This window comes from Rhizobium sp. LjRoot258 (assembly GCF_964254185.1).
Taxonomy (GTDB): Bacteria; Pseudomonadota; Alphaproteobacteria; order Rhizobiales; family Rhizobiaceae; genus Rhizobium.
In genome coordinates this window covers 794,295-849,736 of the sequence record NZ_CAXUST020000003.1, presented here as the reverse complement: position 1 = coordinate 849,736, position 55,442 = coordinate 794,295, and the positions used below count along the sequence as shown (strand labels likewise).

General features: G+C 58.9%; 56 protein-coding genes and 3 pseudogenes (2 of these 59 cut by a window edge). 24 read left to right on the top strand and 35 right to left on the bottom strand.

Features of this window, described 5'->3' with window-relative positions; all coding sequences use genetic code 11:
- Positions 1-88, bottom strand: partial view of a hypothetical protein gene (locus ACSQ9D_RS32515; protein WP_436283259.1) — the 5' portion only. It extends 83 nt beyond the left edge of the window; the window shows 88 of its 171 coding nt (coding positions 1-88); it begins with the start codon at positions 86-88; the stop codon falls past the left edge of the window.
- A 130-nt stretch (positions 89-218) separates the two neighbouring features.
- Here ACSQ9D_RS32515 and ACSQ9D_RS32510 point away from each other — a divergent pair, with 130 nt between their 5' ends.
- The gene (locus ACSQ9D_RS32510; protein WP_436283258.1) at positions 219-1,250 is read left to right on the top strand and encodes an IS110 family transposase; all 1,032 of its coding nucleotides are present in this window, start codon (positions 219-221) and stop codon (positions 1,248-1,250) included.
- A gap of 374 nt (positions 1,251-1,624) precedes the next feature.
- Here the strand turns inward: ACSQ9D_RS32510 and ACSQ9D_RS32505 are convergent, their stop codons facing one another.
- From ACSQ9D_RS32505 to ACSQ9D_RS32495, 3 genes and pseudogenes are all read right to left on the bottom strand, one after another.
- Entirely contained in the window at positions 1,625-2,656 is a 1,032-nt protein-coding gene (locus ACSQ9D_RS32505) for an IS110 family transposase (protein ID WP_436284376.1), read from the bottom strand.
- Positions 2,657-2,777: 121 nt separating this feature from the next.
- A pseudogene (locus ACSQ9D_RS32500) lies at positions 2,778-2,936 on the bottom strand (IS3 family transposase); the annotation flags it as partial.
- Between the two features lie 608 nt (positions 2,937-3,544).
- Positions 3,545-3,754, bottom strand: coding sequence for a dodecin (locus ACSQ9D_RS32495; RefSeq protein WP_024315603.1), 210 nt, complete (start codon positions 3,752-3,754; stop codon positions 3,545-3,547).
- A 429-nt stretch (positions 3,755-4,183) separates the two neighbouring features.
- Here ACSQ9D_RS32495 and ACSQ9D_RS32490 point away from each other — a divergent pair, with 429 nt between their 5' ends.
- Entirely contained in the window at positions 4,184-4,528 is a 345-nt protein-coding gene (locus ACSQ9D_RS32490; RefSeq protein WP_436285863.1) for a hypothetical protein, read from the top strand.
- A 714-nt stretch (positions 4,529-5,242) separates the two neighbouring features.
- Here the strand turns inward: ACSQ9D_RS32490 and ACSQ9D_RS32485 are convergent.
- Positions 5,243-5,431 carry a hypothetical protein gene (locus tag ACSQ9D_RS32485; protein WP_436285862.1) on the bottom strand — a complete coding sequence of 63 codons (189 nt, stop codon included), beginning with the start codon at positions 5,429-5,431 and terminating at the stop codon, positions 5,243-5,245.
- A gap of 454 nt (positions 5,432-5,885) precedes the next feature.
- Here ACSQ9D_RS32485 and ACSQ9D_RS32480 point away from each other — a divergent pair, with 454 nt between their 5' ends.
- Entirely contained in the window at positions 5,886-6,677 is a 792-nt protein-coding gene (locus ACSQ9D_RS32480) for a metallophosphoesterase (RefSeq protein WP_436285861.1), read from the top strand.
- Positions 6,678-6,801: 124 nt separating this feature from the next.
- Here the strand turns inward: ACSQ9D_RS32480 and ACSQ9D_RS32475 are convergent, their stop codons facing one another.
- On the bottom strand, positions 6,802-7,098 hold the full coding sequence (locus ACSQ9D_RS32475; protein WP_436285860.1) for a DUF1028 domain-containing protein: 297 nt from the start codon (positions 7,096-7,098) through the stop codon (positions 6,802-6,804).
- Between ACSQ9D_RS32475 and ACSQ9D_RS32470 the strand changes: the two genes are divergently transcribed.
- Positions 7,089-7,532, top strand: coding sequence for a transposase (locus tag ACSQ9D_RS32470; protein WP_436285859.1), 444 nt, complete (start codon positions 7,089-7,091; stop codon positions 7,530-7,532). The genes ACSQ9D_RS32475 and ACSQ9D_RS32470 overlap by 10 nt on opposite strands.
- A gap of 216 nt (positions 7,533-7,748) precedes the next feature.
- Here ACSQ9D_RS32470 and ACSQ9D_RS32465 read toward each other — a convergent pair whose 3' ends face one another.
- From ACSQ9D_RS32465 to ACSQ9D_RS32450, 4 genes are read right to left on the bottom strand one after another with little or no spacing between them, the layout of a single operon-like run.
- Positions 7,749-8,615, bottom strand: coding sequence for an urea carboxylase-associated family protein (locus tag ACSQ9D_RS32465; protein WP_436285858.1), 867 nt, complete (start codon positions 8,613-8,615; stop codon positions 7,749-7,751).
- A gap of 53 nt (positions 8,616-8,668) precedes the next feature.
- Positions 8,669-10,378, bottom strand: a complete 1,710-nt coding sequence (locus ACSQ9D_RS32460; protein WP_436285857.1) for an acetyl/propionyl/methylcrotonyl-CoA carboxylase subunit alpha — start codon at positions 10,376-10,378, stop codon at positions 8,669-8,671.
- Entirely contained in the window at positions 10,375-11,970 is a 1,596-nt protein-coding gene (locus tag ACSQ9D_RS32455; protein ID WP_436285856.1) for a carboxyltransferase domain-containing protein, read from the bottom strand. Before ACSQ9D_RS32455 ends, ACSQ9D_RS32460 begins: the two co-directional genes overlap by 4 nt.
- Positions 11,963-12,727, bottom strand: coding sequence for a LamB/YcsF family protein (locus tag ACSQ9D_RS32450; RefSeq protein WP_436285855.1), 765 nt, complete (start codon positions 12,725-12,727; stop codon positions 11,963-11,965). Before ACSQ9D_RS32450 ends, ACSQ9D_RS32455 begins: the two co-directional genes overlap by 8 nt.
- A 105-nt stretch (positions 12,728-12,832) precedes the next feature.
- Here ACSQ9D_RS32450 and ACSQ9D_RS32445 point away from each other — a divergent pair, with 105 nt between their 5' ends.
- The gene (locus tag ACSQ9D_RS32445; RefSeq protein ID WP_436285854.1) at positions 12,833-13,501 is read left to right on the top strand and encodes a GntR family transcriptional regulator; all 669 of its coding nucleotides are present in this window, start codon (positions 12,833-12,835) and stop codon (positions 13,499-13,501) included.
- A 426-nt stretch (positions 13,502-13,927) separates the two neighbouring features.
- Here the strand turns inward: ACSQ9D_RS32445 and ACSQ9D_RS32440 are convergent, their stop codons facing one another.
- The 9 genes from ACSQ9D_RS32440 to ACSQ9D_RS32400 are packed head-to-tail and all read right to left on the bottom strand — an operon-like array spanning position 13,928 to position 22,483.
- Positions 13,928-14,275 carry a cupin domain-containing protein gene (locus ACSQ9D_RS32440; RefSeq protein ID WP_436285853.1) on the bottom strand — a complete coding sequence of 116 codons (348 nt, stop codon included), beginning with the start codon at positions 14,273-14,275 and terminating at the stop codon, positions 13,928-13,930.
- Complete coding sequence (locus tag ACSQ9D_RS32435) at positions 14,268-14,936, bottom strand: cysteine hydrolase family protein (protein WP_436285975.1); 669 nt, start codon at positions 14,934-14,936, stop codon at positions 14,268-14,270. Before ACSQ9D_RS32435 ends, ACSQ9D_RS32440 begins: the two co-directional genes overlap by 8 nt.
- Before the next feature lie 2 nt (positions 14,937-14,938).
- A complete protein-coding gene (locus ACSQ9D_RS32430) occupies positions 14,939-16,489 on the bottom strand; it encodes an ABC transporter ATP-binding protein (protein ID WP_436285852.1) in 1,551 nt (516 codons plus the stop codon).
- 1 nt (position 16,490) lies between these two features.
- Complete coding sequence (locus tag ACSQ9D_RS32425; protein ID WP_436285851.1) at positions 16,491-17,546, bottom strand: ring-opening amidohydrolase; 1,056 nt, start codon at positions 17,544-17,546, stop codon at positions 16,491-16,493.
- Positions 17,546-18,247, bottom strand: coding sequence for a biuret amidohydrolase (gene biuH / locus ACSQ9D_RS32420; protein WP_436285850.1), 702 nt, complete (start codon positions 18,245-18,247; stop codon positions 17,546-17,548). Before biuH ends, ACSQ9D_RS32425 begins: the two co-directional genes overlap by 1 nt.
- Before the next feature lie 9 nt (positions 18,248-18,256).
- Complete coding sequence (locus ACSQ9D_RS32415) at positions 18,257-19,273, bottom strand: formamidase (RefSeq protein WP_436285849.1); 1,017 nt, start codon at positions 19,271-19,273, stop codon at positions 18,257-18,259.
- A 10-nt stretch (positions 19,274-19,283) separates the two neighbouring features.
- Positions 19,284-20,210, bottom strand: a complete 927-nt coding sequence (locus ACSQ9D_RS32410) for an ABC transporter permease (protein ID WP_436285974.1) — start codon at positions 20,208-20,210, stop codon at positions 19,284-19,286.
- Positions 20,210-21,340 (bottom strand): ABC transporter permease, encoded by a 1,131-nt coding sequence (locus tag ACSQ9D_RS32405; RefSeq protein ID WP_436285848.1) that lies wholly within the window; start codon positions 21,338-21,340, stop codon positions 20,210-20,212. Before ACSQ9D_RS32405 ends, ACSQ9D_RS32410 begins: the two co-directional genes overlap by 1 nt.
- 18 nt (positions 21,341-21,358) lie before the next feature.
- Positions 21,359-22,483, bottom strand: coding sequence for a BMP family ABC transporter substrate-binding protein (locus ACSQ9D_RS32400; protein ID WP_436285847.1), 1,125 nt, complete (start codon positions 22,481-22,483; stop codon positions 21,359-21,361).
- A 314-nt stretch (positions 22,484-22,797) separates the two neighbouring features.
- On the opposite strand from ACSQ9D_RS32400, the gene ACSQ9D_RS32395 reads away from it, so the two are divergent.
- Together ACSQ9D_RS32395 and ACSQ9D_RS32390 are read left to right on the top strand one after the other, a co-directional pair.
- A complete protein-coding gene (locus ACSQ9D_RS32395) occupies positions 22,798-23,475 on the top strand; it encodes a GntR family transcriptional regulator (RefSeq protein WP_436285846.1) in 678 nt (225 codons plus the stop codon).
- 48 nt (positions 23,476-23,523) lie between these two features.
- Positions 23,524-23,913, top strand: a complete 390-nt coding sequence (locus ACSQ9D_RS32390) for a RidA family protein (protein ID WP_436285845.1) — start codon at positions 23,524-23,526, stop codon at positions 23,911-23,913.
- A 28-nt stretch (positions 23,914-23,941) separates the two neighbouring features.
- Here ACSQ9D_RS32390 and ACSQ9D_RS32385 read toward each other — a convergent pair whose 3' ends face one another.
- The 6 genes from ACSQ9D_RS32385 to ACSQ9D_RS32360 form a co-directional block, all read right to left on the bottom strand.
- Positions 23,942-24,523 (bottom strand): NAD(P)H-dependent oxidoreductase, encoded by a 582-nt coding sequence (locus ACSQ9D_RS32385; RefSeq protein ID WP_436285844.1) that lies wholly within the window; start codon positions 24,521-24,523, stop codon positions 23,942-23,944.
- Entirely contained in the window at positions 24,520-25,929 is a 1,410-nt protein-coding gene (locus ACSQ9D_RS32380; protein WP_436285843.1) for an FAD-binding oxidoreductase, read from the bottom strand. The genes ACSQ9D_RS32385 and ACSQ9D_RS32380 overlap by 4 nt, the downstream gene beginning before the upstream one ends.
- Position 25,930: 1 nt before the next feature.
- Positions 25,931-27,244, bottom strand: a complete 1,314-nt coding sequence (locus ACSQ9D_RS32375; RefSeq protein ID WP_436285842.1) for a cytosine deaminase — start codon at positions 27,242-27,244, stop codon at positions 25,931-25,933.
- Positions 27,244-28,089, bottom strand: a complete 846-nt coding sequence (locus ACSQ9D_RS32370) for an ABC transporter permease (RefSeq protein ID WP_436285841.1) — start codon at positions 28,087-28,089, stop codon at positions 27,244-27,246. The genes ACSQ9D_RS32375 and ACSQ9D_RS32370 overlap by 1 nt, the downstream gene beginning before the upstream one ends.
- Positions 28,086-28,913, bottom strand: a complete 828-nt coding sequence (locus ACSQ9D_RS32365; RefSeq protein WP_436285840.1) for an ABC transporter ATP-binding protein — start codon at positions 28,911-28,913, stop codon at positions 28,086-28,088. Before ACSQ9D_RS32365 ends, ACSQ9D_RS32370 begins: the two co-directional genes overlap by 4 nt.
- 63 nt (positions 28,914-28,976) lie before the next feature.
- Positions 28,977-29,993: an ABC transporter substrate-binding protein gene (locus tag ACSQ9D_RS32360; protein WP_436285839.1), complete on the bottom strand. Its 1,017-nt coding sequence runs from the start codon at positions 29,991-29,993 to the stop codon at positions 28,977-28,979.
- Positions 29,994-30,178: 185 nt separating this feature from the next.
- Between ACSQ9D_RS32360 and ACSQ9D_RS32355 the strand changes: the two genes are divergently transcribed.
- The gene (locus ACSQ9D_RS32355) at positions 30,179-31,129 is read left to right on the top strand and encodes a LysR family transcriptional regulator (RefSeq protein WP_037121474.1); all 951 of its coding nucleotides are present in this window, start codon (positions 30,179-30,181) and stop codon (positions 31,127-31,129) included.
- 3 nt (positions 31,130-31,132) lie between these two features.
- Here the strand turns inward: ACSQ9D_RS32355 and ACSQ9D_RS32350 are convergent, their stop codons facing one another.
- Complete coding sequence (locus ACSQ9D_RS32350) at positions 31,133-31,930, bottom strand: creatininase family protein (protein WP_436285838.1); 798 nt, start codon at positions 31,928-31,930, stop codon at positions 31,133-31,135.
- 551 nt (positions 31,931-32,481) lie between these two features.
- Here ACSQ9D_RS32350 and ACSQ9D_RS32345 point away from each other — a divergent pair.
- Positions 32,482-32,628, top strand: coding sequence for a DUF1127 domain-containing protein (locus tag ACSQ9D_RS32345; protein WP_003552150.1), 147 nt, complete (start codon positions 32,482-32,484; stop codon positions 32,626-32,628).
- Between the two features lie 368 nt (positions 32,629-32,996).
- Here the strand turns inward: ACSQ9D_RS32345 and ACSQ9D_RS32340 are convergent, their stop codons facing one another.
- Positions 32,997-34,241 carry a glycosyl hydrolase family 8 gene (locus tag ACSQ9D_RS32340; protein WP_436285837.1) on the bottom strand — a complete coding sequence of 415 codons (1,245 nt, stop codon included), beginning with the start codon at positions 34,239-34,241 and terminating at the stop codon, positions 32,997-32,999.
- A gap of 393 nt (positions 34,242-34,634) precedes the next feature.
- Complete coding sequence (locus ACSQ9D_RS32335; protein ID WP_436285836.1) at positions 34,635-35,450, bottom strand: helix-turn-helix transcriptional regulator; 816 nt, start codon at positions 35,448-35,450, stop codon at positions 34,635-34,637.
- Positions 35,451-35,643: 193 nt separating this feature from the next.
- Between ACSQ9D_RS32335 and ACSQ9D_RS32330 the strand changes: the two genes are divergently transcribed.
- The 8 genes from ACSQ9D_RS32330 (at position 35,644) to ACSQ9D_RS32295 (ending at position 45,012) form a co-directional block, all read left to right on the top strand.
- Positions 35,644-36,744, top strand: coding sequence for an ABC transporter ATP-binding protein (locus ACSQ9D_RS32330; RefSeq protein WP_436285835.1), 1,101 nt, complete (start codon positions 35,644-35,646; stop codon positions 36,742-36,744).
- A gap of 23 nt (positions 36,745-36,767) precedes the next feature.
- Positions 36,768-37,931 (top strand): ABC transporter substrate-binding protein, encoded by a 1,164-nt coding sequence (locus ACSQ9D_RS32325; RefSeq protein WP_436285834.1) that lies wholly within the window; start codon positions 36,768-36,770, stop codon positions 37,929-37,931.
- Positions 37,932-38,011: 80 nt separating this feature from the next.
- The gene (locus tag ACSQ9D_RS32320; protein WP_436285833.1) at positions 38,012-38,878 is read left to right on the top strand and encodes an ABC transporter permease; all 867 of its coding nucleotides are present in this window, start codon (positions 38,012-38,014) and stop codon (positions 38,876-38,878) included.
- Positions 38,878-39,687, top strand: coding sequence for an ABC transporter permease (locus ACSQ9D_RS32315; RefSeq protein WP_436285832.1), 810 nt, complete (start codon positions 38,878-38,880; stop codon positions 39,685-39,687). Before ACSQ9D_RS32320 ends, ACSQ9D_RS32315 begins: the two co-directional genes overlap by 1 nt.
- A gap of 12 nt (positions 39,688-39,699) precedes the next feature.
- Entirely contained in the window at positions 39,700-40,461 is a 762-nt protein-coding gene (locus tag ACSQ9D_RS32310; RefSeq protein ID WP_436285831.1) for an SDR family NAD(P)-dependent oxidoreductase, read from the top strand.
- Between the two features lie 426 nt (positions 40,462-40,887).
- The gene (locus ACSQ9D_RS32305) at positions 40,888-41,547 is read left to right on the top strand and encodes an ABC transporter ATP-binding protein (RefSeq protein WP_037124016.1); all 660 of its coding nucleotides are present in this window, start codon (positions 40,888-40,890) and stop codon (positions 41,545-41,547) included.
- A complete protein-coding gene (locus ACSQ9D_RS32300) occupies positions 41,544-43,952 on the top strand; it encodes an ABC transporter permease (RefSeq protein WP_436285830.1) in 2,409 nt (802 codons plus the stop codon). The genes ACSQ9D_RS32305 and ACSQ9D_RS32300 overlap by 4 nt, the downstream gene beginning before the upstream one ends.
- Positions 43,942-45,012, top strand: a complete 1,071-nt coding sequence (locus tag ACSQ9D_RS32295; RefSeq protein ID WP_436285829.1) for a lipocalin-like domain-containing protein — start codon at positions 43,942-43,944, stop codon at positions 45,010-45,012. Before ACSQ9D_RS32300 ends, ACSQ9D_RS32295 begins: the two co-directional genes overlap by 11 nt.
- Positions 45,013-45,070: 58 nt before the next feature.
- On the opposite strand, the gene ACSQ9D_RS32290 is transcribed toward ACSQ9D_RS32295, so the two are convergent.
- The 3 genes from ACSQ9D_RS32290 to ACSQ9D_RS32280 all read right to left on the bottom strand — a co-directional run bounded on the left by ACSQ9D_RS32290 (position 45,071) and on the right by ACSQ9D_RS32280 (position 46,091).
- Positions 45,071-45,295, bottom strand: coding sequence for a hypothetical protein (locus ACSQ9D_RS32290; RefSeq protein WP_436285828.1), 225 nt, complete (start codon positions 45,293-45,295; stop codon positions 45,071-45,073).
- Positions 45,296-45,546: 251 nt separating this feature from the next.
- Entirely contained in the window at positions 45,547-45,831 is a 285-nt protein-coding gene (locus tag ACSQ9D_RS32285) for a type II toxin-antitoxin system RelE/ParE family toxin (RefSeq protein WP_436285827.1), read from the bottom strand.
- Positions 45,831-46,091 carry a CopG family ribbon-helix-helix protein gene (locus tag ACSQ9D_RS32280; protein WP_436285826.1) on the bottom strand — a complete coding sequence of 87 codons (261 nt, stop codon included), beginning with the start codon at positions 46,089-46,091 and terminating at the stop codon, positions 45,831-45,833. The genes ACSQ9D_RS32285 and ACSQ9D_RS32280 overlap by 1 nt, the downstream gene beginning before the upstream one ends.
- 299 nt (positions 46,092-46,390) lie before the next feature.
- On the opposite strand from ACSQ9D_RS32280, the pseudogene ACSQ9D_RS32275 reads away from it, so the two are divergent.
- Positions 46,391-46,672: pseudogene (locus ACSQ9D_RS32275) on the top strand (transposase); the annotation flags it as partial.
- Between the two features lie 103 nt (positions 46,673-46,775).
- On the opposite strand, the pseudogene ACSQ9D_RS32270 reads toward ACSQ9D_RS32275, so the two are convergent.
- From ACSQ9D_RS32270 to ACSQ9D_RS32260, 3 genes and pseudogenes are all read right to left on the bottom strand, one after another.
- Positions 46,776-47,321: pseudogene (locus ACSQ9D_RS32270) on the bottom strand (nucleotidyl transferase AbiEii/AbiGii toxin family protein); the annotation flags it as partial.
- Positions 47,322-47,406: 85 nt separating this feature from the next.
- Positions 47,407-48,135: a DUF6088 family protein gene (locus ACSQ9D_RS32265; protein WP_368514886.1), complete on the bottom strand. Its 729-nt coding sequence runs from the start codon at positions 48,133-48,135 to the stop codon at positions 47,407-47,409.
- A 154-nt stretch (positions 48,136-48,289) separates the two neighbouring features.
- On the bottom strand, positions 48,290-49,222 hold the full coding sequence (locus tag ACSQ9D_RS32260) for a LysR family transcriptional regulator (RefSeq protein ID WP_436285825.1): 933 nt from the start codon (positions 49,220-49,222) through the stop codon (positions 48,290-48,292).
- Between the two features lie 94 nt (positions 49,223-49,316).
- On the opposite strand from ACSQ9D_RS32260, the gene ACSQ9D_RS32255 reads away from it, so the two are divergent.
- The 6 genes from ACSQ9D_RS32255 to ACSQ9D_RS32230 all read left to right on the top strand — a co-directional run bounded on the left by ACSQ9D_RS32255 (position 49,317) and on the right by ACSQ9D_RS32230 (position 54,415).
- On the top strand, positions 49,317-50,066 hold the full coding sequence (locus tag ACSQ9D_RS32255; RefSeq protein ID WP_436285824.1) for an SDR family NAD(P)-dependent oxidoreductase: 750 nt from the start codon (positions 49,317-49,319) through the stop codon (positions 50,064-50,066).
- A 472-nt stretch (positions 50,067-50,538) separates the two neighbouring features.
- Positions 50,539-51,441 (top strand): adenylate/guanylate cyclase domain-containing protein, encoded by a 903-nt coding sequence (locus ACSQ9D_RS32250; protein ID WP_436285823.1) that lies wholly within the window; start codon positions 50,539-50,541, stop codon positions 51,439-51,441.
- 18 nt (positions 51,442-51,459) lie between these two features.
- Positions 51,460-52,215: a winged helix-turn-helix domain-containing protein gene (locus ACSQ9D_RS32245; protein ID WP_436285822.1), complete on the top strand. Its 756-nt coding sequence runs from the start codon at positions 51,460-51,462 to the stop codon at positions 52,213-52,215.
- Between the two features lie 330 nt (positions 52,216-52,545).
- Positions 52,546-53,310, top strand: a complete 765-nt coding sequence (locus ACSQ9D_RS32240; protein ID WP_436285821.1) for an SDR family oxidoreductase — start codon at positions 52,546-52,548, stop codon at positions 53,308-53,310.
- 64 nt (positions 53,311-53,374) lie between these two features.
- Positions 53,375-53,638 carry a hypothetical protein gene (locus ACSQ9D_RS32235; RefSeq protein ID WP_436285820.1) on the top strand — a complete coding sequence of 88 codons (264 nt, stop codon included), beginning with the start codon at positions 53,375-53,377 and terminating at the stop codon, positions 53,636-53,638.
- Between the two features lie 411 nt (positions 53,639-54,049).
- On the top strand, positions 54,050-54,415 hold the full coding sequence (locus ACSQ9D_RS32230; protein WP_037081656.1) for a response regulator transcription factor: 366 nt from the start codon (positions 54,050-54,052) through the stop codon (positions 54,413-54,415).
- Positions 54,416-54,465: 50 nt separating this feature from the next.
- Here the strand turns inward: ACSQ9D_RS32230 and ACSQ9D_RS32225 are convergent, their stop codons facing one another.
- Positions 54,466-55,442: the end of a PAS domain-containing sensor histidine kinase gene (locus ACSQ9D_RS32225; protein WP_436285819.1), read on the bottom strand. Its footprint extends 1,336 nt past the window's final position; 977 of the gene's 2,313 nt are visible here — the last part of the coding sequence; the start codon falls outside the window, past its right edge; the stop codon is at positions 54,466-54,468.

Here is a 55,442-nt window from a genome sequence, read left to right as displayed (position 1 = left end):
GTTTTTGGCGCAGCTCGATGAGGTGCAGCCGCCGGAACGGAATGATCCAACCCACGTCCGCAGCCGGGACGCTCAGTGCCTCAAACATGGGGTAATCGCGGCGCGATCGTCCCAGGCCACTTTTCTCAGATGATGGCTGGCGGGGGTGGTTGCCCCCGATAAGATGGAAAAACGGGCTCACGATTGGAACCGGGCCCAAACATCAAGTGGAGGCAACCATGGACCAATATATAGGGCTCGACGTTTCGTTGAAAGATACTGCGATCTCGATCAGACAGGACGGGCAGCGGATATGGCGGGGGAAGTGCCCTTCTGACCCAAAACTTCTGGCGCAGATGATCCGCAAGCACGCCCCGCACGCCAGGCGCGTCGTATTCGAGACGGGGCCGTTGTCGACGTGGTTCTATCACGCCCTGACGGCCGAGGGGATGCCGGCGATCTGCATTGAAGCGCGGCACGCACAAAAGGTATTGAACGAGACGCTCAACAAGACCGATGCCAATGATGCGGATGGCTTGGCGCAACTTGCCGAAGCCGGCTTCTACAAGGTGGTCCGGGTAAAGGCGTTCGATAGCATGCTGACGCGCACGCTGGTGGGCGCCCGCAATCAGCTCCTGAGCATTTCGATCCAGATCAGCAACCAGATCCGCGGGTTGATGAAGACGTTCGGTCTTATCGTACCCAAAGGAAGAGGACGGGTGTTTGATGGCAATGTGAGGGAACTCGTAGATGGGAATGACAGCTTGGCAAGGATTATATTGCCGCTGCTTGAGGCGTGGCGCGACATCCGCAAGCGCACGGCCGATCTTGATCGCCAATTGCTTGCGGCTGCACGGGAGAGCCAGGCGACAAAGCTGTTGATGACGATTCCGGGTATAGGCGCCATCACAGCCGTCTCCTATGTCGCGGCGATTGAAGATCCAGAAAACTTCAGAACGTCGCGCTCGGTTGGCGCCTGGTGCGGGCTGACAACGCGGCGCTACCAGTCAGGCGAGGTCGATTATGATGGCCATATCTCGCGAAGAGGCGACAACCATTTGCGCGGACTGCTTTATGAAGCGGCGACGGTGATCCTCACGAGGACCAGTGCCAGGAACGAGAGCAGTCTCAAAAGATGGGGGCTCAAGCTGCGTGAGCGGTTGGGCTTCAAGCGCGCTGCGGTGGCGGTTGCCCGAAAGCTTGCCGTCATCATGCACAGCATGCTCAAAACAGGAGAGATGTTCAACGCATTGGCTGGCGCCACCGCATAAGCGAAGTGTCAGCCTTCCTCCCTCAGCGCGTCAAACCCGATTTGAGGCACTGAGCGTCCCTGCTGCGGACGTGGGTCGGATCATTCCGCTTAACCTGGCTGCAGCTCATCGAGACTGCGCCTCAAACATTAGGAAGGTCCTACCTGCGAAGACCCATTGTGCGGCGTCACTATGTCGACCGCGGAGACAACCCTGCTCCCAGCACTGGACAGCTCAAAAAATATCACCGCTGAGGACCGACTCAACCAATGGATTTACGTCGCTCTGCATCTACCGCAGAACGGCGACGATGCCGAACGCTCAAACACCTTGACGAAGGGAGTGCGATTATACAACCAGGTTTGACGCGCCGAGGGAGATGGCTGGCGTGTCGCTTACGCTGTGGCGCCAGCCGATGCATGGAATACTTCTCCTGTCTTGAGCATGCTGTGCATAATGACCGCGAGCTTTCGGGCGACGGCCACCGCGGCGCGCTTGAAGCCCAAGCGCTCACGCAGCTTAAGTCCCCAGCTCTTGAGGCGGCTTTCGTTATTGGCTCTGGTTCTCGTGAGGATCACCGTTGCTGCTTCATAAAGCAGGCCCCGCAGATGGTTGTCGCCTCGTCGCGAGATATGGCCGTCATAGTCGACCTCGCCAGACTGGTAACGCCGCGTTGTCAGCCCAAGCCAGGCGCCAACCGAGCGCGACGTTTTGAAGTTATCTGGATCTTCAATCGCTGCAACGTAGGATACCGCCGTGACGGCGCCGATACCCGGAATCGTCATTAGAAGCTTCGTCGCCTGGCTCCGTCGCGCCGCTGCGAGCAATTGGCGATCGAGATCAGCCGCCCGCTTGCGTATGTCGCGCAACGCATCGAGCAGAGGCAATATGATCCTTGCCAGGCCGTCATTCCCATCCAAGAGTTCCCTTACATTGCCATCAAATACCCGACCTGTTCCTTTGGGAATGATGAGACCGAACGTCTTCGTCAGGCCGCGAATCTGGTTGCTGAGCTGGGTCGAGATGCTCAGAAACTGATTGCGAGCCGCCACCAGCGTGCGCGTCAGCATGCTGTCGAACGCCTTTACCCGGACCGCCTTGTAGAACCCGGCTTCGGCCAACTGGGCCAATCCATCCGCATCATTGGCGTCGGTCTTGTTGAGCGTCTCGTTCAGGACCTTTTGCGCGTGCCGCGCTTCGATGCAGATCGCGGGAACCCCTTCTGCCATCAGTGCATGATAGAACCACGTTGACAATGGCCCCGTCTCAAACACAACGCGCTTGGCGTGCGGGGCGTGCTTGCGGATCACCTGCGCCAAGAGCTTTGGGTCAGAAGGGCACTTCCCGCGCCATATCCGCTTCCCGTCTTGTCGGATCGAAATCGTGGTATCTTTTAATGAAATGTCCAGCCCTATATATTGGTCCAAAGTTGCCTCCATTTGATGTTTGGGCCCGGTTCCAATCGTGAGCCCGTATTTCCATCTTATCGGGGGCAACCACCCTCGCCAGCCATCATTTTAAAAATGGCCTGGGACGATCGCGCCGCGATTACCCCATGTTTTTGGTTGCTGTATTTGGGGCGGCGGCAGCGGATTGCGGTGCCGGGCCTTTTTGGCTGCGCAGCACCCGATCACGTCGCGGATTGACGGTCTGAGCGAACTCGGCCGGCGTCAGCCGGCCGAGACCGGAATGCGGGCGGCGCTCGTGTGCCTACCGCTCCTTCGGCCGCCGCGCTTGCGCACCATTAGCTTCTGGGGCGCAGGCCGCGCTGATCGTGGGCCCGGACGACCCGCATTTCAACGTGACGGCCAGCGTGGATTCGGACCTGGTGGTCTTTCTCGTCGACCGAAACGGGAAGTTCTCGCGTGAAGGAACCATCAGCGGATAAGACCCCGATACCCAAGCAAGCGCCTAGAGGCTGACCGCCAGATCGCTTCCAATCGATCCCTACTTTTTCCGTATCGGTTGGGCCGAGTGGTTGAGTGCTGGAGGCGTCGGCGATCCCCAATGTTACACGCATCGTTGCACGTTAGTGACTCAATGGTCGCCCTAAAAGCTGCGGAGAGTGGGGAAGGAATTGCGCTAGGCGCCAGCGGCCCGTGGTCAACAGGGCTCTTCAAGAGAAGCACCTAATGTGTGCTTTTCAGGGTCCGGCCAGAACGGGACGACACTTCTATGCGATAACGACCAACCCTCCTAATCGCAGGAAAGTCGCGATGATATCTAGAGATTGCTCGAAAGCACGTGGTTTCCCTACAGTTGCTCTGAGAACAACGCGGGCCGTCATGACATCGCTCGACGCGAGCGTAGGTACATCAGTCGTCAATTCGAAATCCGACCTTCATCACGACTTGGTAGTGTTCTACCGCGCCATCCTTGATGTGACCTCGAATTTGATCAACTTCGAACCAATCGAGATTTCGCATCGTCTTCGAGGCCCGCGCGATTGCCGTCTCAATAGCCTCTGTGACCGATACTTTCGAACTGCCGATAAGTTCCACCTTTTTATATACATGATCGCTCATTCGATCCTCCGGTTTCGGCGCTGGGCGGCTCTATCCTGATGGCCGCTTGCGACCAGTATTTGAGCGTGCGTTTCTGTCTGCTTGGGCATGAGCAAACCGAGGATCAGATAATACTCTCTTGATGTCAAATGCGCCGAGTTCAGACTTCGAGAAGAGCCAATCGGTTTTGATTGGCGACCAAACGTTCAGATCAAACTTCCAAATGTGAGATCATCGTTGAGAAAATTTGTCGAAGAGGACTACCATGCGACAGAAGAAGCAGGGGGCTGACCATAACAGACGCCGGTCCTACCGTTGAGGAGCCGCCAAGCCGGAACGCTCGCGTGTCGAGATTAGAACCTACGAAGTCGACTCGAAAGTGCCCGGAATGCGGCCATCAAAGCAGATATCCATAATGCCACTTATTGCTAGCAGACGAGGGACTCTGAGATGATGAAATTGCATTTGATAAGGATCTTCATTCTAGCCTTGCCGGCGCTGCCTGTATCAGCAGCAGCTCGGGCGGACACGCTTCAGCTCTCGAAGATTGATCGCAAAATTGAGAGCCACATTCGACGCGGCAACACGAAGAAGAACGTTCAATGTCTCGCTTTCATACTGAAGGACTTTCAGGAGCGAAAAATCCACAAGTCAGACATCTACGTCACATTCGATGATCCGAACATTGATGGTATTGGCATCGGAATAGCCGAAACGGACGAGAACTACACGTGCGAAGCCGGTGAGCTTCGAGCCTGGGAAGCGAATGAGTATCAGGTTGCGAAGACATTTTAGCAAGAGATTCAATGATGTGCGCACAAATTGACGCGGCACGGCAGCCCGTTTGCCAAGCAGCGGCAGGTATCGTCAGAACGGCTCCATCCCTATCGCAGCTCGGGCGGGAGCGTCCATGCCTTCGGCTCTACGAACAATCCAAAAGCTCTCGACGAAGCCCGAAGGCCGCGCGCGTAAGGTCATAATGCGCGTCGAAGCGCTGGATAATTGCCAATTCGAGGTCGTCGTCCTATTCGCGAGCCTGAAAACCAAGTTCGACACGAATGCTAAACTCTTTCAGCCCCGAACGAACGCAATTCTGCGAAGCAGTAGCTACGCTCTGATAGGCGGCAGTGAACCTTGACGCGGTCGACGAACAACGCCTTCAGTCACGACGCTCGGGCGGAGCGATGCTGTCGGCAACTTCTTCAACCGAAGGATCGCTGAAGATCTGCCTGGCCAGGTGAGACCGGCCTGGACGGCAAGCAGCGGCAAGAGGTGCGAGAGCGGCTGCTACCGCATCATTTGAGTCTACCGCTCGGCAAGCCTCGCGGATGGCCGAGGACTATTACGATAGGATGATGGCGAATGACGGGTCGATCTGCATATGCGTAAATCCTAAATTAACTAAGAGCCCCTAATTCTCGTCGCATTGATTTTGGAGCCGACCCCAGCCCCTCCAGGATCAATGGGCGTGCGGTGAGGCTCAAGGCGAATTGGCTTCAACCGTACGCCTCAATGCTCTCGTTCGGATATGTCATCGAAATCGACCATAATCCCGTGGCGCGACGCCTCATCCTTGGCCACTTGCAGGGCTTGCTGGATGAGAAGTAGAACGAGGTCGTAGTCTGGACTTTCCCGCGACGCTATTTCTCGCGCAACGCTCAACGTAAAAATCAGCTGTCGCACAATGGTTTCGGTCACGACACAGCCCCCGGAAGCCCGGGAATTCTAGAGGGCTGGAAAGGGCGCAACTACCGCAACAATCTCTCGGGTGAGTGTGAGAAATCACCATCGCCTTAGTTGGAATGTAACATGGTTCATCAACGATAGCCCTTGTTCGGTCCGACTTGACTGTCGCGGTGCGAAAGAGTGAGACTTTTCTCGGCACCCCAGAGCGCCTGGTGCACGGCGCCCTCTCGACGAGGTAGATCCTGACCCGGAACCACGATCAGCTGATTTCGCGAAGGGATGGGGGCGGGAGCGGCGGGTTGCGGTGCGGGAAGCGCTGAAGCACACTGCGCAGTTATGCGCCGACTCTGCCTTATGCTTGAGTCACGAGGGCATCTTGCGGATCTACCAGAAGGTAACGTAAAGCCTAGATCGGTAAAAGCATGGCGCCGGACCTAATGTTTGCTTGTGAGAGAGAATAGCAGCGATGACTGAGGATTTGGTGTCCGAGATTTATGCAATTGCCGACATCCATGGACGCGCCGACCTTCTTGAGGTCTTGCTTCGTCATATCGCTGTCGCCTCAGAGCAACGCCGATCAAAGCCGATCGTGGTTTTTCTAGGCGATCTAATCGACAGGGGCCCCCGCAGTCCGCAGGTGCTTGATCTCGTGGCCTCGACGCTTGAACTTTATCGCGGTTCGCGATTAATCTTAGGCAATCACGATTTTTACCTGCGCGCTTTGCTTCGTGGGGAACTATCAAGTGAAGATGCGGTCAACTGGATGGATTGGGGCGGCACAGCCACGGTAAGCGCTTACTCCGATCGCCCAGTGCCTGACTTCAAGGGTATTGCCGCAGACATACGTGACGCCTTTCCGCATCATATCGACCTGTTGGAGAACGCGTTGACGTACAAGGAGATCGGCCGCTTCTGTTTCGTTCATGCTGGCATTCGTCCCGGAGTTCTACTCACTGCGCAGACTGAATACGACTTGCGATGGATACGGACGGGCTTTCTCGATCATGTCGACGCTTTCGATCATACTGTCGTGCACGGCCACACCATCACAAACTCGTTGCTTCCCGAAGTTTATGACAACCGGATCGCCGTCGATACCGCGGCGTATCGAACCGGTCGCCTTAGCGCCGCCGTGATCCGACAAGACGAGCTGTCCCATTTCATCTATACGCAGCTTAGCCCGGCCAGCGGTATCGCGGTGCAAGAGTGGTTGCCTGGACCTATAGGGTCCGGAGCTTGCGACAACATGAATTTTTAGTGGCTTGGAGACGCAGTGCCGAGATCGAGGGTCAACAGTTCATCCGTTCAAGGCGAGGGACGTTCGTCACGCAGCCACCCGATAGAGCAAAACCCTAGAGGTCAGCATCAATTGCAGCAGGTAGTCAAAATCGCTCACATTCGCGGTGAGAACCGTCAAGCCGAGCTTTTGTGCCTGGAGGAAAAGGACGCAATCGTGAAGCGCTCTTAAGCGTGCGTCCTGCTGATAACCCTGAATTCGGCACAAGATACCCGAGAGCATTGCGCCGCGGCTGGACATCCACGGCGAGAAGTTGGCGGTAATCTGGAAAAGCGTCGTGTTGTCGCGCTGCCGAAACTGCCTGGGCGGCACTCTCGCCGCCTGCCAGTTTTTCTAGCATGAACGGTCCCAAAGCGGGGTTGGTGACGTTCTGTGTTGTCACCGCACCAATGCCGGCGCGCGCCCAGGCGCAACGTGCTGCGACCGGTGGAAGACCGCTTCACATGCCCGGCGGGGCGGGTACTCCAACGCAAGAAGGCCATGAACAGGGATCGTCTCGTGTTCTATGCCGCTAGGCCAGACGATTGCGCGGCCTGCTCCCTCAAATCCAGATGCACCAGCGCCTCAAGGCGTTACGTCAGTAGGCACATCGACGAGGACGCGCTTGCCAAAATGAACGAGCGGGCTACGCCGGACATGATGCGCATTCGGCGATCGACAGTCGAACATCCCTTCGGGACCATTAAGAGGATGATGTCAAACGGACGGTTCCTAACCAGGAACCTGAAAGGCACAAAGACTGAAATGGCGCTCTCGGTCCTCGCATACAACATCATGCGCGCCATCAGCATCAAGGCAAACCACGCGGAGCTCTGAAAACCAAAGAGGCCCCGGTCAAACCAGGGCCCCGAAAGCGTTTTCACACACCTGATAAAGCCGCCTTTCCCCTGAGCAATGACTTCTAGCCGGACGAAAGGCGCAATGTTCCGCCACGGGGCACGTTCAGGTTCTGACGTTGTAGCGATAGCCGCGAGACCCGTCCTCATCGCTCAATCGTCTGAACCGAAGAACCGATGCTCCGCCACCGCCCGTTCACCTCTGCTTCAAGCCGTGGCTCCGGTCGTAGCCGTTTACAGCGGGTGGCTTCCATCCCTTAGCCAAGTTGGCCTTGTAGATCTCGACGATCATCGGATGGCACGATGCGGCATCGGAAGAGTGCTCTGCCGAGCAGTCCCCGCCCGGGCAGGCTGACATGCAGCCGAGAAGGTCGATTTCGGCAAAGAATTCCAAATAGTCTCCGGGCCGCACAGGGCTTGCCTTCATGAAATACTGCCCCGTATCGCGCGTGAAGCCGGTGCACATGAAAACGTTCAGCACGTCGTGGACATGCGTTTCAGCCTCGCCTAGCGGCATGCCGGTCTTCTTGGCGAGGGCCCGCGTGAGGTTCGAATGACAGCAATGATGATACTGGCCGCCATTGGTCAGGAGGTTGTGGGTATAGGGATCGCAGCGCGTGCCGATCACGTCGTGCACAGAACCCCCGAACTCGTCGAAGCCGTACCAGTCGAGCGTATCGTGGGTGATCGTGGCGATGGGGCGCAGATAGGGGAGGTTAGAGAAGAGCTGATCGCCAAGACCCACATGCGTTCCGTTCAGCGCGCGGGTTTTGCCACTATAGAAACGTTCGCTTAAATTGCTGAGGTTGAACAGATTGAGGTCACCGACCTGGGCACCCTCGCTGCAAACAATTCGACAGAAGTGCCCCGCCGGCACCTCCCAGGTTGCTGCGTCCCGCGGAGGCACGACGACGGTCTCGATCAACTCCAAACCATCGCGCAGCGCACGGTAGGCGGAAAGATCGGGGCGCGGCAGAGTGTCGGTCGGGTAACAGATCACCGGCTTGATTGCCTTGCGCGCAGCGGCGTCCGTCGGCGCTGAGGTGATCGGATCGGGCTTCATGTGGATTCTCCGTTTAGTCAAGGAGTGCTGGGCTTGCGGTATTGCTCAGATTGTCAATCGATCGTTGCTAGCTCAGCACCGAGCAAGACCATCGCCCCGGCTTCTGCCTTGATGCTGATGCGACCCGATTTCGGCGCGAGTACACGCGTCTCCATCTTCATGGCCTCGATGAGGACGACAGCATCGCCTTCTGCAACCTCCACTCCGTCCTCCACCAGCCACTTCTGAAGAGTGCCTGGAACTGGCGCGGTCACCGCACTCAGCGTTGCGGCTGCGATTGGAGCGACCGTCGCCTTCGGTGCTGCAAGTCCGGAAAAGAGTATGGTCGGCAAGCCGAGCGTGTGGCGCTTGCCATCGATCTCGATGAAGCTGCGAATGACGCCTCCCTCGACCGGGTCAACGCGCGGCGCAGGCTCGATGCCCCGGAACGCAGTCTCGATCCAGTTTGTATGCACTTGGAAGCCCTCTTCACCGGTGAAGTCGCGCTCGTTGAGCATCGCCCGATGGAACGGTAACACTGAGGCAACGCCTTCAATCTGAAACTCGGCAAGGGCCCGCCGGGCTCGGATCAGCGCGTCCTCGCGCGTCTTGCCGGTGACGATCAGTTTGGCCATCATGGAATCATAGAAGCCAGGAATCTCTGAGCCGGTTTCGACGCCGGAGTCGAGCCGTATGCCGGGGCCGGACGGCGCGCGGAAGCGCGTGATCAGGCCGGGGGTTGGCAGGAAGCCGCGGCCGGGATCTTCGGCATTGATGCGAAACTCGAAGGCGTGCCCACGCGGCGCCGGCGTCTCCTTTACCGAAAGCGGCAGGCCGTCGGCAATGCGCAACTGCTCGATGACGATGTCAATGCCGGTAGTCTCCTCCGTTACCGGGTGTTCGACCTGAAGGCGTGTGTTGACCTCGAGGAAGGAAATGACATCGTTCTCTGACAGCAGGAACTCTACGGTGCCGGCGCCGGTGTAGCCGGCTTCGATACAGATCGCTTTTGCCGCGTCATGGATGCACCTGCGCTGATCCTCGGTTATGAACGGAGCAGGGGCTTCCTCGACGAGCTTTTGATTACGCCGCTGCAGCGAGCAATCCCGCGTTCCCAGAACGACGGTGTTTCCGTGGTTGTCGGCAATGACCTGCGCCTCGATATGACGCGGCTTGTCAAGGAACTGCTCCGCATAGCATTCTCCTCGACCGAAGGCTTCGGTCGCCTCACGCACGGCGGATTCGAAAAGCTCGCCGACTTCTTCCATGGTTCTCGCGACTTTCATTCCGCGGCCGCCACCACCAAAGGCAGCCTTGATTGCGAGCGGCAAGCCGACCTGCTTTGCGAAGGCGATGGCCTCTGCCGCCGAGGCAAGCGGCCCATCCGAACCCTTCACCAGCGGCGCGCCAACCTTGGCCGCGATCCGCCGCGCTTCGACCTTGTCGCCAAGCGCGGCAATGATATGCGGTGCGGGACCAACCCAGGTGAGGCCGGCATCGATGACTGCCTGCGCAAACTCGGCACGCTCCGATAGGAAACCATAGCCAGGGTGAATGGCATCTGCGCCTGCCTTGCGGGCGGTATCCAGGATCTTTGCAATATTCAGATAGGTATCAGCCGGGCGACCTGCGCCCAGACCATAGGCTTCGTCGGCAAATTCGACATGGAGCGAACCAGCATCGGCATCGGAATAAACTGCAACTGAGGCGATGCCATAGTCACGGGCCGCGCGCGCGATACGAATGGCGACTTCGCCGCGATTGGCGATCAGAAGGTTCTTCATCGGGTCTCCCTGATAAGCGGGTCGAAAGCGGCGACTGCGTCGAAGCGGATGTTCGCGCCGATGGGGATTTGGCCCGCGAGGTCGAGATGATGGCGTGCGACGACGCCGATCACCGGATAGCCGCCAGTCAGCGGATGGTCGGCAAGGAAGAGCACCGGCTGGCCGTTGTGGGGGACCTGGATGGAGCCGATCGGTGTGCCTTCAGACGGGAGTTCAGTGGCGTCCAACTTTTCCAATGGCCGGGCTCCTGCAAGTCGGGCGCCCACGCGGCTTGATTGCGCGGTTACCTGCCATTCCTGAGAGAGCAGCAATGCAAGCGCGTCTTGCTTGAACCAGTCCGTGCGGGGCCCGAGCACCACATCGAGCCTCACGGTATCACCAGCTCTCGGTAGCTTTCTCGGCGAGGGTCGATATGGATCGACGGCGGAGACCGGCTCGTTTGCGGGCACGAGAATATCACCTGCAATGATCGGCGCAGGCCCTACCTTCGCCAAAGTGTCTGTTGCCGCCGAGGCGACAAGCGTCTCGACGGCGAACCCTCCACGCAGCGCCAGATAGCTGCGTGTGCCTTCGGGTGGATATTCAAGCGTCAACTCGTCGCCGGCGTCTAGGGCTACAGCTTGGTAGAACGGTGCCTTGAGCCTGCGCCCGTCGACGGTAACGATCGCCACCGGCGCTGGCGCACCTGTGAGCGCGAGCGTCACCGGCCGGTCCGCCTTGAGGGCAAATCCGCCATAAGCGATCTCGATGGCCGCGGCACTGCGTGGATTGCCGACACAGAGATTGGCTTCGATGAGGCTTGCGCGATCAAGCGCACCGGATTCAGCCACCCCTTGGCCTGCCTGGCCGCGACGACCAAGATCCTGATAGAGAGCAGGGCGGTCGGCTCGGATCACCAAGAGACCCGCCCGACTGCCGGTTGTCTGCGTCGCTTCGTCCGGCATTGCGGAAACTGGAACAGTCGCTCCTTTGGCTATGTCGCGGAAGGATACCCGGTCGCCGGGGGCAAGCAGCGCCGCGCGGGGCCGGCGCGTATCCCACATCTTCAATGGCGTGCGTCCGAGAAGCTGCCACCCGCCGGGGCTGTCAGAGGGATAAATACCGCCAAACTTGCCGCCGAGCGCGACGGAGCCTGCCGGGATGCGCACACGCGGGGTCTTGCGACGCGGTATGTCGAAGGCAGGATCGTCGCAGGTCATGTAGGCGAAGCCTGGCGCGAAGCCCGTGAAGGCAACGGTATAGGTCGCTTCCGTGTGGCGGCGGATCAACTCCTCCACCGACCAGCCGAGAAAAGCTGCAACATCGTCCAAGTCCTCACCGTCGTAGGTAACCGGTATCTCGAGGGTTTCGCCTTGTCTGGTGCTGCGAACGGAAAGGTCGAGACTGGAGATCGCTTCAACCAACGTGGCGCGAGCGGTGGCGTGCGGGTCGAAACGCACCAGGATCGTGCGGGCGGCTGGCACAAGTTCGATCACGCCCTCGGGCCGCGCGACCCCTAGGACGTCGAGCAGCGTCAACGTCGTCTCCAGGTCATCGAGTTCGACAAGGAAGGCGTCGCTGCCAGCGGGCAGGAAGCGCAGTCGTTCAGCCATCGGTGAAACTCTTCAACTCGATACCGCCACCGACCAGCGTGTCCCGCACCGTTCGAGCGATCGAAACGGCCGCCGGCGTGTCGCCATGGACGCAGATCGATTGCGCCTCCAGCTCAATCTCCGTACCGTCGATTGCGGTTATGCGGCCCTCGGTGACGAGACGCAACATCCGCGATGCCACAACCTCAGGATCATGGATGACGGCGCCCGGCAGTCGCCGGTTTACAAGGCTGCCGTCGGCATTGTAGGCGCGATCGGCAAAGGCCTCGCAAATAACCGTCAGTCCCGAGGAGCGGGCCTGCGCGACAATGGGAGCGCCGGAAAGCGCCATTAGAATAAGTGACGAATCGACGGCTTGGATGGCCGCGATCACATCGGCTGCCTGCCGAGCGTCATTGGCGATCGTATTATAAAGCGCGCCGTGCGGCTTTACGTAGCGCACCCTCGTATGGGCCACTTTGGCAAGCCCTTGCAGTGCGCCGATCTGATAGATGGTGTCACCAATGAGCTCTTCGCTGGACGGATCCATGTTGCGCCGGCCAAAGCCGACCAGGTCGCGATAACCGACATGTGCCCCAACCGAAACACTTCGTCGTGCCGCCTCCTTCAAGACCCCAAGAATGGCGGCCGGATCGCCGGCATGGAAGCCACACGCTATGTTGGCACTGGTGACGATCGACAGCATCGATACATCGTCGCCCATAGACCAAGGCCCGAAACTTTCACCGAGATCGCTATTGAGGTCGATATACGCCATGTCGTATTTTGTCCGTCTGAATGGTTGAGATTGTAGAATAACATAATTAATATTGTTCAACAATATGGATCTTCCATATGGCGGCTTGCGATTCGTAGGTGATTGATGGCGGACGAAAAAAACTTGGACACTGATGATCTATCGCTCACTGAGTCTGTGGCCGATCGCATCCGCCAACTGCTGATTGCCGGTGAGTTTGCGCCGGGACAGAAGCTCTCGGAGCACCAGGTCTCAGCGCACTTTGGAATCTCTCGCAACACGCTCCGAGAAGTCTTTCGACTGCTCACAAGTCAACGACTGCTAACCTACATTCCCAACCGTGGCGTTTTCGTCGCAGCACCCGATGAAGCAGCGGTGATTGATATCTACAGAGTGCGCTTTGTTCTTCAGCGGGGCGCCGTGCAGGCCGTCGCTAAAGCGCACCCTACGCTTATTCGCATGCGGAGATTGGCCGAGCAGGGGAGGGAGCTTGGTCGAACCGGCGATTGGCGGCAGGTAGGAACCATCAACATGGAGTTCCATCGCACAATGGTCGAACTCTGCGACAGCCCACGCCTCAGCGCCTGCTTCGACCTGGTGCTTGCTGAACTTCGACTTGTCTTTGGGCAGTTGGAAGACTCAGCGCATCTCCACGAGCCATACATCGAATTGAATGCATCACTTGTCGCCGCCCTCGAACTAGGCGACACCGCCGCCGCGATTTCGCAGCTTGAGGCATACCTCATTAAGTCGGAGAGGGCAGTGTTGGCTGCACTCCAGCGCGCAAGGCGTTGAGTGACGGCAGTCGGTAAGAGTATGACCTATGTCCACCGGCGATGCGCTTCAATCGCCCCCGTCGAGATCGCGCACGCGCTGTGGCTTGTGCTTCCGATTTCCGCTCAACCTCGCCGCGTCGGGCAGCGAATTTGCCCGCCATATTCGCTCTCGATCCGAGGGTAACTCGCCGACAAATCGCATTTCGACGATCGCGGGTATCCACCAAGGGGGAGACGTAATGCTTTGGCGGGGCCGACTGACCTTCCAGCAAGAGATCCTGCGCTTCGGCAAGCAGTGCCTGCCGGTCTGAAAGATGCAGGAAAATACCCGTATCGTTTACCGCGACGGCGTGCGAAGACGCGGTCGATAACCTCGTGAATGGTTCCGCCGCCAGCGTAGAATTCGTGCAGCGATGCGATATCGAAGGCCGGTGCGCCGGTCATGCTATTTCTCTTCCAGGATTTTTACGGGCCGATCCCACTGGATCAGCACGACGCAGCCGGTGTCGCTCCAGACGGAGTGTTCCGTGCCTGCTGCATTGACGATGTAGCTGCCGCGGCCGTAATCGCCGGCTTCGTCGGATTGCATGCCTTCCAGAACCAGGATGGTTTCGAGACCTTCATGGCGATGCCGCGGCACCGAGGCGCCGGCCTCGTATTTCAAGAGGGCGACACCCGGCTGGTCGCCTTCGAAGGGACGGATCCAGTGGATTGTGACATCCTGCCGAAATGGACCGAATGTCAGGTCTTTCCAGGCGCCCGGACTCAACAATTCACGCGTTGTCTCAGGCATGACCGATCACCTCCAATATGTCGTCCACATGCGCCGTCCAACCGACGATCGCGCCCTGGGCACGGATCATGGCGATGGCGGCCTCCTTAAATTCGGGAAAATAGCTCTCGGTTGCCTCTTCGGCGAGAAGGCACTCATATCCGCGATCATTGGCTTCTCGCATTGTCGTCTGTACGCAGACCTCGGTGGTGACACCCGCAAAGACGAGTTGGCTGATGCCCTTCGCGTTCAGGACGTCGCCGAGTTCGGTCGCATAAAACGCACCTTTTCCCGGTTTCTCGATCACGATCTCGCCGTCGATCGGGGCAAGCTCGGGCAGGATCGCCGTGCCGGCCTCGCCGGCGATCAGGATCCGGCCCATCGGTCCGTCGTCGCCGATCCTGAGGCTTGGCTTGCCGCGATCGCGCTTGGCAGGCGGGAGATCGGAAAGATCAGGCTTGTGGCACTCCATCGTGTGAATGACCGGCAGCCCGGCATCGCGAAACCCTTGAAGCAGTCGCTTGACGTCCGGGACGATCTTCGCGACCCGGCTGACATCGTTGCCGAGGCTCGCGCCGAAGCCGCCGGGCTCGGCGAAATCGCGCTGCATATCGATCACGATGAGGGCCAACTGGTCGGGTCTTGTTGGAAAGGCGAACGGTTGCGCCTTGATGTCAACCATCATCAGTGATGCCCTGCCATATGCGCGCCGATGACGGAAATGTCGGCCGCTCGCGCCGCGGTTTCATAGACGAGCTTGCCTTCCGAGATGACCATGATGCGGTCCGACATCTCCAGCAACTCGTCAAGATCTTCAGACAACAGCAGCACCGCTGTGCCGGAGTTGCGCGCTCTCATGATGCGAGCGCGAATTTCCGCCACGGCCGAGAAGTCGAGGCCGAAGCACGGGTTGGAAACGATCAGAAGATCGACCTCTCCGGTCAGCTCGCGCGCCAGAACCGCCCGCTGCACATTGCCGCCGGAGAGTGCGGCGATCGGCGATGCAGAGGAGGCGGTCTTGACCTTGAAGTCGGCGATCAGGTCCGTCGCACGCTTCTTCATCTTGCCCTTGCTGAGCCAGATCGCGTCCTTGCCATCCGGCCTCAGATCGAACGTACGGAAGGCCAGGTTCTCGCTCACGGTCATGCGCGGTGCGCAGGCATTCTGCAGCGGTTCCTCCGGTATGAAGCGCACATTGTTCCTGCGCGTTTCCAGCCGCGTTGCGCCGTAGGCACCGCCGTTTACCAGCACGCTGCCTGTCTCAGTCGGCCGCTGACCGGCAAGGATCTCCGTCAGCTCCTTCTGGCCGTTCCCCGATATGCCGGCGATGCCAACGATCTCGCCGGAGCGAACCATCAGGCTCCCGATCTCGATCGTCTTCAGCCCGGAGCGGTCAGGCGCCTTGACCTTCTCCACCTTGAGAACGGGTTTCGCCATTTCGGATACCGGCACACGCGTGTCGAGTTCGGCGAGCTTGACGTCGCCGATCATCATGGAAGCCATCTTCGCCGTCGACAATTCGCCAACCTTGCCGCCGCCGACCAGCTTGCCGCGCCGCAGGATCGAGACGGCGTCAGCGAATTTTGTAACCTCATGGAACTTGTGCGAGATCATCAGCACGGTCAGCTCGCCGCGCTCCGTCATGCCACGCACGAGCCCGAGCATTTCGTCCGCCTCGGCCGGCGTCAACACAGATGTCGGCTCGTCGAGCACGAGGAAGCTACGGCCGAGGTAGAGTTGCTTGACGATTTCCAGCTTCTGCTTTTCGCCGGCCGCGAGTTCGCTGACGGGGCGATCGAGCGGAATCTTGAACGGCATCCGCTCCATGAAGGCGGCGAGATCCTTGCGCTCCTTGGCCCAGTTTATCACCGTCGGCACTGCTGCGCGGCTTATGACAAGATTCTCGGCACCCGTCAGCGATGGCACCAGCGTGAAATGCTGGTAGACCATGCCAAGACCATAGGTCGCGGCGTCCCTGGGCGAGGCGACCGCCACCTCACGGCCATCAACTGAAAGCGAACCGGAGGTCTGGTGGTAGAAGCCCATGATGCATTTGACCAGCGTCGATTTGCCCGCACCATTCTCGCCAAGAAGCGCGTGAAAGGTGCCGGCTGGGATGTTGATCGATACATGATCGAGCGCCGTGAAGCTCCCGAACCGCATGGTCATGTCGAGCGTTTGGATGCCGACGGCTTTGCCGGTCTCGGGAAGAGGCGTGTCGCGTACGATGCTCACTTCAAATCTCCTTTTCGACGATGATTGCGACCGGCCCGCCGCCCGGCGGCCCCTGATGTTCAGCTCCGCCCGAGACGTACAAGTCGGTCATGCCGAAGATGCCGGCGAGCACGCCGCCGACGAAGGCGCGGGCGTGACGCGTGCCGGCGATATCGGAATCATTCAGCATGGTGTGTCGTCTGCCGCCGACCTGACCCGACGGATCGGGCTCTGCCTTGGCGAGCACGGCCGCCAGCTTGCCGTCAGCCGGCAGGCGGTCCCAGGCAGCGCGAACGGATCGCGTGTCGATCGCGTCGTGCATGACGGCATGGTCGATGGAAAGTGGCCCCGACCATTTCGCGCTCATGCCCAGCACGATGATTTCATGATCGAGAAGTTCGACGCCGGCGGAAGCGGAGGCACACCGGGAATAGAGGTCGAAGCGGCTGCATACGTCACTGTCGGCAATCGCGTCAATCTCGAGCTCGCCGAGTGCCACGGCGACGCCGAGGGCGGAGGCGCCGCGTGACAACGCCATCGATTTCAAGGTGTCGCGCGTCGCGGTCGTCTTGCCCGCTGCTTCCGCGTTCGTAATCCGTTGCGAGGTAAGCAGCGGGCATTTGATCTGCACGAAATGAACGTCTGCGACATCCTCGATGCCGGCATCCCGGATCGCGGCGGTCACCGCAGCCGCGACCATGCGGACCTGTTCGCGCCGGCCGAGATGTTCAGGCGGCAGGGCAGGGGTCCGCGCCACGCCGATCGCGAGCGCTCCTTCTCCGGGCTCATTAACCTGCTCGCGCGCAAACACGGTCCAGTGCGGGGAAAGGGCACCCTCCGTGCCGCCCGACATGACGATCGAAACACCTTCGACATTGTGTTCGCCGAAAAGCCGCTCGAAGCTCTGTGTCGCGTAGCCGCGGGTGAAATCGTTGACGCAGCCGTTCCCCTCGGTCTTGCCGAGCACGGCGACCACATTGCCGGCGTCAATGCGGTCAGCAAGCAATGCCTCGACGCGGGATACATCGTCCGGGCCATCTGCCGGGACGCGAAAGACATGGGCACGCAAGGAAGGCATCAGGGAAGCGCCTCGATCAGAGTGGCCGAATTGGACACCGATCCGAAGACGCCGCCCTGCATCTTCACCATCTTGATGGCGGCGAGGTGATTGCCGTAGTCGGTGGCGCCACAGCAGTCCTCGAGCAGCAGGCACTCGAAGCCGCGGTCGTTCGCCTCGCGCATCGTCGTGTGGACGCAGACATCGGTGGTGATGCCCGTCAGGACGATGTTCTCGATACGCTTCTGGTTGAGGATGAGTTCCAGGTCCGTCGCGCAGAAGGAGCCTTTTCCGGGCTTGTCAATGATCGTCTCACCCTCGATCGGCTTCAGTTCGTCGATAATATCCCAGCCGGGTTCGCCACGGACGAGGATACGGCCGCAGGGGCCGGCGTCGCCGATACCGGCGTTGATGCGCTGCGAGCGCCAGCGTTTGTTCGCGGGCAAATCGGCGAGATCCGGCCGGTGGCCTTCCCGGGTGTGGATGATGTGGTATCCCTTGGCGCGCATGGCCGAGACCACTCTTTTGATTGGCTCGATCGGCGCGCGCACCAGCGACAGGTCGTAGCCCATGTGATCGACATAGCCGCCGGGACCGCAGAAGTCGGTCTGCATGTCGATGATGATGAGCGCCGTGTTATCGGGCCTCAGTGCACCGTTGTAGGGCCAGGCATAGGGATCGGCATTGATATAGTGTCCCTTGGTTTCGACCAACGCGTCCATCGTCTTCTCCTATTCCCCTGCAAGTTTGAATGTTTCCCCATAGCGCCTTGCTGGCTTGTCGAAGCCGCAAGACGTGCCATCGGTGACCATGACCTCATCCTCCCAGGGCAGCCGGTATCGGCCGGCGATGAGGTCGTGCATGTAGGTGTAAGGGGCATCACGCGCGCCGCCGGCAACAGCGACGTAGCCGCGGTGGCCGAACTGGTAGATGTTGTTCTCCACGCCCCAGTTGCGCCGTGCCTCTCGCACCAGGTCTGGCCGCACTTCGGCGGTGATGATCTCGTTCGGGCGGCCGGACGTGCCGTGGGCAATGATCGCGCCGTCGAAATTGCAGATCATGCCTTCGCCCATGGAATCAAAGGTACCGTCTGTGCCACACATGCAGACGTTGGCGGTGACCATGAGATTGCAGAAGGCGTTGGATTGGTTGGTGAACTTCCAGCTCTCGCGGATCGGAGCGGTGTAGCCCGCCGTCCGGATCATGATCTCGGCGCCCTTGTAGGCGCATTCTCGCGCCATTTCCGGGAACATGCCGTCATGGCAGATGATGAGCGCCAATTTCGCACCCCGAGGGCCGTCGATGACGGGAATGCCGATATTGCCGGGCTCCCAGGGCTCGACCGGAACCCAGGGATGCATCTTGCGATAGTAAAGCTTCAACTCGCCGGCATCGTCGATGACGATGCCGGAATTGTACGGCATCCCGTCAGGATTGCACTCCATGATGGAGAAGCAGCCCCTGATGCGGTTGTCGCGGCAGGCCCTCTTGAAGGCAGCCACCTCTGGCCCATCGAGCGTGCACATGATCTCCGAATTGATAGCCATCGACAGGCCATGCAGCGCATATTCTGGGAAAACGACGAGATCCATGCTCGCCTGGTTGCGCCGCGCCTTGGCGACCAGATCGACGATCACCTGCGTCTGTCGCGCAAGGTCGTCCTTTGTCACCGTGACCGGAAGCTGAAGTTGGACGAGGCCGATGCCGACGCCATGTTCGGACTTGTTGAGGCCGCCGAGACCATTCATGGCAGATCCTTCATTTCGTGAGTGACAATGCGCCGGGCGCTCCGGCAAGCGAGCGGGTGGGCGACGAAGTCGCGATCAGAATGACCAGTGTCAGCACATACGGAGCCGCATAGAAGAGGTAGTAGCCCTGCGTGACGCCGACCGACTGCAGGGCAGGGCCAAGCGCACCGGCGCCGCCGAACAGAAGCGCCGCCAGAAAGCAACCGATCGGGTTCCACCGCGCGAAGATCACCAGCGCCACCGCCATCAGGCCCTGCCCGGAGGAAATGCCTTCGTTCCATGAGCCTGGGTAATAGAGCGAGAGGTAGGCTCCGCCGACGGCGGCAAGCGATCCGCCGACGGCTGTGGCGAGCAGGCGAACACGGTCCGGGTTGATCCCCATCGCACGTGCCGCATCGGTGCTGTCGCCGACGACGCGCAACACAAGGCCGATCCGTGTGTTTCTGAACGCCCACCACAAAAGGAGCGCAAGTAGGCCGCCCAGGATGAAAAGCACGTTGATGTTCAGGGCCGCCTGAAGTTGCGGAAGATTGGACCAGGCGCCGAACGGGATCGACGGGAGATGTGGCGCCGGCGGCTGGATGAAGGGTTTGCCAAGGAAGAAGGCGAGCCCCAGTCCGAACTGCATCATGGCGATGCCGATCGCGATGTCGTTGACCTTCGGCCACTTGCAGATCCAGCCGTGCACCAGCCCGAAGATGGCGCCGGTCGCCATGGCCGCCAGCACGCCGAGCCAGGGCGAACCGCTGAGGACAGCGATCGCATAGGCGGTCATCGCGCCGAAGACCAGCGTCCCTTCCAGCCCAAGATTAATACGGCCGGATCGCTCGGTGATTGTCTCGCCAAGGCTGACAAAGATGAAGGGTGTCGACACGCGAATCGCGCCCGCGAAGATGGCGAGGGGTACGCCCCAGATGCCGATGCCGGTCGCTTCCATCATGCGCTCCTTTTCCAGAGGTCGGGATTGAAGATCTTGAAGCGACCGTAAAACGTCTCGCAGAAGAGGATGACGACGAAGAGCGTGCCCTGCAGCACCAATACGGTCGCATCAGGCAATGCCATGCGGCGCTGGATCAGGCCGCCCGACGCATCGATGCCGCCAAGCAGGATGGCGACCGGAATAATCGCCAGCGGATTGTGCCGCGCTAAGAAGGCGACGAGGATGCCCGTATAGCCATAGCCCGCTGCAAGCGAGGCATTGGCACTGCCTTGGACGGCGGCAACCTCGATCATTCCGGCAAGGCCGGCAAAGCTGCCCGCGATCGCCGTGAAACCGACGATCAGGCGGCCGACAGGCAACCCCTGGATCTGTGCGGCGCGAACGTTGCCGCCTGCGATACGCGCCGCGAAGCCGTAGCTCGTCACCTCGATCAACACCCAGGACGCGATGCAGGCGATGACGCCGATCGCGAGCCCCCAATGCACGTCCATTCCGGGCATTTTGCCGAGCATGTATTCGGCGGGCAGGGGAGACGTGGAGGGTTTGTTCAGGCTCGCCGGATCGCGCAGCGGTCCTTCGACGAACTGGTTCATCAGAGCGATGGCGATATAGGCGAGCAGCAGCGAGGAGATCGTTTCGTTGACGCCGCGATAGTGTCGCAGGAAGCCCGCAAGGCCGATCCAAATGCCACCGACGATCATGGCTGCCGCAGCCATCAGAAGCAGGACGAGGAGGGCCGGCAACGTTCCGACGAACGGCAACGCAGCGGCCGCAGCAGCAACGCCCCCCAACACCACGGCACCCTCGCCGCCAATGATGACGAGCCCCAAACGAGCCGGCAAGGCGACACACAGGGCTGTCAGAAGAAGCGGGGCCGCCCGGCTAAGGCTGTTCTGGATCGAGAACCAGCTGCCGAAGCCGCCCGTGTACATCAGCTGGAACAAGGTGGCCGGCGATTTGCCGATCACCAGGATGAAGATGGAGAAGAGCGCCAGCCCGATCAGGACCGCGCCGAAACTGATGACAATCGGTTCCGCCCGCCGTGCCAGCCATTCGAGGATAGGTCTGAGCACGGACGATCGTTCGGACGCGATGGATATTGCGGAAGTGTTCGCCTCGACTGTCATGACGCTTCTCCCTCAGGCTTAAGCCGTGGATCCGACGACGCCTTCCACGAGGTAGCCCATGCTCTCGAGCTCGATGGCATCTTCGGCATAGCTCTTGTCGGCCGCGACGACGACGTTGCCCTTGTTGTCCTTGATCGGCCCCTTGAAGACGGAGAACTTGCCGGTCATCATCTCGGCTAACGTGGCGTCGAACTTCGTACGTCCTTCCGCCGGCACGGCAGGCCCGAGTGGGCTCATCTTGACGAAGCCGTCTTTGAGGCCGCCGCGCACGAAGTTGCCGAGCTTTTCGCCAGCCTGCGCCTTCTTGACGAAATCGGTGTAGACGTTTCCCCACGCCCATTCGGCGCCGGTCAAATACTTTTCAGGTGCCAACGGGCTCTGGTTTGCATGGTAGCCACAGACGAAAGCGCCGCGACCGGCAGCCGTTTCGACGACCACCTTCGGGCTGTCGACATGGCAGGTAATCACATCCGCGCCCTGGTCGATCAGCGCGTTGGTGGCCTCAGCCTCCTTGACGGCCAGCGACCATTCGCCGGTGAAGATGACCTGGCAGGTGATCGACGGATCGACCGAGCGCGCGCCAAGTAGGAAGGCATTGATGTTCTGCAGCACCTGCGGAATGGGCTTGGCGGCGACGAAACCGATTTTCTTGCTCTTCGAGGTGTAGCCGGCCGCGGCACCGTTCAGATACTGGCCCTGGAAAATGTAGCCGAAGTACGAACCCGTGTTCGTCGGGTTCTTGCCTTCCTGCCAGAGGCCGCCGCAGTGGCGGAACTGGATGTCCGGGTACTTTGCGGCCATCGCCAGCATATGCGGGTCGAAATAACCGAACGACGTCGGGAAGATCAACGTCGCCCCGTCGAGGTTGATCATCGACTCCATGGTCTTCTGGACATCGACCGTCTCCGGCACATTTTCTTCCTCGACGATCGTCACGCCCGGCAACGCTTTCAAGGTGGCCGCACCTTCGGCATGCGCCTGATTGTAGCCGTAGTCGTCCTTGGGTCCGACATAGATGAAGCCGACCGTCAGCGCGTTCTGGGCAAGAGCACGGCCCGGCAGCAGGCCGGGCGCCAGGGTGAGTGCGCCGGCAGCGGATGCTTGCAAGAAATGGCGACGGTTCATGGAAAGGAGTTTGGTCATCGGAATGCTCCTTGCGGCGAGTGCCGGTTCGAAAAAACGTTGCAAGAAACTGTATGCAATGGCCGTGCCAAACGATAAGCAACTGATTACAAATCGAAAAATTTACTAGCATGTCTCGACATGTGCAAACTGTATGCAGTTTTTGGAAGACGATGAACAAAAAATAACCTGTGATTAATTATGGTGCCGAATCCGTAAGCTGGCTGCCTTTCGACTTTTCCGTGCCACCGTTCAATATCTTATAAATGCAACGTAATTGACTTCTTTTCACGGTAGGTGCATCTGTATACAGTCGACAAATGCAGAACTCCCCGGTGTCACAGACTAAGCGCAGGCAAGTAATAAGGGCGGGCACCACGGTCGAGCAGATGGTGCGCGCCATAGCGGACATGATCGTAACCGGGGTTCTCGCTCCCGGTGAAAAAATGGATGAGCTCTCGCTGGCCAGCCGCTTCGACGTTTCCCGGACACCGGTCCGGGAAGCGCTGCGCGAACTCGGCGCCATGGGGCTGGTTGATCGCGAGCCGAACCGAAGCGCCGTCGTTGCAAATGTAACGGAAGGCTATCTCCACTCGATGTTCGAGGCGATGTCAGAACTGGAAGCCATCTGCGCGCGCCTGTCGGCCGAACGCATGACAGTCGAGGAGCGGCGTTGCCTAGAGCTCGAGCACCGGGCATCGGCGAAACTCGTGCATGCGGGTGCCGATGAAGACTATGCCGCTTACAATACCGAATTTCATACGCGCCTCTATCGCGGGGCTCACAACGATCACATATTCGAGCTGGTGACGCAGACCCGTGCACGATTGGCGCCGTTCCGTCGCGCGCAGTTCAGGTTGCCGGGGCGCCTTGCCCGATCCTATGATGAACACGACGTCATCGTGACGGCGATCATGCGGGGGGAGGCGGCGGCAGCCGGCCAGGCCGCTTATTCCCATGTTGCGATCGTTAGCGATGCCAGCATCGTCTTTGCGTCGACCAAAAGAAATTGATTCCTAGCTATTCTAGGACTGCAACCCCTTGTTTCGCATGGATGTTTTATGAAACGCGTTTTCAATCCGCCCTCTGTCCGCAAGCCCTTCGGGAATTACAATCATGGGCTGCTGGTGCCCCCAGGTGCATCGCTTCTCGTCACATCGGGTCAGCTCGGGATCGGCGTTGATGATGTGATCCCGAATGATGTGGCTGCTCAGGCAGAACTTTGCTTCAAGGCGATCGATGCGATCCTCGAAGAGGCTGGCATGACCTTTGCGGACGTCATACGCATCTCTGGCTTTGTCACAAAGAGAGAAGATTTTGCGGCCTATATGGCGGTACGCGATCGCTATACGCTTGACCCCAAACCTGTCTCGACGCTCATTGTCGTCGGCGGGTTTACACGGCCGGAGTTTCTGGTCGAAGTCGAGGTAACCGCAGCCAAGGCGGTTTGATCGGGAAACGCAGTGCAGGTTTGTGGTATCAGAACCGCTCCATTGTCGCCTTCACCTTGCCGAGAAAGGCGGCCCGCTTCTCTTCGGTGCAGTTGTTCATGTCGTAATGCGCCAGAAAGGTCACCGGTCGCACCGGATTGATCTGCGCACGCAGCACCCGCTTGACGATCTTTTTCGGCGGATTACCGGCAACGAAGGCCCGCAAAGGTGTTGCGCCGTAGGTCAGCACTGCACCGAGCTTGCGGATATGGCGCAGTCGAGACTCCACCTTGCCGTTGACGAGCTCGAAGGAAACGCCGGGTAGCCAGACGCGGTCGAAATAGCCTTTCAAGATTGCGGGGAAGCCGAAGTTCCAGACCGGCGTGACGATCACCAGGCCCTCCGCTCGCTTCAGCCGATCGACATACTCCTTCACCAGCTCCGTATTCTGGGGATAGTCGTGGTAGATCATTCGGTCGTGGCGGGAGAGCACAGGATCGAAGTTCTCCGCGTAGAGATTGCAGTCATCAACCTCGTGTCCCGCCGTCTTCAAGCTTTCCAACGTTTGCCGGTAAAGCGCGTTGCCATAGCTCGACTCCACCGGATGCGAGTGAAGGGCGAGCACTCTCATGTCGCCTCCATCACCGCAGCAAGTCCGGGGAACAGGTAGTTCTTACCCGACGAGAAGTCGAAGTTCGGATTCTCCCAGGCAATCATTTTGCCGGGATTGAGCAGTCCCCGCGGATCGGTCTCATGCTTGAAGGCAAGCTGAACCTTGTCCGTCTGCTTCATGCCGCCTTCTTCCAGCGTGTAGCGATGCGGGTTGAAGATGGGGCAGCCATGGTCCTGATGGATCTTGATGATCTCCCCCAGCCGCTCCTCGGTCGTGTAGCGCACCAGCGGGAGACCCGAGCATTGGATCTGGCCGTCGAACTTGATGAATTCGAGATGGCCGGGCACTTCGTCGCCGAAGATTTCGACCATCTTGGCGACCTTCGCCACATGGTCCGGTCCGGGATATTGGACCTGCAAGTATGTAAAGGTTGGGTCGACTTTCAGCGCGCGCAGCGTCGTATGGTTCCAGGCAAGCTCATAGGCGTGGGGAATGCCCTTCATGCTCTCGACCTTGTCGGAGCGGAAAATGATCTCGCCCTTCTGAGCCGCGCTGAAGGCGGCGAACGCATCCATCGAATGCGGTGCGATCATCAGCACCACAACCGACTGGCCCTGGCGAATATAGGGTTTGTGGCGGGTAAAGTATTCGTGCGGAATGGGCGCGGCGATCGGCGCGATCTCCTTGACGAGTATGCCGTTGCATTTTGCCAGTGCGTCTGAATAGCGCACGGCCGCCATGAAATCATCGTAGCCCACCAGCACATCCACCCAGTCATAGGCCGGTGCAAGCGGCATTTCGATTTCGGTGATGATGCCGTTGGTGCCATAAGCGTGGCTGACCTTCTGCAGATCCCAGCCGGTGAGATCGAGCACCCGCGGCTCTGCCTCCATGGTGACGACACGCAGCCGGATGATGTTGCCGATATCGCGCAGTCCTCCCCAGGTGATCGACCCGACGCCGCCTGAACCGCCTGCGATGAAACCGCCGATCGTTGCCGTTTGTGCCGTCGACGGATGGAAGCGAAGCTCCTGGCCTGAATGGGCTTTGGTCTGCTTGTCGAGTTGAGCGATCACGATGCCGGGTTCGCAGGTCACTCGACCAGGATGGATTTCCTTGATCTTATCCATGGCGGCAAGGTTGAGCACGATCCCGCCGGAGAGCGGCATGGCCTGACCGTAATTGCCGGTGCCGGCGCCCCGCGGCGTCACCGGAACGCCATGCGCGAAGGCGATCTTGAGGGTTTGGATCACCTCGGCTTCGTTCTTGGGCGTCACAACGAGATCGGCGGTAACGCCTTCGAGCTGCGCCTTGAGGATCGGAGAGTACCAATAGAAGTCGCGGCTCTTCTGACGCACGAGCGCCGGATTGTCCTCGACCGCAATGCCTTCGAGTTCTTTCTTGATCTTCTGGTAGTCCGGCATGTCAGGCTCCAACGACGCTATCGAGTTCACGGTAGTCCGGCAGGCTGCGGTCGATCACCTTGCCGCGGCGAAGCACCACGCGGTCAGACTGCGGACGGGAAAGAAATTCGCTCCAGCGACGCGCACTGAAGAGGACGAGATCGGCCGGCCTGCCGGCGCCGATGCGGCTGAGGTCGTGGCGCCCGGCAATGTCGGCGGGCGAGGTGGTTACGACACGCGCGGCCTTATCGAGCGGATGGTCGAGGTGAAGAATGCGTACGGCTTCGCGGAACACCTCGACCGCATCGAGGTCGCCATAGGCGTAGAATGGATCGCGTGTATTGTCGGATGCGACTGCTGTTGCGACACCCGCAGCCGCGAGCTCCTTGAACAGCGTCACACCCCGCCAGCGCGGTGTGCGGTTGGGATAGCGATCCTGCAGATAGGCATTGCACATCGGCAGCGAGATGATCGAGATGCCGGCTTTAGCGACCAGTTCCACGGTGCGCTCGGCTACTCCATCGTCCTGTCTTGCAAGCGAGCAGCAGTGGCCGGCCGTCACCATGCCGGCAAAGCGGTTCCGCAGAACGGCCTCGGCGATCGCCTTCAAAGTCTCCGCGCCGGGGTCATCCGTCTCGTCGACATGAAGATCGACGTCGAGACCGTTCTCCGCCGCCGCATGAAAGAGCGTATCGAGCTGCCATGCGAGGTTCGGCCCCATCTTGGTGACGCCACCGATCAGACCGCCCGCATTGCGGACGACGGCGACGAGATCGGCGAAATATGCCTCATCCACCATGTCGTCCATTGGGAAGAGGGCGACGGCTTGCAGCGCGATCTTGTCCCTCCAGGATTGCCTCACCTCGGAAAACACGTCGAAGGAAATGCGATGTTGGGGGGAGGCCGCGTCCAGATGCGTACGGATCAGGCTCGTGCCGTGCGCATAGGCCGACCGCAGGGAGAACTCCATGCGCTTGCGCACGTCATCGGCCGACCAATGCGCTTCGCGATCGGCGCCGACCGCCTGCAGGGCACCCATGAAAGTTCCGTCCGGATTGCTGCTGCGTCCCCAGATATGTCCCTTGTCGAGGTGCGTGTGGACATCGGCAAAGCATGGCCAGACCATCCCTTCGCGCAGGTCGGATTTCGCCAAATCCTGCGGGGCACTGCCAGCGGGCAGGACCGCGGAAAAAAGACCGTCTTCGATGACGATATCAGCACGCACAAGGCCTTCCTTTGCCGGCGCATTGAAACCTTCGACGGCAACGACGGGCAGCGTCGCATTGCTCAGCACGAAGCGACCGGCGTTCGGAGGCGACATGAAGGAGTACGTCATCAGTTTTCCCGCTTGAGGCTGCTCTCATGCCAGCGATGCAGGCTGAGCCAGGAGATGAAAGAGGTGATCGCGAAGATCGCTACACCGAGCAGCGAGAGCATCAGCAGGGCGGCGAAGAGGCGAGGGATGTTCATGCGGTACTGCGCTTCCAGAAGTCGGAAGGCGAGGCCGGAGCCCGCGCCAGCCGAACCCGCAGCAAACTCGGCAACGACGGCGGCAATCAGCGCCAGGCCCCCGCCGATGCGCAGGCCGGTCATGAAATAGGGCTGTGCCGCCGGCAGCTTGAGATACAGCAGTGTCTGCCAGCGCGAGGCCCCATAGAGTTCGAAGAGGTTGATCAGATTGTGATCAACGCTCTTCAAGCCCTGTACCATATTGGAGAGAATCGGGAAGAACGCGACGAGAAAGGCGCAGATGAGCAGCGCCACCTGTGTCGACGGTGCATAGATAAGGATCAGTGGCGAGATCGCGACAATGGGCGTGACCTGCAGGATGACCGCCAGCGGATAAAAGGCGATCTCGATCCACCGCGACTGCACAAGGAAGATGGCAAAGCCGACCCCGCCCACAAGCGCCAGTAGCAGCGACATGAAGGTGATTTTGGTTGTTACCCAGAGCGCGGGCGCGAGCGTTCCCCAGTCGCTGACGAAGGCGGAGGCCACCGCGCCGGGGCCGGGCAGAATATAGGGCGCTACGCCGGAAAGCTTGACGTACAGCCCCCAAACGACGACCAGGGCTGCGACGGTGGCGAACGGTACCGCAATCCGCAGCGCAAGGTCGCGCCGCTTTGCCGTCATCGGATTTGACAACGATGCCGCCGGCGCATCGGCAATATCCGCGCTCATGCATTCTCCTTTGCGGCATTGATGGCGCCGATCAGCGAGCGCGACACGGTCTCGCAAACCTGGCGATATTCTTCGGACGTGCGGTAATAGGCGTCCCGTTCGAGGCTGGTGACAAGCGGCAGGTCGGCATGGACCCGTCCCGGGCGAGCCTTCATGACGACGATACGGTTCGAGAGATAGGCCGATTCGAACACCGAGTGAGTGACGAAAATCACCGTAATGCCTGTCGCCTTCCAGAGGCGCAGGACGTCGTCATTCAGTTTCTGGCGCGTGATCTCGTCGAGGGCCGCAAACGGCTCGTCCATCAGCAACAGCTTCGGTTTGGTGACCAATGCGCGCGCAATGGATACGCGCATCTTCATGCCGCCGGAGAGCTCGCGCGGATAGGCTTCGGCAAAGTCCTGCAGGCCGACAGTCGTCAAGGCCCTCATGATCTCCTCGCGCGCCGCAGCCTTCGAGATGCCGCGGAGCTTCAGCGGAAGATGAACATTGCCGAAGACATTCTTCCACGGCATTAGTGTCGGCTCCTGAAAGACGAAGCCGATATCGCCTTCCGGCAGACCCCTCGAGTTGATACGGGAACTTGGCCAGTCGATCGTCCCGGAAGAAATATCGCCGAGGCCGGCAATAATGCGCAGTGCCGTCGATTTGCCGCACCCGGAAGGTCCGAGCAGGCTGATGAATTCGCCGCTTTCGACCGTCAATGACATGCCCGACAAGGCGACCGTGCCGCTGGTAAAGACCTTCGAGACCGATTGCATCGAAACGAGCGGTCTCTTGCGCGCGTCCTTATTTGCCGGGATCTGAACTGAGGCTAGAGGCATCGCCTGTCTCTTTTCATCATGTGCCGGTTTGCCGCCAGCAGCGGCAAACCAATTTGGCGTGCCTTACTTTTTCAGGGCCATGCCGACACCCTTGCAGACGTACTTCGTGGTGTAGGCCTTGGTATAGTCCGTGTCGGCCTTGAGAACCTTGATGCCGACCATCTCGGCGAAGAACTTCTTGTAGTGTTCGTCGGTGATGCAGCCGATCCCCTTGTCGAGGGCTTCACCGGATTCGACGATTCCGTATTCCTTCATCTTGGCGATCGAATAGGCGATCTGGCCATCCGTCATCTCCGGATTGTCTTTCTTGATCAGCTCGTTGGCCTTGGTGTTGTCGCCGTAGAGATAGTTGTACCAGCCCTCGATCGAAGCATCGATAAAACGCTGCACGACGTCCGAATGGGTGTCGATCATCGACTGCGTCGTGGTGATCATCGTGGAGTAGGGGGAGTAGCCGTTGTCGGCGAGCAGAAACACTTTCGGCTCCCAGCCGGTCTGCTTCTGGATCTCATAGGGTTCGGAGGTGAGGTAGCCCTGCTGCCCCGACTCCTTGTCGGCGAGGAACGGGCCGGGGTTGAAGTTGTATGGTTTGTATTGCTCGTCCTTGAAGCCCTTGTAGTTCGCCTTCATCCACTCGAAGTAGGTCAGATAGCCGTCCTTGCCGAGAAACAGGGTCTTCAGCTTGGCAAGGTCCTCGAACTTCTCGACGCCGGCGTTGGGGTGGGCGATCAGAACCTGCGGGTCCTTCTGGAAGATCGCCGCGACGTCCACGAGCGGAATACCCTGCTCGACCGCCGACAGTTCGCCCTGCGGGCCGCCCATATAGAAGTTGATCTTGCCAGAGATCAGCAATGCGCTGTTTGCCGCGTTCGGACCGCCCTGCACGATGGTGACGTCAAGCCCGTGCTTTGTGTAGGTGCCGTCGGCGACTGCCTGATAGAAGCCGCCATGCTCGGCTTGCGCGAGCCAATTGGTACCGTAGCTGACTTTATCGAGCGCGTAACCGGGAGCTGCGAGCGCAACAGTGCATCCCAGTGCCAAAGCGGCGGCAGATGCCAAGTTCTTCAGTGCGTTGGACATGATCGGCGTTCCCCTTTGTAGGCCGTTCGATGCGCTCTTTGGCGCCCGATTTTCTTCATTTGAGCGATTGTGTTGCTGTTTGAAAAGCATCAAAATTCGTGCGCAACGATGCCTTTTTGGCATCTCACAGCGAGCCTGTGCCTAATTTGTGCGTAGCGCTCAAAAATGATGCAACGAGGGGTAGGATGCTGCATTCCAGGAAGCTGCTTTACATCAACGAGATCGCCCGCACTGGTTCGATCCGCAAGGCCGCGGCGCGCTTGAACGTTGCGTCATCTGCGATCAACCGGCAGATTCTGGCACTCGAGGAGGAAATCGGGGCGCCGCTCTTTGAACGCTTACCGCGGGGGCTGCGCCTGACGGCGGCCGGCGAGCTCTGCATCGAGCATATTAGGGAGGTTCTGAAGAACTACGACCGGCTGGAGGGCCGGATCAGGAGTCTGAAGATGCAGCAGGCTGGCAAGGTGAGATTGGTGACGACCGTCGGCCTCGCGTCAGGACCGCTCGCGGAAATCATCGCACGGTTCCAGTCGGAGCATCCGCGCGTCTATTTCCAGATCAGGAACGATGCTGGCACGACGACGGTCAATCCGGTGCTCTCGGGCGACGTCGATATCGGCCTCGGCTTCAACATTCCGGCGACACCAGGAATTCGTACGCTCGGCAACTTCGATATTCCGATCGGCGTCGTGCTGCCGTCCGGACATCGCCTCATCGGGCACGGTCCGATCAGCCTGGGCGACATCGTGCAGGAACGATTGGTGCTCGCGCAGCCGGGCACCAGCCTCCGTGACGTCATCAATTTGGCGCTCGCGCGGCTGGATGTTTCGGTAGAACCGGTTCTCGAAAGCAATGCGTCTGAGATGTTGAAGAAGCTCGTCAAATGCGGGGCAGGGCTGACCTTGCTCAATCCGCTCGACGTCATCACCGAGTGCCGCGCCGGCGAACTTGTCTTCCGGCCGATTGCCGAGCCTCATGGCAGGCACCAGCCGATGAAGCTCTTCGCCCGCGCCCGCGCGCCACTCGATTCGGCGACCAGCTTGTTTGTCGAATATCTGCTGGCCGAGCTTGCCGGGCTGGTTCAGGAATTGCAGGCCAAGGGGCACATTGCCCCGGACCGGCCGTCGGCGGCCTGAGATCTAGCGTGAGTAGAGATTTGTGAGCGGATAGCGCTTCAGATCGCAGAGAACGTCGATGAAACCCCGCACCTGATGGCGGCAGATCGCTTCTCCTTTCTCCACCGTGCCGCGCGATGCGTCGCCCACGACACCGTTAGGATTGAGATCATGCGCGATCCAGGCCAGCGAGTGCGGCGGCAGCGGCTGAATGTATTTCGACTGCTCGCGCATCCATTCAGCCTTGGATGCGAAGTTCTGTGCCTTGTCCATGCGGACGAGGTCCGGCCTGAAGTGCAGCATCAGCGACGTTTCGACTTCGCCGCCGTGGATGCCGTATCGGGATTCGTGGTCGCTGATCATGCCGTCCGGATGTCCGAAACGGCCCCATTGGGTCGAGACGACCGCCATCTGGTAGCGTACACGCAGCTCTCGCGCGACGATGCTCATGATGTCGACATTGCCACCGTGCGAATTGACGATCACCATTTTGCGGACCCCGGCTTCGGCAACTTTGGCGCCGAGTGCTGTCCAAATAGGAATCAACAGTTCTGCAGAAAGCGAGAGTGTTCCCGGTCCATAGATATGCTCGTTGGCCTTGCCGATTTCCTGTGTCGGTAGCACCAGTATATCGAGATCGTCAGGCCGCTGGCGGCGAAGCTCCGCAAGCATGCCGTTTGCGATCGCCACATCGGTTGCGATCGGCAGATGCGGCCCGTGTTGTTCGGTCGAGGCGATTGGAAGAATGGCAATGGTCGTATCGGCCGAGAGCTCGTCAAAGTCATAGGTGTTGAGCTCGTTCCAATAGAATGGCGTCGCCATCGCCGTGTGTTCCCTTGCTTGAGTTTCCCTCACTGACTAGGGAATTATGCGGCATACGAAAAGCATCAATTTGCGTGCGCGCCGCTGCCTTTTTGCGATATAGCAAAGTGCAGGAGTTCAAGGCGGATCAACAGATTTTATATCCTAAACTGTCCCATAAATCGCTGTCATACCTGCCGCACTTATCCTGGGTCGTCGGTTCGAACCCCCTCAAGGCGAGCTGCGGCTGGTCTCTGCCATTGAGTTTCATGGGGAGGAGAATACCTTTTTGAGCTCTGTAAATTGAACACGAAGCTGAGGTGTTTGATTAAATATGGACATTCGCTCACTTTAAATTGGACGGGTTCTGACCCGCCAGCTTCTGATCGCTCCGGGCTTAAAACAGGCATTTCCACGCGAAAAAGGAAGATCCTATGCGTTGCGCGCATAGGTGGGGTGAGGGATTGTCGCTGTTCTAAACCGATTGAAACACCTATATTTCAATCATCGAAACGACGCCAGAGCCAAGCAAGGTTGCTGACGTCAGAAAGCCCTCAGGAAAGGGGATTATCATGAACGTAGCACGCTCTTTCAACAACTGGCGTAAGTTCCGTCAGACCGTTACCGAACTTGGCCGCATGTCCAGTCGTGAACTGCAGGACCTCGGTATCGACCGCGCCGACATCCGTAGCGTTGCCCGCGCATCGATCGCGCGCTAACCGCACAGCATTTGGCCTTTAAGACTGCTCGACGCCCGCCGATGACGCGGGCGTTTTTGCGTCGATCTCCCAGGCCTAAGGTCGGTTGGATTCTTGCTCTATTCGTAAGTCTTTCCGACTTGTATTTTTTGCATAGCTGCAGTGCAGCATAAGGCATTGGAACGGTTCGTGGTCGGTGTATGATGACATCTATCGAAGTGATGCACCTCCTCCCGCAAAGCTTCGAGTTTCAGACGGCCCACTCCTCCTCCCAAGGGCGTCTGTAGGAACGGCGGCACTCCTCCTCCCAGTCGCTGTTCGGTTCTTTTCGAAAAGCCTGCCGCACCTCCTCCCGCGGCAGGCTTTTTCGTTTTTGCACGCGGCGACAGTTAAGGCTGCGTCCAATGGCCACCAATGGTGATCATCGCAAGCAGCTTCAACGTGTTACCGTAATAGTCTTCATTTTTGACGGTTCGCCTCGTCATATCCGCCCAAAGCGCATCCAACCAGCTCTGGTTCGTTGCTTCGATGGACGCGGATACGGCGAACATCGACACGAAGACGACTGCATCACGATCGCTTTTGGCGGCTGGACTGCCGTTAAGCTTGTAAGTATCGGCGATCTTAGCCGGATCGCCATCGGTCGTGCGCTTGATCCAGCTGTTGAGTGGTTTGAGGGCTGCGAGCGCCCGCTGATCGTCATTCAGCAAATAATCGACAGCGATGCGCCACGGATAGCGTGCTGCATTCCAGGAATAGGCGCCATCATTGGGCCCTTCGAGAAAATTGGCGCCGGCCGGACGCGGCTTCGACGGAAGGCCAACGATGAAATCAGGCATCAGTGAGGTCTGTGGGCTGTATTTGCCGCGAACTCTGTTGATGATCGAATAAGTTTCATCGCGCGCCCCGTACCAGGTCCGATCCCCCGTCACGTCGGCAAAAGTTTTGAAATGGGAGACCATGAAGTCGGACGATCGGGTGACGGGGGCGTATCGCCCGTCGTCACCATCATCGACCCAATCGCCGATGCGAACGAATCGACCGGGGGCGTCGATCTCGTGCTTGCCGATTGCAGCAATGACCTTCAGCGCTTCCTTGCGGTAGTCCACGCTGCCATCGCTGCCCCATTTTTTATCTGCGAGAAGCAACGCATAAGCGATATCGAGGTCGCCATCGGTGGCGCTGGTGTCGCCGGCGACGTCACGTGCGTTGCCACAGCCCTTGGTCTGGTTCCAGGCCATGAGGCCGGCACCCGATTTGGCGGGATGGTCGTGAAAGTATTGGACCATTCCGTCGAACACTGCACGCGCGTGCGGATCAAAATCCGCCATCAAAACCGAAATCAGCATCCCATAGCCATGGGCTTCGGAAACGGTGATCGTCGATTTCGCCGTTCCGCCCCCGACCGACTTGCCATCGGCTGTTACACCCACATAGTAGCGGCCGCTCCCGCAGCCTTGCACAAGATAAACTGATCGCCATTGCTTGTAGAAATCGACCAGAGAGTGGTCCAATTGTTGCTGTGTAAAGCCAGTCGGTCGAATACCCTGAGCGGAGTCGGCGTCACTCACCGACATCCCGAATGCGGACAGGAAAGCCGCGATAAGCGCAGAGGGGCCTTGTCTAATTCTCATGAATTCCTCTGATTTACATAGGATTCTTTGGCTGACGTGCATGCGAGCCAACTTACCGTTTATTCGGTCAGCCATTATTTCATCGAGTGCAATTTAATCGATTTTATGCTGGATGTTTGGCGGTTGGCGATGTGTCTAGAGGTGCGGTATGAGCCAAGCCTGCGGGGCGACGTCATTAAGCCTGGCGGTGGCAACCAGTGAATGCCTGCGTTCTGCCCGATCTCGCCCTTCGTATCTGTGACCATCAGGGATCCAGAGGCGAGTTCTGCGGTCGTGTCGAGGAGACAGCAGGTTTTCGCAGGCGTCTATCAGTCGAAGTACAGTCTCGTGGCGACGGCTTGGTCCCATCACAGCACCGCCTCCACGAAGCTAACGCGCTGGTTCCCCCGCGCCTCAGGAAAGATTTCTAAGGTATATGGCAAGCAATTGCGTCTGTGATGATATCCCGAGCTTTCGGTAGACGTTGCGGCGATGGACCTTGACGGTGCCGGTCGAGATGTTGAGCCTCAGGCCGATCGACTCGGAAGAGTGTCCTTGTAGGACAAGGTCGACAATCGCGGTCTCGCGGCTGGTGAGATTGAGATCGCGCCACACGGCTTCGGCGGGCTGCAGGGACCCTTCACCAGCGTCGCGCCTGCGGCCACCGCGACCTCGTGAATGCAGTTGCGCATCGAAGCGGGATCCAAGCCCTGCCCAGTAATGCCGGACCATGCTTGCGATCAGCGGTTCCGCTTTCTTCAAGAGAGCGAAATCTGCAGACGGGAAGGGGCCGGTCTTTTCCCGGCGCATCAGCGAGAGAACAATAGTGATGTCGTCATCGGCAGTGACAAAGAAGCCGATTTCCTCCGCCAGCCCCGTCTGGACGTAATAGGTACGATAGTACTCGCTTGAAAAGAACCTGTCGGGTGCAAGTTCCCGCATGCGAAACACGCCTGCGCGGCGCTCGTGGGCAGTGTGGTAGAACGGGTCGAGCAGGTACGGTCCGGCCTGATAGAGCGTCACAAAAATGATGTGCTCCTTCGGGTCGAAGGTGCTGTAGAGATCGATCGGCCGCTCCTTGCCGCGATAGGCGAAAACAACGACGTAGTCGAAGCGCACGAGCGCCGCCATCACCTGTCGAAAGGTCTCGCCGAATTCTGCATCGCTCATGGCGAGCCGGCCCACTGTGGCGTTGAAAGCCTGAAACAGCGCCTCCAAGTCTGTGCTCATTCCCGGGACCTCCTGATCGCCTTGCGCGGAAATCTGCGCTCCCCGTGTATATACCTTCCACGAAGGATTGATGGCTAAAATACCTCTCTCGGGGTATATACCGTGTGGGAAGGGCGAGCTTAGTCTTTCCTTAACGACGGTGGCAAAAGGCAGCACTAGACTGCCCAATCCAAACCAACCGCAGGGAACAGACGTGGCATCCGCTTCGACGAACGATATCGAATTCCGTTCGGTCACAAAGAACTATGGCGCTGTGACCGCCGTAACGGACATCAACCTCAATGTGCCGAAGGGCGCCTTTCTGGCGTTGCTCGGCCCTTCTGGATGCGGCAAAACCACTTGCCTGCGCATGATAGGCGGCTTCGAGCAGCCAAGCGAAGGCACGGTGCTGATCGACGGGCGCGAGATGAACGGCGTCCCCGCATACCGGCGGCCGGTGAACATGGTCTTCCAGCACTACGCGCTGTTTCCGCATTTCGACGTCCGGCAGAATGTTGCCTACGGCCTGAAGCAGATGCGGCCCAAGCTTGCGGCGGCGGAAATCGACCGGCGCGTCACGGAGGCGCTTGAAATGGTGCGGCTCGGGGGCTTCGCCAAGCGCCGCATCCACGAGATGTCCGGCGGTCAGCAGCAGCGGGTGGCGCTGGCGCGCGCGATCGTCAATCGTCCGTCGGTCCTACTGCTCGACGAGCCGCTAGCCGCGCTCGACAAGAAGCTGCGCTCGGCCATGCAGATCGAACTGCAGACATTGCAGCGTGAACTCGGCATTACCTTTGTTCTGGTCACCCATGATCAGGAGGAAGCGCTCTCGATGGCAGATATCGTCTGCGTGATGAGCGCAGGGCGCATTCGCCAGCTAGGCTCACCGCAGGAGGTCTATGACCGCCCGGCCGACCTGTTCGTGGCCGATTTCGTCGGCAAGACCAATCGGGTGAAGGCGACGATGGAGGCGGATGGCGCGACGCTGCGTCTTGCGGACGGCTCCGCTATCGCTGCCGGGAGCCGGGCGGTTGTTTCGCCCGGTGAAACGATCGTCGCGATTCGCCCGGAATCTATCTGCCTGACACGGGCGCAGGCGCCCGGCTTTGCCAGCTTCAAAGGCACGGTCACCCATCGCATCTTCCTCGGTTCTTCTGCGGAATATGCGGTGACGGTTCCGGGGCTCGGCGACTTCCTGGTCACGGCCGACCGGCGCAGCATGAACGAGAGCGACCTGGTCGAGCCGGGCGAGGCGGTTTTCCTCGGTTTCGATCCGCTCGCAGCCCACGTCTTTCCAGCATCAAGTGCAGCATAAAATCAAAACAAGGGAACAGCATCATGAGCAAGGACTATAAGGATAATCTCCCCATTTCCGCCGAAGGCTTCATGGACGAGTTCATGCGCCTGAAGCGCGGCTCCGTCAGCCGCCGTCACTTCCTCGGCGTCACCGGCCTCGGTCTTGCGAGTGCCGTGATGTCGCGCTTTCCCGGCGCGCTATCGACACCGGCCTACGCCGCCGGCGAACTAGGTACGCAGATGTCGATTGCGACCTGGCCGAACTATCACGACCCGGCGACCTTCGAGAACTTCAAGGCCGCAACGGGCGTTGCCGTCGAAGTCAACGTTTTCGGCTCGAACGAGGAAATGCTGGCAAAGCTGCAGGCGGGTGCTTCCGGCTGGTCGCTGTTCGTGCCGACCAACTACACGATTTCAACCCACCAAAAGCTCGGCCTGATCGAAGAGCTGGATCTTTCAAAGATTCCGAATTTCAGCCAGTCGACTGAAAACCCGCGCTTCACCAAGGAAGGCCAGATCGACGGCAAGACCTATGCCGTGCCGAAGAACTGGGGCACGACCGGCTTTTCCGTCAATACTTCGAAGATCAAGACGAAGCTTTCGAGCTGGAAGGACTTTTTCGAGATTGCCCAGACCGAAGCCGACAGCCGCGCCATGGTGCATGATTATCAGCTGACCACAATCGGCAGCGCGCTGGTTTCGCTGGGCTACGGTTTCAATTCGATCAAGCCGGAGGAACTGGCGAAGGCCGAAGAGCTGCTGATCAAGGTGAAGCCGCATCTCTTCGCCATCAACTCCGACTATCAGCCGGCCATGCGCGCCACGGACGCGTGGATGACGATGTGCTGGACGAATGACGGTGCGCAGCTCAACCGCGACATGCCTGAGCTTGCCTACGTGCTCGGAACAGACGGCGGCGAAATCTGGACCGACTACTACGCGATCCCGAAGGACGCTCCGAACAAGGCGGCCGGCTACGCTCTTCTCAACTACCTGATGGATCCTGCGAACGCGGCGAAGGAGCATATCGCCAACGGCGCGCCGGCCACCGACAGCCGCGTCATTTCATTGCTGCCGAAGGAGGTCACCTCGAACAAGATCGTCTATCCGGATGAAGCGTCGCTGACGCCGCTGGAATTCGGCGCCGCCGTAACCCTGACCGATCCGGGTCGAGCCGAGCTGATGGCGCGGTTCAAGTCGGCGTGACCCTGCCTTCATGCAATGCCTCTCCCCGGCTCCGGGAAGAGGCAAGCCGCCTCGTGGACTCCAAACAGCGAACGTTCAGAATGGCCGTGTCACCGGACACCAGAAAGCGACTGATCACTGCGGCGCTCGTCGCGCCGGCAAGCGCATGGCTGTTCGTGTTCCTGGTCCTGCCGTTCATCGCCATCGTTGTCTTCGCCTTTGGCGAGCGGGCGCCGGAAGGCGGTTATCAGGCGGCATTTACCTTTGCCCAATTCACCAATCTCGGATCCCGTGCGGCGGCTTTCAAGAATACGCTGGTGCTTGCGCCGATCGGGGCCTTTGTCTGCCTGTTGGTGGCCTATCCGGTCGCCTATTATCTGGCGGTGAAGGCGAGTCCGCAGCAGCGGCTATTGTTGGTGTCTCTTGTCGTGGTGCCGTTCTGGACCAGTTTGCTCGTTCGCACTTATGCCTGGATGTATATTCTCGGTGCGCGCGGCATCCCGCATCTGCTGGAGTTTGTCGGTATCGAGAACGTGCGTCTTCTGAACACGCCGGGCGCAGTTCTCCTCGGCATCGTCTATGGCTATCTGCCGCTGATGATCATGCCGATCTATGTCAGCCTGGAGAAGCTGGACCGCCGATTGCTGGAAGCCTCTGCGGACCTCGGCGCCAAGCCACTCTCGACCTTCTTCGGCATAACGCTGCCGCTGTCGCTGCCGGGTGTGATGACGGGTGTGGCGCTGGTCACCATCCTGCTGCTCGGCGAGTACCTGATCCCGCAGTTGCTGGGCGGCGGCAAGGTTTTCTTCATCGGCAACGCGCTGGTCGACCTCTTCCTGCAATCGCGCAACTGGCCGTTCGGCTCCGCGATCGCCGTCACCCTTGTTGTCGTCGTCGTTATCGTGCTTCTCGTCGCCATGCGCATTGCGTGGCGCGTCGCGGGCACCCGCCAGGTGGATCTTGTCTGATGCGTGGGCTTGTTACGGCAGTCTATCTCTTTCTCTACACGCCGATTGCGCTGGTGGTGCTGTTCTCGTTCAATGCGGGCCGCAACGCCTCGGATTTCACAGGCTTTTCCACGCAATGGTACGGCAAGGCGCTGTCCAACACCTTCCTCATGGAAGCTCTTCAAAACAGCCTTATCATTGCGCTGACCAGCGCTGCACTCGCGGCCATCTTCGGCACCATGGCTGCGCTCGGCATGGAGCGGCTCGGCGCTAGGACGCGGGCCGTGTTCGATGGCCTGTTTGCCGCGGCAATCGTCGTTCCGGGCGTTGTGATCGGCATCGCCACGCTCGTCGCTCTCGTTGAAGTCTTCGGCTTCATCAATCCGTTGCTAGCGGCGATCTGGCCTGGCGAGCAACCGCCGAAGCTGTCGCTCGGCTACGGCTCTATCATCGCCGCCCACGGACTTTTCACCATGGCGCTGGTGACGATGATCGTGAAAGCGCGTATCGCCAGCCTCGGGCGCGATATCGTCGAAGCGTCGAGTGATCTCTACGCGACGCCGCTGACGACCTTCCGCCAAATCGTGCTGCCGCAAATCCTGCCGTCGATCCTGGCGGGTTTCCTGCTCGCTTTCACCTTCTCCTTCGACGATTTCATCATCGCGTTCTTCGTTGCGGGATCGAATACGACGTTGCCGATCTACGTCTTTGCCTCGATCCGCCGTGGCGTAACGCCGGAGATCAACGCCATCGCCACCATGGTGCTCATCGCATCGCTGGGACTGATCCTCATCGCGCGCTTCCTGATGCGCGAAAAAACAACAAACTGAACGGGAAACACCATGATTCTTGAAAATCGCGTCGCGATCGTCACCGGAGCCGGGTCGGGCATCGGCCAGGCCGGCGCGCTGCTCATGGCCGGGGAGGGCGCGTTCGTCGTGGTGATTGATCTCAGTGCCGACAATGCCGCCGAAACCGTCGGTCGGATCCAAGCCGCCGGCGGCAGGGCCGAAAGCCTCGTTCTCGACGTCACCAACGACGCAGCACTCAAAGCCGGCATCGCCTCGGTCGCCGAACGTCACGGCCGCATCGACATCCTCCACAATCACGCCGGCGCCCAGGTGGCCGGCGATCTCGAACAGGTAGCGGTCGCGGGGTTCGACAGGTCGTGGAGCCTGAATGTTCGGGCGCATTTTATGGCGGCGCGCTTCGTCATGCCGCTGATGAAGAAGGCCGGCCGCGGTGTCATCCTCAACACCTCCTCCTCGTCAGGCGTGCTCTACGATCGCGAGATGATTGCCTACACGACGACGAAACATGCCGTCATTGCAATGACCCGGCAAATGGCCGGCGACTACGCCAAATACGGCGTCCGCGTCAACGCGCTCTGCCCGGGCTGGGTTGATACGCCGTTCAACGAACCGTTCATCGCCCAGATGGGTGGGCGCGGCGCGATCGAGGCCTACATCGCCGACAAAGTGCCGCTCGGGCGCTGGGCGAACGTCTCCGAGATCGCCGAGCCCATTCTCTTCCTTGTCTCGGACCGCTCGTCCTACATCACCGGGCAAATCCTCGTCGTCGACGGTGGGGAGACCATCGTCTGAATTTCGTCAGTCTCGTTTGCGCAAAGAGCGTCTTTGAAGCCGCGTAAGGTCAACAGCCCACTTTGCAATTGCAGCGTAGTGACGATCGATGATCCTGCTTCGGGGGTTAGGCGATAAGTTAGAGCCGACTGCCATGCGCGCCTCGGGCTGAACAGTGTTGCGCCGATTACCTGCCACTGCACCAATGAAGGTGCATTTCTACCTCCGCGTCCTTCAGCGAGCTTTTCGCAAGAGCACGGCGGAAGCAACCGCCACGATCTGGTTGGCTCTCGCGGCGCAAAGAGGCTGGCGCGAGGGTGACTAATAGCGGAAATTCGCTGTGTCTACATCAGATTTTCGTGGTCTGAGAGTTTGGACCTTGCCGTGACCGTCGTGCCTTCTTAGGTCAGCTGACATGTCATCTTCGCACCCGTACCAGAGAGCAGTATGATCCTATCCCTATCCGGCGTCAGAAAGTCGTATTCGACCGCCGAGGGCACAATCGAAATCCTGAAGGGTGTCCATCTTAATGTCGCAGCAGGCGAAAGCGTGGCGCTCACGGGAGAGTCGGGCAGTGGAAAGAGCACACTTCTCCATTTGGCAGGTGGGCTAGACCAGCCCGACGCAGGGTCGATCTTTATGAACGGGCGGGAACTAGGACAGTTTGGAGAGAGCGAAAGGGCAAGATATCGCCGCTCGGATGTGGGCCTCGTGTTTCAGCAGTTCAATCTCATCCCCTCGCTGAGTGTTGCCGCAAATCTTTCATTTCATGCCAAACTTGCCGACAGATACGATGCCGCATGGGAAAGACACCTGATCGAAGGGCTTGGGTTGGAAAATTATCTTGGCCGCTATCCCGAGCAATTATCCGGCGGCCAGCAGCAACGGGTCGCAATCGGCAGAACCTTGGCGGCGCGGCCACCACTGGTTCTCGCAGACGAGCCGACCGGAAACCTGGACGAAGCCACCGGTGATGCGGTCCTCGATCTGATGCTTTCGCTCGCACGAAATGCAGGATCAGCTCTTCTTCTGGTAACGCACTCGTCTCGTCTCGCTGATCGGTTGGATCGAAAGGTCGTCCTCCATGGTGGAAGGATCGCTGAATGAGGCTTGCCGCTTTCGCAGCACTCCTCTCGCACTGGCGACGGAAACCTCTCCAGTTTCTAACCTTGATCCTGGGGATTGCTCTTGCGACCGCGCTTTGGTCAGGCGTTCAGGCAATCAATGCGGAAGCTAGGGCGAGCTATGCCCGGGCGGCATCTGTTTTGGAGCAAGGCGCCCTCCGACAGATTGTGGCCAAGGACGGCGGCGGCATTCCCGTTGAGATCTACGCAAGGCTGCGCCGGGCAGGATGGAACGTCTCTCCTGTAATCGAGGGAAGTCACAGGTTTGGAAACTTGCGGATACGGCTAATCGGCATCGACCCGCTTACCATGCCAAGCGAGGCGCAAGCTTTTCCGATCGCTAGTGGTTCTGACTTGTTCGGCTTTGTCTCGGGGAAGGGCCAGCTCATCGTCTCGGCGAGAACGGCCGCAAAGCTGCGCGGCGCCACAGATATGGATCTCAAGATTTCGGAGAAGACACCCGATGATGCGGCTTTTTCCGATATCGCGGTAGCCGACAGATTGCTGGACGCACGTGGCAAGTTGAGCCGTTTGGTCGTTGCTCCAAATCAAACGGCGGGATTGGCTCCGCTCGACAGGATTGCGCCCGAGGTTACCCTCCGTGAAAACCAAGATCATCCCGATGTAGCCCGCCTCACTGACAGCTTTCATCTCAACCTGACGGCTTTTGGATTTTTATCCTTCATTGTCGGGCTATTCATCGTCTATTCGGCCACCGGCCTTTCGTTCGAGCAGAGACGCGGGACATTTCGCACGCTGCGATCCCTCGGCATCTCTCTGCGTGCTTTGACGTTGATGCTCGTGATAGAGCTTGCGATACTGGCGTTATTGTCCGGATTGATCGGGGTCGTCATTGGCTACTTCATCGCTTCAGCGCTAATGCCGGGCGTGGCTGCTACACTCAGAGGTCTATACGGCGCGAGCATCTCTGGCTCTCTTTCGCTGCGGCCGGAATGGTGGCTGGCAGGACTGGCAATCGCTCTTGGCGGCACGGCCGTATCATCGGCCCAAAGTTTGTGGAGGGTCTGGAGGTTGCCAATTTTGGCAGCCGCCCAACCAAGGGCGTGGGCGAGGGCATCCGTTATAGGGCTCGTTTACCAGGCTATAACCGCAAGCATACTTCTCGGATTGGCGGCAATGCTCGCCGCTGTGGGATCGGGGCTTGTGATGGGCTTTGCGGTACTCGGTTGCTTATTGCTCGGCGCGGCTCTGATGCTGCCGGGTCTTCTTACAATTGCTCTTCTCGGGGCAGAACGGGCATCACGCAGTGCCGTCGCTCGATGGTTTTGGGCCGACACGCGCCTGCAACTGCCGGGCCTGTCGCTTGCCCTGATGGCGCTTCTTTTGGCGTTGTCAGCAAATATCGGTGTCGGAACAATGGTCTCAAGCTTTCGGCTGACCTTTAACGGGTGGCTGGATCAACGCTTGGCTGCGGAGCTTTACGTCACCGCCAAGGATGAAGATGAGGCCAGACGGCTGCGGGAATGGCTTCCGCAACATGCGACTGCGGTCTTACCCATTTGGAGTGTCGAAGGTGAGGTTCTTGGTGAAGAGCTGCAGATCTTCGGGGCTGCTGATGATCCGACTTACAGGGAACATTGGCCACTGATCGTCGCGGACAATGACGCTTGGGACAAGGTTGCGGCCGGACAGGGCGTTTTGATCAATGAACAGATGTGGCGCCGCGGCGCCGCTCGGCCCGGGCAGACCATTACCATGCCCGGCGGATGGAACGCGGTAGTAGTCGGGATCTATTCGGACTACGGCAATCCAAAGGGGCAAGTCATTGTCGGACTTAACGCTCTTGCCGAACACTATCCCGACGTTTCGAAGCTTCGGTACGGAATCCGCGTACGTCCTTCACAGGCCCAGGACCTCAAGCGCCAACTGATTGATGATTTTGGATTGCTTGAGACGAGGATTATCGATCAGGCTGCCCTCAAACAACAGTCGAGGTCCATCTTCGAGCAGACGTTTAAGGTGACAGGCGCTTTGAATGTTCTCACACTCGCGGTCGCTGGCTTCGCCATGTTCTCCAGCCTGCTGACGCTTTCCGGCATTCGGCTTCCCCAGCTTGCCCCGGTCTGGGCCATGGGCATGCGGCGGCGCGATCTCGCGCTGTTCGAGGTTTTGCGCACCCTGACCCTTTGGCTTGCGACTTTCGTCGCCTCGATCCCTGTAGGTCTGGCACTCGCATGGGTGCTGCTTGCAATCGTCAACGTCGAGGCTTTCGGATGGCGGCTGCCGATGATGATCTTCCCGCTCGATTGGTTATGGTTGGGCGCGATCTCCCTACTGGCTGCGATCATCTCGGTTCTGGTGCCAGTCAGGCGTCTAGCCTTGATCAACCCGGCCGACTTGCTCAGGATTTTCGCTGATGAACGCTAGGTGCGTGGCTTCCGCTCTGGTGGCACTATCGATGATCTGTCCAGCCTGGAGCGCTTATCCGCAGGGCTTTGCTGGACTTGGGTCGGACGCAGAAGGCTTTGCCGTACCTAAACAAGGCGTTGCCCTATCGTTTCCCGCCGATCACGGAGCTCATCCCGACTACCGGATTGAATGGTGGTATGTGACCGCAAATCTCGTTGGCGAGGATGGGAAGCAGTATGGAGCGCAGTGGACGCTCTTTCGATCTGCCATGGCTCCGGGTGATCGCCCAGGGTTCGCCGACCCACAAATTTGGATCGGTCACGCGGCGGTCACCACCGAGAACCATCAATACGTCGGGGAACGACTTGGCCGTGGAGGCGTCGGACAGGCAAACGTAGTGGCTGTGCCATTCCAAGCGTGGATCGACACTTGGCAGATGAAGGGCGCTCAAAATGTGGATCGCGAGGCGCTCGCGAATATCAAGCTGAACGCTGACGGACCGGATTTTAGCTTCAGCCTGAACATGACGGCAACCGGTCCGCTGGTGTTGCAAGGAGATCATGGGTTCTCCGTGAAATCTGAGAACGGTCAGGCAAGCTACTATTATTCGCAGCCCTTCTATCAGGTTTCGGGTGCGCTTAAGATTGATGGGGCAGATATCAAGGTCAGCGGGAAGGCTTGGCTCGACCGGGAGTGGTCCTCGCAGCCGCTCGCGGCCAACCAGACAGGTTGGGACTGGTTCTCGTTGCACTTGGATACCGGCGACAAAGTGATGGCATTTCGGCTCCGGGATGACCAGGACGGTTACATCTCAGCTAACTGGATTAGCGCCGATGGACGGACCACACCTCTTTTAGGCGCGGCGGTTCTAATTGAACCGGTACGACGAGCAACGGTGAACGGGCGTCAGATGCCGGTTGCATGGCGCATCAGAATTCCTGAGAAGTCGGTCGATATCATCACTCAACCTTTGAACGACCAATCCTGGATGACAACCTCCACGCCGTATTGGGAGGGACCAATTGCCTTCAAGGGGACAACATCAGGTGTCGGCTATCTTGAAATGACGGGGTACTGAACTGAACGCGACGAACTTCATGGCTTTGGGTTCGGCGGCGTCCCGGCTCGGGCTCAAATCATAGACCGGGCCGAGCACTTCTCCACTCCGCGACATCTTCCATTTGCACCCAGATCGTTTCCTCTTTTCCGGCACGACCATGCTCCAGCTTGTACGTCGCAACCTGGCCAAACGTGTCAACATATTCGAGTAGCCGCTTCTCAGATGCGTCTGGTGGTGAAGCTACTCCTTCCAGAGCCTCCCGCGTCACGATGACGAGCCAATTCGCCGTCTCGTCGGTCATGGGGATGTGACCGTTCTCGTCTCGAATAAATGGCGGCAGGTTAGGACGGAGGTGAAGCGACATAGGGTACCTAAGACGATTTTGAAGCAACGTTGCCAGCATGGAGAACTATAGTCGCTTTATGTCGTTCCCGGGAGCACTCGTGCGAATGCCAAAAAATACATTGTGCGTCGTCGTCGGCTTATGCTCCACACCCCGGCTAGGGCACCGTCTGGTAGACGTCAAAGCGCATGAAGATCAACTGCGGCTCGTTACTTCAGCGGGCCGACGGCATCGCTTGCTCGCCTACTCGTCAAAGGTGCTTGCGACTGTTGAATTTGATAGCGCAGCTCGTATTGGCCAACCAGAATGCGGCGTACCTCCCGAGGCTCGAACTCCTCGAGCCGCTCGCCAAGACGCAGCTGCTCGAGCAGGCGTGTTGCGGCGGTTGTCAGCGCCTGCACGGTCCGGGCCGCGGCTTGCCGATTGACCGGAGCGAGAAAATCGTAGAGGCGGCCGAGGTCTGAGACCGCCTTGCTCGTCCACTTCAGCTCCATCAGCGGGGCAGCGATAGCGGCTTGTCGCTGTCGAGGCTATCGGCCCAGGCCTGGACCGATTGATGATCGATGACCTCGCCGCTGTCCACGTCGGCCAGCGCCTCCAGCGTCAGGCGCCGGCGCTCGTCCTCCTGGTCGATCCAGGCAACGAGCGCTTGCTTGACAATCCAGCCGCGCGAGCGTTCAAGCCGGGTCGCCAGCTGATCAACCTTATCCGCAAGCGGCAGCGGCACGTGCGCGGTCAGCACCTTGGTTTCCACCGGACGGCTCCTTTTTCAATCGTAGTTAATCGTAGCGATTAATTCTGATTAAGGCGAGTGGCTCCCACTGCGGCAGGCTAAGGCCGCGGCTCGCGGGACGAGGCGCGCCGCAGTGTATCAGTTCCATAATTCAGCTTATGCCATTTTAACAATTATAAGGTGCATAAATCGGACGCGTGCTTCTTAAAGTAGAAACGACAGTATACCGTTCCCACGGAACGAGACTGAAACGCACCTCCGCCCCATAAGGGCCTAATTAATGATAGGCCATAGCCAAAATTAGACAGGCGGCAATCGACGGGACGGAGTTTGCCGGGTTCAGGGCTTTGGAAGACGGCATCGGCGCACGCGATTGGTTCTGTGATCCCACCGTACCATGGCAGAAAGGGCAGTGGAAAACGCCAACAAGCGCATCGCCGCTTCATGCCAGGCGATACGGATCTTGCATCCATCTCTCAGCGTGACCTGACACGCCTTGCCCGGCATCTCAACGATCAACCGCGAAAATGCTTGGCTACAAAACGCCGGCCGAAGTCTTCATCGCGCATTTGCGTGGAAGCGGCTCATCCCCTACCCTGTGAGCGGCGTGATGCACTTGGATTAGCTTCTCCAATAACACAACCGCACCCGGATGCGAAACACGGCTGCGTAACGCCACTCCCGATTTACCGCGGAGAATTCCTGTCATTCCGCCTCGGGCACGACGTTTATGAAGCGCTCAAGATCAGCAATGCTCGCCATGACGTCCTCAAACTTCGGGAGTTCCCCGAAGATCATTGCGGACATGTGATCGTAATCACGCGAAAGCTTGTCGCGCATCCCTGCGGTCGGCACGAGCCGATAGCTTCCCGGCAACACTCGGTCATATCGATGATCGGGAGCGCGGAACATCAGGTCTTTGTGCTTGCGGCATGCTTCCGCAAGCTCGGACATCGAAGCCGCCGCCTCGCCGCACTCGCTGTTGGTCCAAACCTGATGGACATCATAGTAGTGACGCGAATACCAATTGAGATCGGGAACTGGCTTTTCCGGGCTTTTCTCTTCCGCCCGCTTCTCGGTCATCTCGGTCATGGCGTGAAGGATAAGGATCTTCTCCCAGAAGGTTCGCTCTGGCTTTACCGTTGTCACGCCGTTGATCGTCAGGTCCGCTGCCGAGCTTAGCTCTGAGGCAATGTAAGGTGTGATCGTCCGGGCTTCGACCGGTACCGGGTCGGGGCGAGCTCCGCCCTTTTCGACATTCTCCGCACGCGTCTCAAGACCCGCCGCAACGGTAGAAAACAGTGCTCGGCGATCGTCTGCGCTTGATCGGAGAATTTCAATGAACGTTTCCTGCATAGCCCTCTTCTTCGGTCTTTTGCGGGCTGCGATCCGCCGATAGCCCTTTTGTTATCTCTTGCACCGTTGAGTACATCCATGCTGGAAGAGCGTCGACGTTTGAACGCAGATCGTCGGAGATTGCCTCCCGATGCGGGCTGTTTCTCAGCCTTTGGATGATCCCGTTGATAGCGGGCTCCAGGCTACTTCGATCATCACGCAACCAGGACAGCGCCTGAACGATGCGCATGGCTGGCCTACCCGCCCAGAACGCGGCCTTCGCCGAGATTCGTTTGAAGTCGAGCGTATAGATCACCCGTTGGCCGGCCTTCGGATCGCCGGCGCTCGCGTCGATCTCGATGGTGCGAGGGTATGTATCGGCGTGAACCGTAGACCGCGCTGGAACCGCCGTTGTCAGACCCAGGTCATTGGCCGCAGTCATTCCGTCCACGAGAATGCGCAGTTTATCGCGGCGGGCGATTGCATCGACAAAGGAAGCGCGAGGTGGGAAGACCATCTTGCCAGTCAGCTTGCTGACCGTCGGTTTGTCGTACAAACCTCGGTGTGGCCGGCGTATATCCCCTCGATTTGTCAGGCGTTGGAGTGCCTTTTCTACCGCGTTCGGACTTGCCAGATCGAGAAAGTCACCACGGAACCATACGCCAGAAGGCGCGCTAGCAGCGATCCTGGAATAGATCCGATCTAGGGTGTCTGAGGTCGGGTCGGGCATCGGCTCTCCAATGTCCAAAGATTATATATAAACTTTGGTCAGTGGCAAGTGACCAAAGTTTATGTACAAATTCTGGTCAGTAAGATGTCGCCAGTCGGCCTAATCTGGATGGGATCACGTAACCACTTGGTCGGGCTGTGATTGTCGCGCAGCGTCAATCCCTCGCCGCAGCGGCATCTCCAGGTGACCGAGCACGAATCGAGAGTTTCTGGGCCTCAAGCGCTACGAAATCGGAAAGCAGCTTGACACGTGACGGCACGGTCCGACCAAGCGCGTGAACAGCACTGAAGCGCATCGGCTTGAGCGCGCCCGCGGGTGTCACATCGATCAATATTCCCGAATCCAAGTCGTCTGCCACCACACAACGCAAGAGCAAGGCTACTCCGAGACCGTGCCGCGCTGCCGAATGTAGAGCGATGCCGCTGTCGCAGTCTATTCGCCCGGTTGGGAGGATCTTGGACCCGTCGGCAAAGGCGATGTGCGCCGTTCGGCTGCCAACGGAGTACCGCGCAAAGGGCATGCTCTGAAAGTCATCGATTGTCCTCGGCACGCCCCATTTCGACAGAAGCGACGGAGCTGCAACCAGAACCATGTCGAGATCCGCGAGATGCCGAACAACCAGATCGGGTTGCACGACCTCCCCGACCCTGAAGACGACATCGTAATCGTCCCGGATGATGTCGACGAACCTGTCTGTCAACCCGATGTCCAGCGTTAGGTCAGGGTATTCCTCGGCAAACTTGGTGAAGATCGCCCCGAGAAACAGCTCTGACATTTCGACGGGCATACTGAATCGCAATCGTCCGGTTAGTCCACTGCTACTTGATAGCCCATCGTCCGATGCATCGAGTTCTCGCAGCAGTGGACCGATCCGCTCGAACAGCATCTGCCCGTCGGGGGTCAGTGTAAGGGCGCGTGTCGACCTGAGAAAAAGACGGGATCCGATCAGCTTTTCCAACCGACCGACGCTCTTCGAAATGGCGGAGGGTGATGTTTTCAGATCCCGAGCAGCCGCACTGAACGATCCAACTTCGACCGTGCGCACGAACGCGATCAATCCCGACATCTCATTCAGCAAATGGGTCACCTGAATCTCCGAGGAAAAGGTTATGTGCCGACGACACGGCTAAAATCCATTCAGGCAGCAGCATACGTTCGCCCTGTCAACATGGAGAACGAAAATGCCTAGTCTCAAAGATAAGATCGCGGTCATTACCGGCGGCAATAGTGGCATCGGCAAAGCGACTGCCATGCTCTTCGCCCAAGAAGGCGCTCAAGTCATCATTACAGGGAGAAGGAAGGATGTCGTCGATCAGGCAGCCAAGGATATTGGCAATGGAGCCATTGGCGTCGTCGGCGACGTAGCGAGCAGGAGCCATCATCACGACCTTGCAGAAGACATCCGCCGGCGTTTTGGCGCACTTGATATCTACATGGCGAACGCCGGAGTGATCAATCTCTTGCCCTCCGACGAAGTCACGGAGGACGAGTACGACCAACACTTTGCGATTAACACCCGCGGCGTATTCTTCGGCGTTCAGGCCATCTCGCCGCTTATTCGGATCGGGGGTACCATTATCCTGACAAGTTCGCTCGCGGCGACGAAGATACTTCCAAATCACACGTTGTATGCAGGTACGAAGGCGGCGATCGCAGCGTTCGCTCGCAACTGGGCTGTCGAGTTCAAGTCCCGAAAGATCCGCGTGAACGTCCTCAGTCCGGGGCCCATAGAAACTGAAATTCTAGGCAAACTAGGCGTGTCGGAAGAAAATCGGCCGGAGATGATCGACCAGCTATCGAAAGCAATACCAGCCGGCCGTTTGGGTCGCCCCGACGAGCTGGCAAAAGCCGCTCTGTTTCTCGCCTCTGATGCAGCAAGCTTCGTAAACGGCGTCGAGCTCCACGTCGATGGTGGGATGGCGCTCGTATGACAGCAAGGCAGTGAACGCGATCCGATCCTGAGTTCTGCCCTACTTCGAGAAGCTGGTGTGCGAACCCTGTCGCTCAGGGGCAGCACCGGCTTCAAAGTCCCTTGTTGCGGGTGGGATTATGATGTGCCGTGTCAACTAGAACGCTCGTATATCTACCGCTGCAATAGCGTCGGCGTAAATGCTGGAGACTATGGGTGTCGAACTAGACCTTAGATTTCGGGTGCAGATTCTGGACTGGCTCGCGGCCGGGGTTCGGTACCAGCCGCGGGGGGAAAAGGTCTTCGCGGAGCTCTGTGCCCGCATCGTCGCATGTGGGATTCCTCTTAGCAGAGCGACGCTGCATCTTCGGGTCCACCATCCGCAGTGGCTGGGCACGCGGATGACCTGGATGCGCGGCCAGTCCGATGCCAGCGTTCAGACGATCGCCTATGACGTCGAGGCAACCGACGTATTTCTGCGCAGCCCATTTCGGGTGGCGATCGATAGCGGAAAGCGTGTTCGACAGAAGCTCCAGATCAACGGCCCGCATATTTTTGCCATATACGAGGAGCTGAAACACGACGGCCATACCGACTACGTGGCTTGGCCCCTCGATCACACGCAAGGTCGCCGCCACCTTATTACCTTCGCTACCGATCGTCCCGATGGTTTTTCGGATCAGGAATTGGCGCTCCTCGACACGCTGATGCCGTGGTACTCGCTCGTCACCGAAGTACGGGTAAAGGACCAACTGGCTCGAACGCTGTTGGAGACTTACGTGGGTGCGCACGCCTCCGACGAGATACTGCACGGCGCCATAACGCGTGGCAGTCGAGAGACGATCATTGCAGCCATCCTGATCTGTGATCTGCGAAACTTCACTCGTCTGTCTGACAGTCTTCCGCGTGACGAACTGATCGAAATCTTAAACAGGTACTTCGATGTCGTCGCGGAGCCGATTGAACGTCACGGCGGCGAGATCCTGAAATTCATCGGAGACGGCCTCCTAGCGGCATTTCCAATGGATGGCGCGGATGCCTGCCAGCATCTGCTCGCGGCGGTGCAGGAAGGATATCAAAGCGCGTCCTGCTTGCGACGAACTGCCGAAGTGGTCCGCTTTGGTACCGGCATCCACCTCGGTGAAGTCATGTACGGGAACATCGGCTCCAAAAAGCGTCTCGATTTCACCGTGATCGGATCCGCGGTGAATCTGGCCTTCAAACTCGAGGCGCTCACCAAAACACTAAATCGTCCAGTCCTGCTCTCGGGAGATTTCGTACAAGCAGCCGCATGCTTTGATCAAACCGACTACCTGGGTCCGCAAAGGGTCTCTGGCTTCGATGTTCCGATCGGTGTTCACGCGTTGCGGTTGAACGCCTCTCAAATGCCTTACTGATCCCAACGGTACTCCTTGATGAACGCTGGGGCAGCCAGAAAACACGTCCTTGTTCTGGATCACGACATGACGACCCGGACGAAGATAGCGGACGTCCTCGCCGCAAACTCGATCAGAGTTAGCCTGGTCTCAGAAGAACGCGAGCTTCGAAGGTTGGTCGCGATGGAAATCGCGGATGCGATGATTGTAGAAGTTAATTCATCGGAGGCTCTCGCCACGGTGCGGAACCTGGCTTCGCTGACCCATACACCGATCATCGTTATTAGCGCCGACTTGATCGATGAAGACGACAAGGTTCGAGGATTGGAGGCTGGCGCTGTAGACTATCTCGTCAAGCCCTTCGGGTACCGCGAATTCATGGCTAGGCTGACTGTGGCGATGCGCGATAGGACGTCGCCGCTTCTGGCACGCGATCGACGCGGTTATCGCTTTGATGACTACAAGCTATCCGTTCGGCAGCGTTGCTTGATACGGTTGGACGGAAGCGATGTGAAATTGACCACCGCTGAATTCAACCTCTTGATCGCGTTCCTCAATGCGCCAAGACAGGTGCTCAGTCGCGAGCAGCTCCTGTCCACGAGCCGCGTTCATTCCGAAGAAATCTTCGACCGCAGTCTGGACCCCTTGATCCTGCGATTGCGTCGGAAGATCGAAAAGGATCATGCGAGTCCTGTGCTGATCAAGACGGTTCGAGGCGTGGGCTATGTGCTGGAAACTGACGTGGAGGTCGATGAGCGCCCCCGGTTGCGGCGGCAGGTGATTCATGAAACCTAATCTGGCTCCGCCGTCCGAAAAATAGGCGAGGACCGACATCGACGGTCGGTCCTTGCCCTGCAAATGCAAGCCGGATGGATGGGACGCTCGGCTGCCGCTTCGTTGGCCGCAGGATGAAACCGGAAAAATCCCTGCGTTCATCGTCTCCATCGTGTCCGGTTGACACAGCTCACAGCGGTTGAGTTAGCCGTTCGAAGCATCGCTAACATCCCAAACCTTGGTTTGCATTGACCTCGCTTGCCGTAAATCCGAAGCTTGCCCCGCCTGCTCGACGCGCGTCCGATTGGACGCGATAGCGTCTTTGGCGCGGCACCTGCAATGGAGCGTGAGATGAAGATTGCGGTTATCGGCGCAAGCGGCCTTATGGGTACCAAGATTGCTTCCGTCCTCGAGAGAGAAGGAATCGACGTCGTGAAAGCTTCGACTAGCAACGGCATCGACGCCTATACCGGGGAAGGCCTTGAGAGAGCACTCGCCGGAGCGGATGCGCTGATCGATGTCACGAACTCTGGATCTTTCGGAGAAAGCGACGCATTCGATTTCTTCAGGAAAGCCGGGGCCAACATGCTCGCTGCTGCCAGAACGTCGGGGGTGAGCCATTATCTGGCGCTCTCCGTCGTAGGCACTGATCGCTTGGTCGAGAATGATTATTTCCGTGCGAAACTAGTCCAAGAGAACCTCGTCCGCGCGTCCGGGTTGTCGTTCACGATCGTACGCTCTACTCAGTTCTTCGAGTTCTTCGACGGAATTGTAAACGCCAGCGCGGTGTATGGAGTCTTGCGTCTGGCTTCGATCCTTGTCCAACCGATTGCCGCAGACGAAGCAGCAACTTCAATTGCTCGTCTGGCGGCCGGAAAACCCGCCAACGCCATCGTTGAGATAGCTGGACCTGAACGCCTTCATTTGCCTGAATTGGCCCGTGAGCTCGTCACCGCCACTGATGACCCGCGGCCTGTGGAACTCGACCATGAAGTTCGGTATTTCGGCGTCTCTCTACCAAAAGATGGCCTCCTTCCCACATCGGCAGCCGCCTTGGGAGACCTGACCTTCCACGATTGGCTTTCCAGGAACATGGTTTCACAGGAATACGCATGAGGCTTTGATGTGACGCGTTGGTTACGCGCCCCCCGCTCCGGGAAGCTCCAGGCGGGAGTATGGCTTGGCACCGAACGAACTGAAGTTCAACGCGGAGCTTCGGGTAGCTTTACCATATTCCATGGATTCGGCGATTTCGCTCAATCACACTTCTTCAGACGCCTCGAGCACTTCCGAAACGCTGTACGAGCCGCCTGAATCGAAATCTCAACATCACCTGTTCGGCACCCTGATCGCGAAAGAAGCCGTACCGCAGCAAGTACTTTGCATTGCGCAGGCGGAAGCTCTCGACGAAGCGCGACCTGGGCGACCGGCCACCATGAAATAACTTCTCCAGCGTGGCGCGCGGGCAATGTTGTAAAGCAGCTCGGCCGCCGTCGCAAACTCGCCGAAGAGAATGGTCAGACGATGCTCTTCGTTCTTTTCAATGCGATAGGCTCTTGCAGGACCGTCGGATGTAGATCCTGTCGGTCTTGCTCGCGACAGCGATGAATTCCACCTTTCTGCCTATTCCCTTCCCCGCTGATGACCGCCGCGAGTAGTAAGAGAGGGCTGGAAACGCCGGTAGCATACTTAGGTTTGGATTGACGCCAATACTCCCATAGGTCGATGATCGTTCCTCTTAAACGTAGGGATCGAAGGCGCGGTCTCGGCCCGACTACCTGCGCTTGGTTCGGCAAGTGCGACTACCTTTGGCCGGTGAGCATGCCTCCAATAGAGCAAAGAAGCTCTACATCACATGGAAATGCTTCAAATGCTGGTTGCCATCGTAGACGACGACGCAGTGGTTCGGGAATCATTGCTCGATCTGCTCGAGGTGTCCGGTTATTCCGTCGTGACATTCGCGTCTGCTGCCGATTTTCTGGAATCGCCCCGGATCCCCGAAATGCGATGTCTTCTCCTCGACATTTCAATGCCAGGCATGAGCGGCATCGACCTCTATAAGGAACTGAACCGGCGAAAGATCGCGATACCCGTCGTATTCATGACAGGCCATGCGCAAGAGGCGCTGATCAACGAAGCGAAGCGGGCAGGAATCTGCTTGTTCAAGCCTTTTGCTGGCGCGGAACTTCGAAGGGCGATCGAAACCGCTATTGAGATCTAGCGCATGTACGAAGCTTCAAATGTGGGCGGCGTAATCTGCACGACGGATCCTCAAGCTTCTTGGCCCTCGACCGGCAAATCAAAGATGAACTTCGCTCCGGTCGGATCATTCTTCTCCACCCAGAGCCTGCCGCCGTGCGCTTCGACGATTGATCGGCATATTGCCAGACCCATCCCCATCCCCTGCCCCTTTGTGGTGTAGAATGGTTCGAATATTCGCTCTGGATCTTCGACACCCGGCCCGGTGTCGGATATTTCCGTGTAAATCCGCTCGCTGTCGCGTCGTACGCTCAATTGGAGCATCCCGCGATCTGCAGCAAGGTCCATTGCTTCCAATGCATTCCGGATGAGATTGACGAAGACCTGTTGTATCTGGATAGGATCGAAGAACAACGGCGGAAGATCTTGCTCAATTCGGCATTCCATCCGTACGCCCCGTCGCGTGGCTTCTTCAGCCATCAGATCGCGGGCCTCTGCCGCCACAGCGTCAAGCGCCTGTGTCTGGCGCGAGTCCTGGGTATGCTTAAAAAGGGCACGGATGCGACCGACCACCTCTGTTGCGGTGTTTGCGCTGCGAACGACGCGTTCGAGCGCTTTCTGTGCCCGTTCTACGTTTGGCGGGTCGCCGCTGAGCCATTGCTGGCAGGCATCTGAACTCGATACCATGGCCGCCAGAGGCTGGCCTATTTCGTGCGCGATCGATGCGGTGAGTTCGGCCAGGCGCGCCGCTTCGCTGGCCTTTGCGAGATTTCTTTGTGCGACCCTAAGCTCTTCTTGTGCGCGAAGCCAATCGTCTATGTCGATACATACGCCGTTCCACTGCACGATATCGCCGTCGGCATTGCGCATCGCCAAGGCCCGCGTCTCCATCCATCGGTACTCGCCGTCGAACCGGCGCAATCGATGCCTCATCGCGTACGGCTCGCCGGTCGGGAGCGACTGGCTGTATTTGTGTTTGACGGCGGCTAGCTCGTCCGGATGGATAATGGCGTCCAGGGTCACATCCAGGCGGTGCTTGCCGATCTCGT

Coding starts and splice junctions, on each gene's coding strand:
- ACSQ9D_RS32510 (WP_436283258.1), top strand. CDS start 219: ATGGACCAATATATAGGGCTCGACGTTTCGTTGAAAGATACTGCGATC.
- ACSQ9D_RS32495 (WP_024315603.1), bottom strand. CDS start 3,754: ATGAGCGATCATGTATATAAAAAGGTGGAACTTATCGGCAGTTCGAAA.
- ACSQ9D_RS32490 (WP_436285863.1), top strand. CDS start 4,184: ATGATGAAATTGCATTTGATAAGGATCTTCATTCTAGCCTTGCCGGCG.
- ACSQ9D_RS32480 (WP_436285861.1), top strand. CDS start 5,886: ATGACTGAGGATTTGGTGTCCGAGATTTATGCAATTGCCGACATCCAT.
- ACSQ9D_RS32465 (WP_436285858.1), bottom strand. CDS start 8,615: ATGAAGCCCGATCCGATCACCTCAGCGCCGACGGACGCCGCTGCGCGC.
- ACSQ9D_RS32460 (WP_436285857.1), bottom strand. CDS start 10,378: ATGAAGAACCTTCTGATCGCCAATCGCGGCGAAGTCGCCATTCGTATC.
- ACSQ9D_RS32455 (WP_436285856.1), bottom strand. CDS start 11,970: ATGGCTGAACGACTGCGCTTCCTGCCCGCTGGCAGCGACGCCTTCCTT.
- ACSQ9D_RS32450 (WP_436285855.1), bottom strand. CDS start 12,727: ATGGCGTATATCGACCTCAATAGCGATCTCGGTGAAAGTTTCGGGCCT.
- ACSQ9D_RS32445 (WP_436285854.1), top strand. CDS start 12,833: ATGGCGGACGAAAAAAACTTGGACACTGATGATCTATCGCTCACTGAG.
- ACSQ9D_RS32440 (WP_436285853.1), bottom strand. CDS start 14,275: ATGCCTGAGACAACGCGTGAATTGTTGAGTCCGGGCGCCTGGAAAGAC.
- ACSQ9D_RS32435 (WP_436285975.1), bottom strand. CDS start 14,936: ATGGTTGACATCAAGGCGCAACCGTTCGCCTTTCCAACAAGACCCGAC.
- ACSQ9D_RS32425 (WP_436285851.1), bottom strand. CDS start 17,546: ATGCCTTCCTTGCGTGCCCATGTCTTTCGCGTCCCGGCAGATGGCCCG.
- biuH (WP_436285850.1), bottom strand. CDS start 18,247: ATGGACGCGTTGGTCGAAACCAAGGGACACTATATCAATGCCGATCCC.
- ACSQ9D_RS32415 (WP_436285849.1), bottom strand. CDS start 19,273: ATGAATGGTCTCGGCGGCCTCAACAAGTCCGAACATGGCGTCGGCATC.
- ACSQ9D_RS32410 (WP_436285974.1), bottom strand. CDS start 20,210: ATGGAAGCGACCGGCATCGGCATCTGGGGCGTACCCCTCGCCATCTTC.
- ACSQ9D_RS32405 (WP_436285848.1), bottom strand. CDS start 21,340: ATGACAGTCGAGGCGAACACTTCCGCAATATCCATCGCGTCCGAACGA.
- ACSQ9D_RS32400 (WP_436285847.1), bottom strand. CDS start 22,483: ATGACCAAACTCCTTTCCATGAACCGTCGCCATTTCTTGCAAGCATCC.
- ACSQ9D_RS32390 (WP_436285845.1), top strand. CDS start 23,524: ATGAAACGCGTTTTCAATCCGCCCTCTGTCCGCAAGCCCTTCGGGAAT.
- ACSQ9D_RS32385 (WP_436285844.1), bottom strand. CDS start 24,523: ATGAGAGTGCTCGCCCTTCACTCGCATCCGGTGGAGTCGAGCTATGGC.
- ACSQ9D_RS32380 (WP_436285843.1), bottom strand. CDS start 25,929: ATGCCGGACTACCAGAAGATCAAGAAAGAACTCGAAGGCATTGCGGTC.
- ACSQ9D_RS32375 (WP_436285842.1), bottom strand. CDS start 27,244: ATGACGTACTCCTTCATGTCGCCTCCGAACGCCGGTCGCTTCGTGCTG.
- ACSQ9D_RS32370 (WP_436285841.1), bottom strand. CDS start 28,089: ATGAGCGCGGATATTGCCGATGCGCCGGCGGCATCGTTGTCAAATCCG.
- ACSQ9D_RS32365 (WP_436285840.1), bottom strand. CDS start 28,913: ATGCCTCTAGCCTCAGTTCAGATCCCGGCAAATAAGGACGCGCGCAAG.
- ACSQ9D_RS32360 (WP_436285839.1), bottom strand. CDS start 29,993: ATGTCCAACGCACTGAAGAACTTGGCATCTGCCGCCGCTTTGGCACTG.
- ACSQ9D_RS32355 (WP_037121474.1), top strand. CDS start 30,179: ATGCTGCATTCCAGGAAGCTGCTTTACATCAACGAGATCGCCCGCACT.
- ACSQ9D_RS32350 (WP_436285838.1), bottom strand. CDS start 31,930: ATGGCGACGCCATTCTATTGGAACGAGCTCAACACCTATGACTTTGAC.
- ACSQ9D_RS32345 (WP_003552150.1), top strand. CDS start 32,482: ATGAACGTAGCACGCTCTTTCAACAACTGGCGTAAGTTCCGTCAGACC.
- ACSQ9D_RS32340 (WP_436285837.1), bottom strand. CDS start 34,241: ATGAGAATTAGACAAGGCCCCTCTGCGCTTATCGCGGCTTTCCTGTCC.
- ACSQ9D_RS32335 (WP_436285836.1), bottom strand. CDS start 35,450: ATGAGCACAGACTTGGAGGCGCTGTTTCAGGCTTTCAACGCCACAGTG.
- ACSQ9D_RS32325 (WP_436285834.1), top strand. CDS start 36,768: ATGAGCAAGGACTATAAGGATAATCTCCCCATTTCCGCCGAAGGCTTC.
- ACSQ9D_RS32320 (WP_436285833.1), top strand. CDS start 38,012: ATGGCCGTGTCACCGGACACCAGAAAGCGACTGATCACTGCGGCGCTC.
- ACSQ9D_RS32315 (WP_436285832.1), top strand. CDS start 38,878: ATGCGTGGGCTTGTTACGGCAGTCTATCTCTTTCTCTACACGCCGATT.
- ACSQ9D_RS32310 (WP_436285831.1), top strand. CDS start 39,700: ATGATTCTTGAAAATCGCGTCGCGATCGTCACCGGAGCCGGGTCGGGC.
- ACSQ9D_RS32305 (WP_037124016.1), top strand. CDS start 40,888: ATGATCCTATCCCTATCCGGCGTCAGAAAGTCGTATTCGACCGCCGAG.
- ACSQ9D_RS32300 (WP_436285830.1), top strand. CDS start 41,544: ATGAGGCTTGCCGCTTTCGCAGCACTCCTCTCGCACTGGCGACGGAAA.
- ACSQ9D_RS32295 (WP_436285829.1), top strand. CDS start 43,942: ATGAACGCTAGGTGCGTGGCTTCCGCTCTGGTGGCACTATCGATGATC.
- ACSQ9D_RS32290 (WP_436285828.1), bottom strand. CDS start 45,295: ATGACCGACGAGACGGCGAATTGGCTCGTCATCGTGACGCGGGAGGCT.
- ACSQ9D_RS32285 (WP_436285827.1), bottom strand. CDS start 45,831: ATGGAGCTGAAGTGGACGAGCAAGGCGGTCTCAGACCTCGGCCGCCTC.
- ACSQ9D_RS32265 (WP_368514886.1), bottom strand. CDS start 48,135: ATGCCCGACCCGACCTCAGACACCCTAGATCGGATCTATTCCAGGATC.
- ACSQ9D_RS32255 (WP_436285824.1), top strand. CDS start 49,317: ATGCCTAGTCTCAAAGATAAGATCGCGGTCATTACCGGCGGCAATAGT.
- ACSQ9D_RS32245 (WP_436285822.1), top strand. CDS start 51,460: ATGAACGCTGGGGCAGCCAGAAAACACGTCCTTGTTCTGGATCACGAC.
- ACSQ9D_RS32240 (WP_436285821.1), top strand. CDS start 52,546: ATGAAGATTGCGGTTATCGGCGCAAGCGGCCTTATGGGTACCAAGATT.
- ACSQ9D_RS32230 (WP_037081656.1), top strand. CDS start 54,050: ATGGAAATGCTTCAAATGCTGGTTGCCATCGTAGACGACGACGCAGTG.